This window comes from Agrobacterium sp. CGMCC 11546, from assembly GCF_013365515.1.
Taxonomy (GTDB): domain Bacteria; phylum Pseudomonadota; class Alphaproteobacteria; order Rhizobiales; family Rhizobiaceae; genus Agrobacterium; species Agrobacterium fabrum.
This window is the reverse complement of the sequence record NZ_CP047387.1, coordinates 1,971,216-2,026,521: the sequence shown is the minus strand read 5'-3', so window position 1 is coordinate 2,026,521 and position 55,306 is coordinate 1,971,216. Positions and strand designations below refer to the sequence as shown.

55 protein-coding genes and 1 tRNA gene (1 of these 56 running past the window's edge) are annotated in these 55,306 nt (G+C 58.9%); 24 read left to right on the top strand and 32 right to left on the bottom strand.

Annotated features, from left to right (window positions below; all coding sequences use genetic code 11):
• The 3 genes from pgeF to lgt form a co-directional block, all read right to left on the bottom strand.
• Positions 1-468 carry the 5' portion of a peptidoglycan editing factor PgeF gene (gene pgeF / locus GSF67_RS10210; RefSeq protein WP_006311139.1) on the bottom strand. The gene continues 327 nt to the left of window position 1, outside the view, so 468 of the gene's 795 nt are visible here — the first part of the coding sequence; its start codon is at positions 466-468; its stop codon lies off the left edge, out of view.
• 150 nt (positions 469-618) lie between these two features.
• Positions 619-1,719, bottom strand: coding sequence for a class I SAM-dependent methyltransferase (locus GSF67_RS10205; protein WP_006311137.1), 1,101 nt, complete (start codon positions 1,717-1,719; stop codon positions 619-621).
• Between the two features lie 15 nt (positions 1,720-1,734).
• Positions 1,735-2,547, bottom strand: a complete 813-nt coding sequence (lgt, locus tag GSF67_RS10200; protein WP_035214755.1) for a prolipoprotein diacylglyceryl transferase — start codon at positions 2,545-2,547, stop codon at positions 1,735-1,737.
• 98 nt (positions 2,548-2,645) lie between these two features.
• Between lgt and GSF67_RS10195 the strand changes: the two genes are divergently transcribed.
• The 5 genes from GSF67_RS10195 (at position 2,646) to GSF67_RS10175 (ending at position 5,222) form a co-directional block, all read left to right on the top strand.
• Positions 2,646-2,810, top strand: coding sequence for a hypothetical protein (locus GSF67_RS10195; RefSeq protein ID WP_006311133.1), 165 nt, complete (start codon positions 2,646-2,648; stop codon positions 2,808-2,810).
• Between the two features lie 47 nt (positions 2,811-2,857).
• Entirely contained in the window at positions 2,858-3,121 is a 264-nt protein-coding gene (locus tag GSF67_RS10190; protein WP_006311132.1) for an accessory factor UbiK family protein, read from the top strand.
• Between the two features lie 426 nt (positions 3,122-3,547).
• A complete protein-coding gene (locus tag GSF67_RS10185; RefSeq protein ID WP_006311131.1) occupies positions 3,548-4,048 on the top strand; it encodes a YbjN domain-containing protein in 501 nt (166 codons plus the stop codon).
• A gap of 2 nt (positions 4,049-4,050) precedes the next feature.
• The gene (gene proC, locus GSF67_RS10180) at positions 4,051-4,869 is read left to right on the top strand and encodes a pyrroline-5-carboxylate reductase (protein WP_121651059.1); all 819 of its coding nucleotides are present in this window, start codon (positions 4,051-4,053) and stop codon (positions 4,867-4,869) included.
• A gap of 11 nt (positions 4,870-4,880) precedes the next feature.
• Complete coding sequence (locus GSF67_RS10175; protein WP_006316382.1) at positions 4,881-5,222, top strand: tRNA-binding protein; 342 nt, start codon at positions 4,881-4,883, stop codon at positions 5,220-5,222.
• Between the two features lie 13 nt (positions 5,223-5,235).
• Here the strand turns inward: GSF67_RS10175 and GSF67_RS10170 are convergent, their stop codons facing one another.
• The 4 genes from GSF67_RS10170 to GSF67_RS10155 form a co-directional block, all read right to left on the bottom strand.
• Positions 5,236-6,615: an ATP-binding protein gene (locus GSF67_RS10170; RefSeq protein WP_006316381.1), complete on the bottom strand. Its 1,380-nt coding sequence runs from the start codon at positions 6,613-6,615 to the stop codon at positions 5,236-5,238.
• Between the two features lie 31 nt (positions 6,616-6,646).
• The gene (locus GSF67_RS10165; RefSeq protein ID WP_010972139.1) at positions 6,647-7,360 is read right to left on the bottom strand and encodes a response regulator; all 714 of its coding nucleotides are present in this window, start codon (positions 7,358-7,360) and stop codon (positions 6,647-6,649) included.
• A 2-nt stretch (positions 7,361-7,362) separates the two neighbouring features.
• Positions 7,363-7,860: a MarR family winged helix-turn-helix transcriptional regulator gene (locus GSF67_RS10160; RefSeq protein ID WP_006316379.1), complete on the bottom strand. Its 498-nt coding sequence runs from the start codon at positions 7,858-7,860 to the stop codon at positions 7,363-7,365.
• 239 nt (positions 7,861-8,099) lie between these two features.
• Positions 8,100-8,699 carry a DUF1236 domain-containing protein gene (locus GSF67_RS10155; protein WP_006316378.1) on the bottom strand — a complete coding sequence of 200 codons (600 nt, stop codon included), beginning with the start codon at positions 8,697-8,699 and terminating at the stop codon, positions 8,100-8,102.
• A 231-nt stretch (positions 8,700-8,930) separates the two neighbouring features.
• Here GSF67_RS10155 and GSF67_RS10150 point away from each other — a divergent pair, with 231 nt between their 5' ends.
• Positions 8,931-9,575, top strand: coding sequence for an MBL fold metallo-hydrolase (locus GSF67_RS10150; protein ID WP_006316377.1), 645 nt, complete (start codon positions 8,931-8,933; stop codon positions 9,573-9,575).
• An 84-nt stretch (positions 9,576-9,659) separates the two neighbouring features.
• Here the strand turns inward: GSF67_RS10150 and GSF67_RS10145 are convergent, their stop codons facing one another.
• The 4 genes from GSF67_RS10145 to GSF67_RS10130 all read right to left on the bottom strand — a co-directional run bounded on the left by GSF67_RS10145 (position 9,660) and on the right by GSF67_RS10130 (position 12,762).
• A complete protein-coding gene (locus tag GSF67_RS10145; RefSeq protein WP_003494703.1) occupies positions 9,660-9,875 on the bottom strand; it encodes a cold-shock protein in 216 nt (71 codons plus the stop codon).
• A 444-nt stretch (positions 9,876-10,319) separates the two neighbouring features.
• Positions 10,320-11,222, bottom strand: a complete 903-nt coding sequence (locus tag GSF67_RS10140) for a DMT family transporter (RefSeq protein WP_006316375.1) — start codon at positions 11,220-11,222, stop codon at positions 10,320-10,322.
• A 155-nt stretch (positions 11,223-11,377) separates the two neighbouring features.
• Positions 11,378-11,689 carry a hypothetical protein gene (locus GSF67_RS10135; RefSeq protein ID WP_083816064.1) on the bottom strand — a complete coding sequence of 104 codons (312 nt, stop codon included), beginning with the start codon at positions 11,687-11,689 and terminating at the stop codon, positions 11,378-11,380.
• Between the two features lie 146 nt (positions 11,690-11,835).
• Positions 11,836-12,762 carry an EAL domain-containing protein gene (locus GSF67_RS10130; RefSeq protein ID WP_006316373.1) on the bottom strand — a complete coding sequence of 309 codons (927 nt, stop codon included), beginning with the start codon at positions 12,760-12,762 and terminating at the stop codon, positions 11,836-11,838.
• Positions 12,763-12,973: 211 nt separating this feature from the next.
• On the opposite strand from GSF67_RS10130, the gene GSF67_RS10125 reads away from it, so the two are divergent.
• On the top strand, positions 12,974-14,176 hold the full coding sequence (locus GSF67_RS10125; protein WP_006316372.1) for a pyridoxal phosphate-dependent aminotransferase: 1,203 nt from the start codon (positions 12,974-12,976) through the stop codon (positions 14,174-14,176).
• A gap of 59 nt (positions 14,177-14,235) precedes the next feature.
• On the opposite strand, the gene GSF67_RS10120 is transcribed toward GSF67_RS10125, so the two are convergent.
• The gene (locus GSF67_RS10120) at positions 14,236-15,342 is read right to left on the bottom strand and encodes a calcium:proton antiporter (RefSeq protein WP_006316371.1); all 1,107 of its coding nucleotides are present in this window, start codon (positions 15,340-15,342) and stop codon (positions 14,236-14,238) included.
• Between the two features lie 194 nt (positions 15,343-15,536).
• On the opposite strand from GSF67_RS10120, the gene GSF67_RS10115 reads away from it, so the two are divergent.
• The gene (locus tag GSF67_RS10115) at positions 15,537-15,803 is read left to right on the top strand and encodes a DUF2188 domain-containing protein (protein WP_006316370.1); all 267 of its coding nucleotides are present in this window, start codon (positions 15,537-15,539) and stop codon (positions 15,801-15,803) included.
• A gap of 294 nt (positions 15,804-16,097) precedes the next feature.
• Here GSF67_RS10115 and GSF67_RS10110 read toward each other — a convergent pair whose 3' ends face one another.
• Positions 16,098-17,042 (bottom strand): LysR family transcriptional regulator, encoded by a 945-nt coding sequence (locus GSF67_RS10110; protein ID WP_006310604.1) that lies wholly within the window; start codon positions 17,040-17,042, stop codon positions 16,098-16,100.
• A gap of 90 nt (positions 17,043-17,132) precedes the next feature.
• On the opposite strand from GSF67_RS10110, the gene GSF67_RS10105 reads away from it, so the two are divergent.
• Complete coding sequence (locus GSF67_RS10105) at positions 17,133-18,170, top strand: NAD-dependent epimerase/dehydratase family protein (RefSeq protein ID WP_006310602.1); 1,038 nt, start codon at positions 17,133-17,135, stop codon at positions 18,168-18,170.
• Entirely contained in the window at positions 18,170-18,559 is a 390-nt protein-coding gene (locus GSF67_RS10100) for a DUF6220 domain-containing protein (RefSeq protein ID WP_006310600.1), read from the top strand. The genes GSF67_RS10105 and GSF67_RS10100 overlap by 1 nt, the downstream gene beginning before the upstream one ends.
• Positions 18,560-18,604: 45 nt before the next feature.
• On the opposite strand, the gene GSF67_RS10095 is transcribed toward GSF67_RS10100, so the two are convergent.
• The 4 genes from GSF67_RS10095 to trxB all read right to left on the bottom strand — a co-directional run bounded on the left by GSF67_RS10095 (position 18,605) and on the right by trxB (position 22,618).
• The gene (locus GSF67_RS10095; RefSeq protein WP_006310598.1) at positions 18,605-19,717 is read right to left on the bottom strand and encodes an alkene reductase; all 1,113 of its coding nucleotides are present in this window, start codon (positions 19,715-19,717) and stop codon (positions 18,605-18,607) included.
• 122 nt (positions 19,718-19,839) lie between these two features.
• A complete protein-coding gene (locus GSF67_RS10090; protein ID WP_006310595.1) occupies positions 19,840-20,130 on the bottom strand; it encodes a helix-turn-helix transcriptional regulator in 291 nt (96 codons plus the stop codon).
• Positions 20,131-20,722: 592 nt separating this feature from the next.
• A complete protein-coding gene (locus GSF67_RS10085) occupies positions 20,723-21,619 on the bottom strand; it encodes a LysR family transcriptional regulator VtlR (RefSeq protein WP_035214662.1) in 897 nt (298 codons plus the stop codon).
• A gap of 24 nt (positions 21,620-21,643) precedes the next feature.
• On the bottom strand, positions 21,644-22,618 hold the full coding sequence (gene trxB, locus GSF67_RS10080; protein ID WP_004430412.1) for a thioredoxin-disulfide reductase: 975 nt from the start codon (positions 22,616-22,618) through the stop codon (positions 21,644-21,646).
• A gap of 254 nt (positions 22,619-22,872) precedes the next feature.
• Between trxB and GSF67_RS10075 the strand changes: the two genes are divergently transcribed.
• Positions 22,873-23,340, top strand: coding sequence for an Lrp/AsnC family transcriptional regulator (locus GSF67_RS10075; protein ID WP_006310592.1), 468 nt, complete (start codon positions 22,873-22,875; stop codon positions 23,338-23,340).
• A gap of 30 nt (positions 23,341-23,370) precedes the next feature.
• Here GSF67_RS10075 and GSF67_RS10070 read toward each other — a convergent pair whose 3' ends face one another.
• On the bottom strand, positions 23,371-24,426 hold the full coding sequence (locus GSF67_RS10070; protein WP_006310591.1) for a glycosyltransferase family 4 protein: 1,056 nt from the start codon (positions 24,424-24,426) through the stop codon (positions 23,371-23,373).
• A gap of 81 nt (positions 24,427-24,507) precedes the next feature.
• Positions 24,508-24,984 carry a transcription elongation factor GreA gene (gene greA / locus GSF67_RS10065; RefSeq protein WP_010972123.1) on the bottom strand — a complete coding sequence of 159 codons (477 nt, stop codon included), beginning with the start codon at positions 24,982-24,984 and terminating at the stop codon, positions 24,508-24,510.
• A gap of 221 nt (positions 24,985-25,205) precedes the next feature.
• Between greA and GSF67_RS10060 the strand changes: the two genes are divergently transcribed.
• The 3 genes from GSF67_RS10060 (at position 25,206) to GSF67_RS10050 (ending at position 29,175) form a co-directional block, all read left to right on the top strand.
• Positions 25,206-26,438, top strand: coding sequence for a putative DNA modification/repair radical SAM protein (locus tag GSF67_RS10060; protein WP_006310589.1), 1,233 nt, complete (start codon positions 25,206-25,208; stop codon positions 26,436-26,438).
• On the top strand, positions 26,438-27,883 hold the full coding sequence (locus tag GSF67_RS10055) for a UdgX family uracil-DNA binding protein (RefSeq protein WP_006310588.1): 1,446 nt from the start codon (positions 26,438-26,440) through the stop codon (positions 27,881-27,883). Before GSF67_RS10060 ends, GSF67_RS10055 begins: the two co-directional genes overlap by 1 nt.
• A 152-nt stretch (positions 27,884-28,035) precedes the next feature.
• Positions 28,036-29,175, top strand: a complete 1,140-nt coding sequence (locus GSF67_RS10050) for a GGDEF domain-containing protein (protein WP_006310587.1) — start codon at positions 28,036-28,038, stop codon at positions 29,173-29,175.
• Positions 29,176-29,221: 46 nt separating this feature from the next.
• Here the strand turns inward: GSF67_RS10050 and GSF67_RS10045 are convergent, their stop codons facing one another.
• From GSF67_RS10045 to GSF67_RS10035, 3 genes are all read right to left on the bottom strand, one after another.
• A complete protein-coding gene (locus GSF67_RS10045; protein WP_010972609.1) occupies positions 29,222-29,410 on the bottom strand; it encodes a hypothetical protein in 189 nt (62 codons plus the stop codon).
• A 209-nt stretch (positions 29,411-29,619) separates the two neighbouring features.
• The gene (gene carB, locus GSF67_RS10040) at positions 29,620-33,108 is read right to left on the bottom strand and encodes a carbamoyl-phosphate synthase large subunit (RefSeq protein WP_006310585.1); all 3,489 of its coding nucleotides are present in this window, start codon (positions 33,106-33,108) and stop codon (positions 29,620-29,622) included.
• 155 nt (positions 33,109-33,263) lie between these two features.
• Positions 33,264-34,130 (bottom strand): LytTR family DNA-binding domain-containing protein, encoded by an 867-nt coding sequence (locus GSF67_RS10035; RefSeq protein WP_006310583.1) that lies wholly within the window; start codon positions 34,128-34,130, stop codon positions 33,264-33,266.
• A 47-nt stretch (positions 34,131-34,177) separates the two neighbouring features.
• Here GSF67_RS10035 and GSF67_RS10030 point away from each other — a divergent pair, with 47 nt between their 5' ends.
• Positions 34,178-34,666: a DUF2306 domain-containing protein gene (locus GSF67_RS10030; protein ID WP_006310582.1), complete on the top strand. Its 489-nt coding sequence runs from the start codon at positions 34,178-34,180 to the stop codon at positions 34,664-34,666.
• 97 nt (positions 34,667-34,763) lie between these two features.
• Complete coding sequence (locus tag GSF67_RS10025) at positions 34,764-35,681, top strand: neutral zinc metallopeptidase (protein ID WP_006310581.1); 918 nt, start codon at positions 34,764-34,766, stop codon at positions 35,679-35,681.
• 41 nt (positions 35,682-35,722) lie between these two features.
• Here the strand turns inward: GSF67_RS10025 and GSF67_RS10020 are convergent, their stop codons facing one another.
• Positions 35,723-36,202: a DUF2938 domain-containing protein gene (locus GSF67_RS10020; protein WP_006310580.1), complete on the bottom strand. Its 480-nt coding sequence runs from the start codon at positions 36,200-36,202 to the stop codon at positions 35,723-35,725.
• A gap of 295 nt (positions 36,203-36,497) precedes the next feature.
• The gene (locus GSF67_RS10015; RefSeq protein WP_035214640.1) at positions 36,498-38,588 is read right to left on the bottom strand and encodes a methyl-accepting chemotaxis protein; all 2,091 of its coding nucleotides are present in this window, start codon (positions 38,586-38,588) and stop codon (positions 36,498-36,500) included.
• 330 nt (positions 38,589-38,918) lie between these two features.
• Here GSF67_RS10015 and GSF67_RS10010 point away from each other — a divergent pair, with 330 nt between their 5' ends.
• Entirely contained in the window at positions 38,919-40,316 is a 1,398-nt protein-coding gene (locus GSF67_RS10010) for an MATE family efflux transporter (protein ID WP_006310577.1), read from the top strand.
• A 36-nt stretch (positions 40,317-40,352) separates the two neighbouring features.
• Here the strand turns inward: GSF67_RS10010 and carA are convergent, their stop codons facing one another.
• Positions 40,353-41,558 carry a glutamine-hydrolyzing carbamoyl-phosphate synthase small subunit gene (carA, locus tag GSF67_RS10005; RefSeq protein WP_035214638.1) on the bottom strand — a complete coding sequence of 402 codons (1,206 nt, stop codon included), beginning with the start codon at positions 41,556-41,558 and terminating at the stop codon, positions 40,353-40,355.
• 335 nt (positions 41,559-41,893) lie between these two features.
• On the opposite strand from carA, the gene GSF67_RS10000 reads away from it, so the two are divergent.
• On the top strand, positions 41,894-42,346 hold the full coding sequence (locus GSF67_RS10000; RefSeq protein WP_006310543.1) for a GatB/YqeY domain-containing protein: 453 nt from the start codon (positions 41,894-41,896) through the stop codon (positions 42,344-42,346).
• A gap of 289 nt (positions 42,347-42,635) precedes the next feature.
• Here the strand turns inward: GSF67_RS10000 and GSF67_RS09995 are convergent, their stop codons facing one another.
• Genes GSF67_RS09995 through GSF67_RS26025 form a run of 3 tightly spaced genes read right to left on the bottom strand, consistent with a single transcriptional unit; the run spans position 42,636 to position 43,211 of the window.
• Positions 42,636-42,968: a BrnA antitoxin family protein gene (locus GSF67_RS09995; RefSeq protein WP_035214636.1), complete on the bottom strand. Its 333-nt coding sequence runs from the start codon at positions 42,966-42,968 to the stop codon at positions 42,636-42,638.
• Positions 42,919-43,047: a BrnT family toxin gene (locus GSF67_RS26030; RefSeq protein ID WP_230059549.1), complete on the bottom strand. Its 129-nt coding sequence runs from the start codon at positions 43,045-43,047 to the stop codon at positions 42,919-42,921. The genes GSF67_RS09995 and GSF67_RS26030 overlap by 50 nt, the downstream gene beginning before the upstream one ends.
• Complete coding sequence (locus GSF67_RS26025; protein WP_230059547.1) at positions 43,032-43,211, bottom strand: BrnT family toxin; 180 nt, start codon at positions 43,209-43,211, stop codon at positions 43,032-43,034. Before GSF67_RS26025 ends, GSF67_RS26030 begins: the two co-directional genes overlap by 16 nt.
• Before the next feature lie 185 nt (positions 43,212-43,396).
• Here GSF67_RS26025 and dnaG point away from each other — a divergent pair, with 185 nt between their 5' ends.
• The 3 genes from dnaG to GSF67_RS09975 all read left to right on the top strand — a co-directional run bounded on the left by dnaG (position 43,397) and on the right by GSF67_RS09975 (position 48,941).
• The gene (gene dnaG, locus GSF67_RS09985; protein ID WP_006310528.1) at positions 43,397-45,382 is read left to right on the top strand and encodes a DNA primase; all 1,986 of its coding nucleotides are present in this window, start codon (positions 43,397-43,399) and stop codon (positions 45,380-45,382) included.
• A gap of 392 nt (positions 45,383-45,774) precedes the next feature.
• Positions 45,775-47,829 (top strand): RNA polymerase sigma factor RpoD, encoded by a 2,055-nt coding sequence (gene rpoD / locus GSF67_RS09980; protein WP_006310527.1) that lies wholly within the window; start codon positions 45,775-45,777, stop codon positions 47,827-47,829.
• A 194-nt stretch (positions 47,830-48,023) separates the two neighbouring features.
• Positions 48,024-48,941 (top strand): DUF930 domain-containing protein, encoded by a 918-nt coding sequence (locus GSF67_RS09975; protein WP_035214660.1) that lies wholly within the window; start codon positions 48,024-48,026, stop codon positions 48,939-48,941.
• A 72-nt stretch (positions 48,942-49,013) separates the two neighbouring features.
• On the opposite strand, the gene GSF67_RS09970 is transcribed toward GSF67_RS09975, so the two are convergent.
• A complete protein-coding gene (locus GSF67_RS09970; protein WP_006310525.1) occupies positions 49,014-51,566 on the bottom strand; it encodes an HWE histidine kinase domain-containing protein in 2,553 nt (850 codons plus the stop codon).
• Between the two features lie 243 nt (positions 51,567-51,809).
• Here GSF67_RS09970 and GSF67_RS09965 point away from each other — a divergent pair, with 243 nt between their 5' ends.
• Positions 51,810-52,232 carry a secondary thiamine-phosphate synthase enzyme YjbQ gene (locus GSF67_RS09965; RefSeq protein ID WP_010972106.1) on the top strand — a complete coding sequence of 141 codons (423 nt, stop codon included), beginning with the start codon at positions 51,810-51,812 and terminating at the stop codon, positions 52,230-52,232.
• Positions 52,233-52,383: 151 nt separating this feature from the next.
• The gene (locus tag GSF67_RS09960; protein ID WP_006310523.1) at positions 52,384-52,719 is read left to right on the top strand and encodes a hypothetical protein; all 336 of its coding nucleotides are present in this window, start codon (positions 52,384-52,386) and stop codon (positions 52,717-52,719) included.
• Between the two features lie 156 nt (positions 52,720-52,875).
• On the opposite strand, the gene GSF67_RS09955 is transcribed toward GSF67_RS09960, so the two are convergent.
• The gene (locus GSF67_RS09955) at positions 52,876-53,619 is read right to left on the bottom strand and encodes an SIMPL domain-containing protein (protein WP_006310522.1); all 744 of its coding nucleotides are present in this window, start codon (positions 53,617-53,619) and stop codon (positions 52,876-52,878) included.
• A 179-nt stretch (positions 53,620-53,798) separates the two neighbouring features.
• Between GSF67_RS09955 and GSF67_RS09950 the strand changes: the two genes are divergently transcribed.
• Positions 53,799-53,874, top strand: a tRNA-Ile gene (locus GSF67_RS09950).
• A 127-nt stretch (positions 53,875-54,001) separates the two neighbouring features.
• Here GSF67_RS09950 and GSF67_RS09945 read toward each other — a convergent pair.
• Both GSF67_RS09945 and GSF67_RS09940 read right to left on the bottom strand, forming a co-directional pair.
• Positions 54,002-54,373: a hypothetical protein gene (locus GSF67_RS09945; protein WP_006310521.1), complete on the bottom strand. Its 372-nt coding sequence runs from the start codon at positions 54,371-54,373 to the stop codon at positions 54,002-54,004.
• A gap of 202 nt (positions 54,374-54,575) precedes the next feature.
• Entirely contained in the window at positions 54,576-55,205 is a 630-nt protein-coding gene (locus GSF67_RS09940) for an outer membrane protein (protein ID WP_006310520.1), read from the bottom strand.
• Positions 55,206-55,306: the final 101 nt, after the last annotated feature.

The window sequence follows — 55,306 nt, the reverse complement described above, 5'->3', positions numbered from 1 at the left end:
GCCGAGCTTCACCATGGTCTCGATGGTGTTTTCGAGCACGCCGAAGAGCGCGCCCTTCCAGCCGGCATGGGCCGCACCCACGACGCCAGCTTTGGCATCCGCAAACAGGATCGGTCCGCAATCGGCGCTCAAAACGCCCAGCACGAAACCAGGCGTTGCCGTGACCATCGCGTCGGCCTGCGGACGGTTGCCGTCGTAATTGTCATCAACAACGACGACGTCGGGGGAGTGGACCTGATGCACTGTTGCGAGGCGATCAGCGGAAAGACCGAACCATTGCGTCACGCGCCGGCGGTTTTCCTGCACCTTTTCGGGTTCGTCGTGGGAGCCGAGGCCGACATTGAGGCCCTGATAAAGCCCCTCCGAGACACCACCCTGCCGGGTGAAGAAACCGTGGCGGACACGGTTTTCGCCTGACGCGGCGAGCAGGGGGGACTGGAGCGGGAGCGGCAGCGTTGCGTTCTGCATGGTGGGGGAATTCCTTGGAGAATGTCGCTGTTGGCCAGTGGAGCAGGGTTAAGCGAGATGTTTCCTGTTGCCACGGCATTGCGTGGCGGTGTGATGCAGTGTGCCTGCTTCGTGTGTCGCGGCGATGTTGGCCCAGAGGTTATTGCGCTGTCAATCCACCGCACGAAACGGCAGAAGATGAAGCGCGGGACTTGAAACGGCGATGACCTTGAAAAGTTCCCCCATCTTGCCGGCGCCTTCGCCGGCGAGGCGGTTCACCGCTTCGGCAATTTCAAGCGTCTGGTCGGGAGTGGCCTTGGCGGCAAGCGCGCTCGCCCTCTCCTTGAGGCCGAGGCCGTGGAGAAAATCGCCCTGTCTCAGGGCGCCGTTGACATGCACGCCGGTCGCTTGCGCCGTTTTGACGAGGCTTTCGAAATCCACATGGCTGGTGAGATCGGCCTCGCCGGGATGCGAAAGCGGCGGGTCGAAGCCGTGGTTGCGCATGGCCTGCAGCGTGTCACCGTAACCGGCGACCAGATGGCCGTAATCGATCGCAAGCGCGGTGCCTCCATGGGCCGAGAGGCGCTGGCAGATCGCGGTCATCACGGCTTCGCGGGCAGGGGAAACCTCGAATACCGTGCCAAGCTGTTGCCGTTCGGGCTGCGGTGGCAGGAGGGTAGGGTCTATGCCGGCAAGGCCCGTCGAGAAAACGAGTTCGCCATTGGCATCGAGGCTGACGACACGTTCCCGGAAACCCTGCGGCGTCCTGACGAATTGCCGGATCGGAATGGCATCGAACAGCTCGTTGGCGACAAGCAGCAGAAAACCTTCCGGCACGTCGTCAAAACTGCCATGCCAGGTCAGCCGGTCCGCATGTGCTGTCAGCGTTTCCTTCTGGATGGCGGAAAGGCGGGGGCTGGTTTCTACCAGATGCACCCGCATCGTCTCGTAAAGCGGCGGCGCGATGCGGCGGATGACGCGCAGCATGTCCGACATCATGGTGCCGCGGCCGGGGCCGATTTCCACCAGCTGCGTTTGCGCCGGCGCGCCATGCCGCTGCCAGGCGTGGACGACGAAAACACCGAGCATTTCGCCGAAAAGCTGGCTGACTTCCGGCGCGGTGATGAAATCACCCGAACGGCCGAAGGGCTCGCGGCTCTTGTAATAACCGTGTTCGGGATCGGCGAGGCACAGCGAAAAGAAATCGGTGACGCTGAGCGGACCGTTAAGCCGGATAAGGGATTTGATACGTTGCGCGAGCGGTGTGGTCATGGGCGATCATACCGCTCAGGCGCTTTTCGTCGCGCTGCGTGCCCGCAGGACGGCCCAGAGGCCCAAAAGGAACATCGGTGTTGACAGCACCATGCCCATGGTCAGCCAGTTACCCGCGAGATAACCGATCTGGGCGTCCGGTTCGCGGAAGAATTCCACGAAGATTCGCGACAGGGCGTAACCGCAGACGAAGATGCCGGTCACGGTGCCGGGTGTTTTCAGAGCCTTGAAAACGTATATTGCGATTGCCAGGAGAATGACGAGCAAGAGGCCTTCGAGGCCTGCTTCATAAAGCTGGCTCGGGTGCCGCGCAAAGGGGCCACCGGTCGGGAAGACGACTGCCCATGGCACATCGGCGATGCGACCCCACAATTCGCCATTGATGAAGTTGGCGATGCGGCCGAACAGCAGGCCGATGGGCGCAACGGCGGCAATGATGTCGAACATGCTCCACACCGGAATGCCGTTCCGGCGGGCGAAGAGAATCATGGCGATCGTCGTGCCGATCAGGCCACCATGGAACGACATGCCGCCATTCCAGATTTCGATCGCCCTGATGGGATTGGCGGCGACAGCTGCCATATCGTAAAACAGGATGTAGCCGATGCGGCCGCCAAGCACGATGCCGCCGGCCGCCCAGAGGATGAAATCGTCAAGATGCTGCGCCGAGATCGGCGAGGTGTCGTTCGGCCAGAGGCGATCCGTGCGGGCGAGGCGGCGGGCATAAAACCAGCCGAGCATGATGCCCGCGACATAGGCAATGCCGTACCAGTGGATCGCCAGAGGACCGATGGACAGCGCTATCGGATCGATATTGGGGAAAGGCATGATGGCGAGTTGAGTGGGAGCGGCTATCAATCCGTATATATTCCGTCATCGTTGCTGGGCGGACAACGGATTTATCCATTGCCTCAAGGGGCCGGGCGATGATGCTCACCGGCTTCCTGACGCCAAGGAAAATGGCGATTGCGATGGCGGCGGTCAAGGGTGATTCTTTAAGCTGCGGCTTAAGATACCGAAGGCCTGCCAAGCTGTTGCGATTTTTCGATTTCGCTTGCAAGGCGGCGGTGGAGTGCCTACCTGAAGGCTAGCAACAGCGGGCCAGACGATGCCCCTGAACCGACGAAGGATGAGCGCCATGAGCACGACAGGCACCAATCGTTTTCTGGATGAATTCGCCAAGCTGATGACCGATGCGGCGGGCGCGGCGCAGGGCGTGCGCAAGGAAGCCGAGGCTGCTTTTCATGCGCAGGCGGATCGTTGGCTGAACAGCCTGGATGTCGTCCGGCGCGAGGAGTTCGACGCGGTTCGCGAAATGGCCATTCAGGCGCGGGATGAAAACGACGCGCTGCGCGGCCGCATCGAGGCTCTGGAAGCGAAGCTTTCCGCCGCCAAGGACTGATTTTTTCAGCATTTTTTGGGGAGGCCCCGGATCGCTTGCGATTTCGGGGCTTTTTGTTTTCGGTGTGTTTCGTCCGAAAGACTTGCGGTGGTTAAAAGCGGTCGTCTGACGCGATTTTTTTGTGCCTGTGGACACTTCCAAAAAACGCAGTCGGCAGAGTCGCTTAAGACTCTCGCCTGAGGTGATGGGGGAGAAGATATCCACTGCTCAAAAGGCAAAAATGGCGGGGAAGGGGTGGCAGCCGGACTCGGCCATTATACACTGATTTTAAATGATGATTCGAAAAGACCTGGTAAGCTCCAGACAGGGTGAATGCGTAATTCTGGTGGTGTCGGGCAATCGTCTCAAATGTTTATCCCGGTTCGTATGTGCGTTTTGTGCCCGGCGTTCAAAACACGACATTCTGGCCGGCTGAGAAGGTGCCGCATGAGTCTGATAGAATTTGAAATTGAGCGTCAGTCCAATCCAGTGGACATGATCGAGATTGTCGCTGCCTCGAACGACTGGTCGTTCGAACGTTCCGGCGAAGACGAGATCGCCATGACGGTGGCTGGTCACTGGGCCGATTATCACGTTTCCTTCTCGTGGATGGAAGACTTCGAGGCACTGCATCTGGCCTGCGCTTTCGACATCAAGGTGCCGGATCAGCGCGTCAACGAGGTCATTCGCCTGTTGTCGCAGGTCAATGGCCAGGTGTTAATGGGGCATTTCGATCTGTGGCGGCAGGAAGATGTGGTAATCTTCCGCCAGTCGCTGCTTCTGGCCGGCGGTGCCGAGCCGAACAACCAGCAGGTGGAAGTGCTGCTTTCCAGCGCGCTTGAGGCCTGCGAGCAATATTATCAGGCATTCCAGTTCGTCGTCTGGTCGGGACTGGATGCCAAAAGCGCAATCGAAGCGGTCATGTTCGAGACCGTCGGAGAAGCTTGAGCATGGTGTACAAGGCTTCAGGTCCGCTCGTCCTCGTGGGGGCCGGCAATATGGGCGGCGCCATGCTTTCGGGCTGGCTGAAAAAGGGTGTGCCGGGATCGAAGGTCGTCGTCATCGACCCACGCCCCTCCGACGCCATGCGCACGACGATAGCGGAAGCCGGCGCGACCCACAGTGAAAGCGTGCCTGAGGGCGTCAAGGCCGGCATTCTTTTCGTGGCGGTGAAGCCGCAGATGATGGATGCCATCTTGCCGTCGCTGAAGCCCCTGCTGGGTCCGGAAACGGTCGTTGTCTCCATCGCGGCCGGCACCACCATTGCCACTTTCGTTTCGCATTTCGGTGCGGTTGCCGCCGTGCGCGCCATGCCCAATACGCCTGCCATGGTCGGCCGTGGCGTCACCGGCGCTTATGCCAACGATCTTGTCACAGCCGAGCTGAAAACCGTTGTGGACGGGTTGCTGAAGGTTAGCGGCCCGGTCGAATGGGTTGAGGCCGAACGTGACATCGACGCGGTGACCGCGGTTTCGGGAAGCGGCCCGGCCTATGTCTTCTATCTGGTGGAATGCATGGCGGAAGCCGGCCGTAAGGCCGGTCTGCCGGCCGATGTGGCCATGCGTCTGGCGCGCGAAACCGTGGCCGGTGCCGGTGAACTCCTGCATCAGTCTCCCGAGGAGGCGGCGCGGCTGCGCCAGAATGTGACCTCGCCGGGTGGCACCACGGCTGCGGCGCTGTCCGTGCTGATGGCCGAAGACGGCATGCAGCCCCTGTTCGACAGGGCCGTCGCCGCCGCGAAAACGCGCGCCGAAGAACTGGCGGGCTGAAGGAGCGGGTCATGAGCGGCGAAATTTCCTATGCCGATTTCGAAAAGGTCGATATCCGCGTCGGTACGATCGTGGAGGCGGTGCCGTTTCCGGAGGCTCGCAAGCCTGCGATCAAGGTGAAGATCGATTTCGGACCCGAGATCGGCATCAAAAAATCCTCTGCGCAGATCACGGTGCATTATACGCCGGAAAGCCTGGTCGGCCGGCAGGTTCTGGGCGTGGTGAATTTTCCGCCGCGCCAGATCGGTCCTTTCCGGTCCGAAGTTCTGACGCTCGGTTTTGCCGATGCAAACGGCGATATCGTGTTGGCCGCGGTTGAACGCCCTGTGCCGAACGGCGAGAAGATGTGCTGACGGCCGTTTGCCGTTAAGCCGGGATCTTGACGATGACCCGCAATCCGCCCATCGGGCTTTCATCGAGCGACACGTCGCCGCCATGGCTGCGGGCGATATCGCGCACGATGGAGAGGCCAAGGCCCGTGCCCGAAGCATTGAGGTTGCGTGCCTCGTCCAGCCGGAAGAACGGCTTGAACACATCCTCGCGGGAGATTTCCGGAATACCCGGACCGTCATCGTCGAAGGTCATGATGATGGAGCGTGGCGCCTTGCGGATATCGACGTGGAGATTGCTGGCGTAACGCCGCGCATTTTCGGCCAGATTGGCGACGAGGCGTGACAGCGCATTCGGCCGGGCGATGATCCTCTCGATATTATAAAGTTCGTAGCTGAATTTCTTGCCATGCAGCTCGAAATCATGGCCGATCTTCTCCAGAAGCGCCGGAAGCTCCAGCGTGCCGACATCCTCTTCGACCTCGGTGCGGGCGAAGGCCAGATAGGCCTCCAGCATCGACTGCATGTCGTCCACATCCTTATCAAGCCCTTCGAGATCAGGATTGTCGCCGGCGAGCGCCAGTTGCAGCTTGAAGCGGGTGAGAATGGTGCGCAGGTCATGGCTTACACCATTCAGCATGGCGGTGCGCTGCTCCATCTGCCGCTCGATACGCTCGCGCATCAGGATGAAGGCAAGACCGGCACGCCGCACCTCGTCCGCGCCGCGTGGGGAATAGCCGCTGATCTTCTGGCCCTTGCCGAAGTTTTCGGCCGCCTTGGCAAGTGCTTCGATGGGTTTGATCTGCCCGCGCAGGAACAGGATGGAAATGGCAATCAACACCAGTGACGCGCCGACCATCCAGACGAGGAAGATATGGGTATTGGAGGCATAGGCGGAACTGCGGCTGGTGAAGACGCGCAACGTCTTGTCTTCGAGCTGAACGCGGATTTCCACCAGCGAGCCGTTGCCATAGGTGTCGATCCAGAACGGCCTGCCGATTTGCTGTTTCAACTGATCGGCAAGGATCCTGTCGAGGATCGAAAACAGCGGCTCGGGTTTGGGGGCCGGCAGATCGGTCTTGGGCTCGATGTAGACGCTGAGGTCGAGTTTTTCTCGCGCGATGCGGATGACGCGCTGATAATCGTCTTCTTCGGGGTCCGTCTGCAGAAGCTCGATGACGGCAGAGATATCACGTGTCACGGCGGCGGACAGGCGCTCCGTCACCAATTGCCAGTGACGTTCCATGAACACGGCCGCGACCACGGCCTGAAGCAGGATCATCGGCAGGATGATGATGAGTAGCGAGCGGGTGTAAAGGCCGGTTGGCAGCCAGTGGCGCAGCCATCTGCCGGCGGAGCGCCATACCTTGGCCACGGGGCTCTTTTTGAACGTGTCGAAAAAATCGAGGCTCGCCATGGTCGTGCGTTTGCCCTTCTTTGAGTGCCCGTCAGTCCACGCTCAGGCGGTAACCGATGCCACGCACCGTTTGCAGATAGACAGGATTGGCAGGGTCGTCCTCGATCTTGCGGCGAAGACGGTTGATTTGCACGTCGATGGTTCTTTCACCCACTTCCGATTCCGCCTCCACCAGCTCGTGGCGCGGAATGGTATCGCCGGCGCGCAGGGCGAAAAGCAGCATGATTTCCTGTTCGCGGTCCGTCAGCCGGATCGTTTCGGCACCGCGTCGCAATTCCCTCTTCGGAATGGAGAAGCTGTAGGGGCCGAACATGATCTGTTCGATCTTGGGCGTGTCGGGCGAGGTGTTGCGCCGCAGGATATTGTTGATGCGCAGGACGAGCTCGCGCGGATCGAAGGGCTTGGCGAGATAGTCATCGGCGCCCGCTTCCAATCCGGCAATGCGCGAATCCGCTTCCGAACGGGCGGTCAGGAGAATGACCGGCACGGATTTGTTCTCGTTCAGCGAACGGGTCAGCGAAAGCCCGTTTTCGCCGGGCATCATCACGTCGAGGATCAGCAGATCGAAACGGATGCCCACCATCTTGCGCCGTGCTTCGGCCGCGTCGCCGGCCACCGAGACGCGATAGCCCTTGTCGCCAAGGAAGCGTTGCAGGAGATTGCGAATGCGGGCGTCATCGTCGACGATCAGCAGATGGGCCGCATCGTCATCCACCGGCACGCGGTTGGTCGGAGCTTGTGCCATCGTCATTCACCCTCCACGCTTGTCGGGCTGCGCATCTGCGCCAGGAACTTGCGCACGCAGGCGCGGGCATCCGGTCCCAGCCCTTCCAGCGCGCGGTCGATGCGGCGCGATTGCGGTTCGCTGAGCGCCAGCGCCAGTTCGCGGCCGGTCAGTGTCGGGTAGAGCCTGCGCTGGCGGCGATCTTCAGGGCCGGCCATCTGGCGGATGTAACCATCATCGATCAATTGCTTGAGCACGCGGGCGAGGCTTTGTTTAGTAATCTGCAATGTGTCGAGCAGATCCGCCACGGTCATGCCGGGCTGCCGGCTGACGAAATAGACCACCCGGTGATGCGCCCGGCCGTAATCCAGCTTCGACAGAATGACGTCGGGATCGGAGACGAAATCGCGATAGGCGAAGAACAACGCCTCGATCGTATCGAAGTCGATCTTGCCGTCGTCAACCTTCGGGAGTGCCGGTGTCTGCCTCGCGGCGGCGGTTTTGAGCGATTGCGGTGGCACTGCGGTTCCTTCATATCCTGCGGCTGTCTGATCATAGGCTGACAGGCATCGATGCGCCTATATTCTGTAAACATAGCCGAAAATGCGTCCGCTCGGGAGAATGCCGCCGATCATTTTCTGTTGCGGTGGATAATATGGCGCGGGTGCGGGTGCAACTGGAATCCTGAGTGGCCTTTACCGGAAATAGAAAAGAGCGCGGAAACTCCGCGCTCTCCTTCATTTTTGTCGTGATGGTGGTGTTACTGATAAACGTAGACGATACGACGGGTCGAGGGTTCCACGAGAACCGGGACGTCATTCACCCGAACATACCGATACTGATAGTCGGGGACTTCAACCATACGGGTATCTGCGGGGAGAACACTGCCCACTGCGATGTCGCCGTCATAGGTGACGGTCTCGGCAGGATGCTCGTCCATATAGGTGATGACCGATTGCGGCGGATCAACTTCACCGACGCGGCCAAGGTTCGGGTCACCCGGGTTCGGTTCTGCCTGAACGCTGGCGGTTTTTTCATAGGTCACCACGGGCACGCTGAGGTCCGAGCGGCGCTGTTCGAGAATGACCGGCGAGCCCTCATACATGACATTCAGGTAGTCGGCATGAGCCCAGCCGCGAAGGCCGTTGACTTCGATGCGGCACCAGCTGCTGCCTTCCATGCAGCCATCCAGAACGGCGTTGCTGCCGCGGGTGGCAAGGCCCAGTTCGGGGTAGTCTTCACCGGGGCCCGAGCGAACGGAAATATCCGATGCCGTCGTGGCGACCATGGCGGCGTTTGCATAACCCGCCATCAAGGCGAAGGCGCCGCCAGCGATCAGCATTTTAAGCGTCTTGTCCATGTGTCTCACTCCTTTTAAGACTGGTGCTACAACGTCGCAGCCGACGGGGCGTTCCACATTTTTCGCCGGAAATTGTCGCTGCAAGCCCGGAAAATATTGTTATCTATCTGTATTTTATAGTGATTTTTTGAGTGGCCGGGCCGCTGAAAACGGGCATCTTTCCGTCGCCATTGTGCCGCAACCGGTCGCGGGCTATAGGAGGCGGACCCTTTCAGACAGGAGATACGGGATATGGGAAAGTTGCAGGCGGGCATTATTCCGGTCACGCCATTCGAGCAGAACTGCACCATCCTGTTCGATCAGGATACCAAGGAAGGCGTCGTCGTTGATCCCGGTGGGGATGTGGACGTCATTCTGCAGGTCGTTGCCGAAAACGGCATCACGCTCAAGGCAATATGGCTGACGCACGGGCATCTTGACCATGCCGGCGGTGCCGACGAACTGCGCGAAAAGCTTTCCCTGTCGGTCATCGGGCCGCATGAGGATGACCGGCCGCTGCTGGAGAGGATCGAGGTGCAGGCACAGAAATACGGCATCAGCGGTCTGAAGAATGTCCTGCCGGACACATGGCTGAAGGATGGCGACAAGGTTTCCTTCGGAGACCACGTCTTCGAGGTCTATCATTGCCCGGGCCATGCACCCGGCCATGTCATTTATTACAACCGCGAGCAGAACTTCGCTCATGTCGGCGACGTGCTGTTTTCGGGATCGGTTGGGCGCACCGACCTGCCGGGCGGAAACCACGAGCAATTGATGGCATCCATTCGCGACAAGCTGCTGCCGCTGGGTGACGATGTGGGGTTTATCTGCGGCCATGGCCCAGGCGGGCGGCTGGGTGAGGAACGGCTCAACAACCCCTATCTCAAGGGGCTTTGAATTGGCCAATAGAGGCTTTCAGGGCGCATAAAAAAACCCGGCATTCCTGCCGGGCTTCAACTAGAAAAGAAAGCCGTTTTAGGGTCAGCCAGCAATCTGCAGATTGACTGCCTTCGGGCCCTTGCCGCGACGATCCGGTTCCGTGTCGAAGCTCACTTTCTGATTTTCTGAAAGTCCGGACAGGCCAGAAGCCTGTACGGCAGAGATGTGAACAAAGATATCAGCGCCACCATTGTCTGGCTTGATGAAGCCGAAGCCTTTGTCGGTATTGAAGAATTTTACGGTGCCAGTTTCGGCCATGCATCAGGTCCTTTTCGCTCTGCCCGCGTTCAGCTACAGGCAGCATTACAGTTTTGCCCCGCGTGGGCGTTGGCAGGCAGTTCTTGACTATTGAGAAAATGGACCTTCGCAGCGGGAAGTAATGGCGTTCTCATCCAACGTTTTTCGTCCCACCGCCCGAGGTTTATAGCGTCCCCGGTGCGCACATTTATAGGCCTTCCCATGCTCGCAAATTGCCCGAACCGCGGTAGATTGCTGCGTTTATCGAAAATTGGCAAGCAAAAGTTTTCACGGGCTTTTTGTCAGATAAAAAACCTCCGGTAGAATTACACCGGGTAATCGCACATTTTTTTCGCATAAGCGATAATTGATGAAATAATTGCCGTTTGCGCCGGACTTTCTCGGCAAAATTTTTAACGCGCAACCGGAATTCTTGCGAAAACAGAAAAATCCGTTCTCTCCGTGTCAGGTCGCTTCCGCCACGGTTTTCTGCCGTTTGCGCGTCAGTTCCGGTACGAGTTCAACGATCAGGATCGCGATGAAAATGAGCAGGCAGCCGACATAACCAGCGCTGGAAATGGTTTCCTTGAGGAAGATCGAGGCTAGGAGAGCGCCGAAAAGCGCCTCCGAGGACAGGAAAATCGCCGCCTGCGGCGCCGTGGTGTAACGCTGGGCAATGACCTGCAACACGAAGGCGAGGCCGGAAGAAACAAGGCCGACGTAGAGAATTTCCACCATCGATGCTTCGATCGCCGCCATGCTGATCGGTTCGAATACGGCACCGATCATGCAACTAAGAAGGGAGCAAACCGCGAACTGAGTGAAGGAAAGCGCCAGCGGCCGTCCGCTTTCGGAGACGAAGCGTCCCGCGAGCGTAATCTGGATCGCCCAGAAGAAGGCGCAGATGATGCTGAGAATATCCCCCGTCGTCAGCGTCTCGAAGGCGCCGCCGGAGAGGAGAAATATGCCGCCGAGCATCATCAACGCGCAGGGCCAGACGACCCAATGGGGATGACGACGGTAAAGCACGACGGCGATGACAGGCACGAAGATGACGTAAAGCCCGGTCAGGAAGCTGGAATTGGTGACGGTCGTGGTCAGAAGGCCGACCTGCTGGGTGGTGGCGCCGCCGAACAGGGCCAATCCCACCAGAATGAAGCTGCCGATTTCACGGCGGCGCGGCGGCGATTTCAGCGAGCGTGTTTCCATCAGCGCGAAGGGCAGCACCGCGATCGCGGCGATGGCGAAACGCAGGCCGACGAACCAGAATGGGCCGATCGAGGCCATGGCGGAGGATTGGGCGACAAAGCCACCTCCCCAGATCGCTGCTGCGAGGAGAAGCAGCATATTGGCCTGAACACGCGTCATGAGTTGGCACCAGCACAGCAGGGGCCGGGAACATCATCCAGTCACGGCCGTGGCAAACAGGGATTTTTTGAAATGCCGATCCAAAGTTGCGGATGGCTGTTTCCCGGTTGCTTTAGCAGCAACGTGCCGGTGCCGCAAGTCGAGGCGGGAGCGGCTTATTTGTAGCGGCGGGCCTCGTCCTTCAGGCTGCGCCGGGTCAGTGTCAGGCCGCCAATGCCGAGACCGATAAAGGCTGCGGCTGAAAGAACGATGAGTAGCAGGTGAGGGCCGGCCTTGGCGGTTGCCGCCACCTGCGGAATGGCTGAGGTGTGCAGGGTGTCGAGTGTTTCGGTGGCCGCATTGGCCGAGGTTGCGATGCCGGCGGCCATGGTGACGATGACAAGAAAAGCCGCAACGGCCATCCAGAGGGAAAATAGCGTTCTCTGCGCCCTTAACCTTTCAACGGAAGTCCGATCGTTGGTAAACATGGCTGTCGCCTCTTGTCCCTGTTCTTAAAGGATAAAAGAGGCCCCGAAATGGACGGCTTGGAGACCGAATTCTGGCGTTCCGCGGCATTTATTGCGGCCATATTGTGGCAGAGCCACCTGCGAGGCTATTTCTCCCGCAAACGGCGTCAGAGGCCGCGTTTTCCGAAGGTCCTGACCTGGCGTAGCGGATGCGGATCGGGCGCGCGGTCTTCCCTGGAAAATGCCGGTGCCGCCGTGTTTCTCTCCGTCCTTGAAGGGGAGAAATATTCGCTGCCGAGTTCGGGGAAGCGCGTATCGAAACTTGTCGGTGCGAGTTCAGGTTTTGCCAGAACATAACCCTGCATCAGCAGGACGCCGAGGTCTTCGCACAGATCGACCTGCCAACTGGTTTCCAGCCCTTCGAATACGGGCTCTATGCCATCCTCGCGGAACTGGCGGACGATGACGCGCAGGAGGGCGGCGCCGGCCGAATTCTGCATGAAATCACGCACCCAGCCCGCTTCGAATTTCACGTAGTCCGGTTTGATGAGCTTGACCCGGTCGATGTCGGAATCGCCGGCACCATAGTCGTCCAGCGCCACGCGGAAACCGATATCGTGCATATGATATGCGAAGTCGGCGACCATCTGGGTGTCGGAGGCCTTTTTCTCCGAGATTTCGCAGACGATGCGGTCCGCTGTCATGCCGGCCTCGTGTGCGGTCAGCCGCATGCGCTCCACTTCCTGCCGCATCTTGGCCGGGGTCTGGAACAGGCCCGGATGGAAATTGACGAAAATGCGGGCGCGGGAACGGTTGAGCTTGCCGGTGTTGAGGATATGGATCGTGCGCAGGATGCTGTCGATATTCTCAATGTCTTCAGATGCAACAAGCGAGAAGAATTCGCCCGGCGTCACCGGCTCGCCATTGTGGTGGGGCCGAACCAGACCTTCGAAGGAATCGATGTCCAGCATGCCGCTTGCCGTGCGACGGAAAATCGGCTGCAGGGCCGATTTCAGGTTGAAGGTTTGATAGGCCGTGGACCATGTGCCATCGACCTCGCGGACAAGACTGGAAAAGATGCTTTTGGGCGCCATTTTTCAACCAGCTATAGAGACACGACCCCTAGGCTCGCCAATGTAGCGTATCAAGCGTTACTTCCGGGTTAAGGAAGGTTTAAATTCTCCGCTGGTGCAGATAAGCCGGCTTTTGACCTTGAAACTATGTCCGTCTTTCGACATAGAAATTGCCGTAGCAGACAAGATTTCCAGCCTCTGCCGATGTCAACCCCAATAGGACCGATTAAAAATGGCCTTCCTTGCCGACATTCTCTCCCGCGTAAAGCCATCCGCCACCATCGCCGTTACCCAGAAAGCCCGTGAGCTGAAAGCCAAGGGTCGCGATGTGATTAGCCTTGGCGCCGGCGAGCCGGATTTCGATACGCCCGATAATATCAAGGAAGCGGCCATTGACGCCATCAAGCGCGGCGAAACCAAATACACGCCGGTTTCCGGCATTCCTGAACTGCGCAAGGCGATTGCCGACAAGTTCAAGCGTGAAAACGGCCTCGACTACAAGCCGGAACAGACCATCGTCGGCACCGGCGGCAAGCAGATCCTCTTCAACGCCTTCATGGCGACGCTGAACCCCGGTGATGAGGTCGTCATTCCCGCGCCTTACTGGGTCAGCTACCCGGAAATGGTGGCGATCTGCGGCGGTACGCCGGTTTTCGTCAACGCCACGCTCGAAGACAATTTCAAGCTGAAGCCGGAAGCGCTGGAAAAGGCTATCACGCCGAAGACAAAGTGGTTCGTCTTCAACTCGCCTTCCAACCCCTCGGGTGCGGCCTATTCGCATGAGGAGTTGAAGGCGCTGACGGACGTGCTGGTCAAGCATCCGCATGTCTGGGTGCTGACGGACGACATGTATGAGCACCTGACCTATGGCGATTTCAAATTCGTCACCCCTGTGGAAGTCGAGCCTTCGCTCTATGACCGGACGTTGACGATGAACGGCGTCTCCAAGGCCTATGCCATGACCGGCTGGCGTATCGGTTACGCTGCCGGCCCGCTGCCGCTGATCAAGGCCATGGACATGATCCAGGGCCAGCAGACCTCGGGCGCAAGCTCGATCGCACAGTGGGCCGCTGTCGAAGCTCTGAACGGCACGCAGGATTTCATTCCGGCGAACAAGAAGATCTTCGAAGGCCGTCGCGATCTCGTCGTTTCCATGCTCAACCAGGCCAAGGGCATCAGCTGCCCGTCACCGGAAGGTGCATTCTACGTCTACCCGTCCTGCGCCGGCTTGATCGGCAAGACCGCGCCTTCGGGCAAGGTCATCGAGACGGATACGGATTTCGTTTCCGAGCTTCTGGAAGCCGAAGGCGTTGCCGTCGTGCAGGGATCGGCTTTCGGCCTTGGCCCGAACTTCCGCATCTCCTACGCCACGTCGGAAACTCTTCTCGAAGAGGCCTGCAAGCGCATTCAGCGTTTCTGCGCCGATTGCCGCTAATCGGCCTGCGATATTGAATAAAGAAGCCCGGCAGCGATGCCGGGCTTTTTTCGTTTCGGTCAGAGCCCGAGAAACAGCAGCATGATGAAGGTGGCGAAGAGGATGAAATGCGTCATTCCCTCGATCGCATTGGTTTCACCGTCATTGAGGTTGATGGCCGCGGCGATGAGGGTGATGAAGACCATCACGGTCTGAACCGGCGTCATCGCCATGATGAAGGGCTGGCCGGTATAAAGCGCGATGCCCTCCATGACCGGCACGGTCAGGATCACCGTCGACAGCGACGCGCCCATGGCGATGTTGACGACGGCCTGCATGCGGTTGCGCAGGGCGGACCGGAGCGCGGTGAGGATTTCCGGCGATGCCGAGATCGTCGCCACCACCACCGCCATCAGCGCGGGCGGCGCATTCGTGCCCTCGAGGCTTTCGCCCAGGAAGGCCGACATGAATTCCGCCAGTACGCCGATCAGCACCACGCCGGCAATGATGAGGCCGATGGAGAGCGGCACGCTGCCTTCGTCTTCCTCTTGCCCATGCCCGTCCGATGCCTGACCGGCCGGATGCGCCTTGCGGGGATAGGTATAGCTGAAGAAATAGCTGTGCGGACCGACCTGCATCTTGAGGAAGAGCGCATAGAGCGCGATCATCGCCCCGATCGTGAACACGGAATAGATGTGCCAGCTCTGTTGCGGAATGAACTCCGGCACGATCATCGAAATGCCCATGGCGGTGAGGATCATCACACCATAGGTCTTGCCGGAATCGTCATTATAGGGCTGCTCGCCGTGGCGCAGACCGCCGATCAGGGCGGCCAACCCCAGGATGCCGTTGATGTCGATCATGACGGCGGAGTAGATCGTATCGCGCACCAGCGTTGGTGAACTGGATTCGCTCATGATGATGGCGAGGATCAGCACTTCCACGGCGACCGCCGAGAGTGTGAGGATCATCGTGCCGTAGGGATCGCCGACCTTGGCGGCGAGAATTTCAGCGTGATGGGCAACCCGCATCGAGACGAGAACGATCAGCCCGATGAGCACGATTGCAGCAATCAGCCCCGCCGTCTTTCCGGCTTCGAATATCGCATGTTCCACCATATAGGCCGCTATTGCCGCTGGTATTGCCAGAAGCAGCATGCGCTCCTGTTTCAAAATAGAACCCACCATCGATTTCCCTTCCCCTGACAGGCCTAGGCTGTGACGTATCGTCCCTCAGATCAAGCAGGATTTGCGCTTGAATGCTTTTGGTAGGATAGTGATGTCGCAGGACATGCTGCTCATGCCGCGGTGTCCCCGTCGGGTGCAATGCTTGAAGCGCGGTTGTGGTTGCCATGTCGCCTACCGAAACAGGAGGACCATGCATGACCAAAGTGGTGTATGAAATCGTCGAACATGACGGAGGTTTCGCCTACCGCATGAACGGCGCCTATTCCGAAACTTTCCCGACCTATGCCGATGCCGTCGAAGCAGCCCGCATTGTCGCCGCCGAACAGCAGGTGGGCGGTGATGACGAGGAAATCAGCTATCAGGACGAGCGCGGCCAATGGCATGAGGAATATAGCCAGGGCGGCGACCGGCCGGAAGCCGAGGTGGTGGACAAGACGACGGATCTGGCCAGACCGTTTTGACGGGTGGGCTGCGGATTTCTGGAGAAATCGAAATGCTCTGGATGTCGCCTTTCAGAAGGTTGTCCATTCACAGCGGACCCGAAGGTGCGTGGAGCTTAACCCCCCTCTGCCCTGCCGGGCATCTCCCCCTCAAGGGGGGAGATCGATCTGCGGCAAGGTTTCGCACTTCTGGACGCTTGAGAATGAAGCGATGAAAGGGCCTCTTGCCGATCTCCCCCTTGAGGGGGAGATGCCCGGCAGGGCAGAGGGGGGTTAAGCTCCACGCACCTCCGGTCCGCTGTGAATGGACAAACTCTAACGCCGTTTTGGCGGGGCGTTCGGATCGGTTTCCTTGAGATGGGCTTTCAGACCCTCGACGAGAGCACTGAAAACGGCACGGCACCGCGGCGAGGTCTTGAGATTTTCGTGCATCGCCACCCAGGTGTGCAGCGGAATATCGATATCTGGAAGAACGTGGACTAGCCGGGGGTCCTTGCGCGCCAGGCCGATCTGGCAGACGCCGATACCCGCGCTGGCGCGGATCATGGCAAGCTGGGCGAGGTTGCTGTCGGCGCGGATTTCGAAGGAAATATCTTCAATATCGGGTATGTCGGGATCAAGCGAACGCATCCGCTGGATAGCCGCCCGGATGAAGGGCGTCTTGCGGTCGAAACCGACCATCCGGTGCTCGTTCAGTTCTTCCATGGCTTTTGGAATGCCGGCTTTTGCCAGATAGTCGCGCGTCGCATGAAATCCGAGGCGGAAATTGCCGATGTAGCGCATGACGATCGCATCCTGCTGCGGTTCGGTCATGCGGATGGCGATGTCGGCCTCACGTCGCAACAGGTCTTCCAGCGTATCAGAGAGAGAAAGCTCGATTTCCAGCCGGGGGTGGACCTCCTGCATCAGGGCGACGATCGGCGGCAGCATTTCCACGCCGATGATATCCGATGCGCTGATGCGCACGGTGCCTTCGATCTTGCCGACCTCGCCGGAGGCCGCGCGCATGAGGGCGGCCGCCGTCGCCGCCAGATTTTCCGCATAAGGGCGAAGCGCCAGTGCGGCCTCCGTCGGCATCAGCCCGTGCGGGGAGCGGATGAACAGCGGAAAACCGACGGCCTCTTCCAGCGCACCAATGTGCCGCCCCGCCGTCGGCTGCGTGATACCGAGCTCGCGCGCGGCGGCGGAAAGCGAGCCGTCACGCAGCACGCTGAGGAAGGTGCGGTAAAAATCCCAGCTGACATCCCGGCTTTTGGTCATAAAATTTTGTATGGCCGCTCCACCTATTTCGACAATTTCGTATATCGCACATCACGCCGATACTCCAGTTCAGAAGAAGGAGTAACGACGATGATATATGAAAACCATGCAAATACAGCAGAGAATAATGGGCCTCTGGCCCTGGTCCTGGGCGCCAATGGCGGTGTCGGCAGCCACGTCTTGAAGATGTTGCTGCAACGCGGCTGGCAGGTGCGGGCGCTGACGCGCCAGCGTGTGGCGGCCGGTGCGTCTGATGGCATCGAGCGCGTGACCGGCGACGTGATGAACCGGCAGGATGTGATGGACGCCGCGAAAGGCGCCACGCTCATCGTCCACGCCGTCAATCCTCCCGGATATCGCGATTGGGAGAGGCAGGTGCTGCCGATGCTCGACAACACCATCGCCGCTGCCGAAGCCTGCGGAGCAAGGATCGTACTTCCGGGTACCGTCTATAATTTCGGGCCGGATGCCTTTCCGCTGCTGACGGAGGACAGCCCGCAGCAACCGTTCACCCGCAAGGGCGCGCTTCGCGTGGAGATGGAGCGGCGGCTGAAGATGGCGTCGGTGCGCGGTGTACCGGTGCTGATTGTCCGCGCCGGGGACTTTTTCGGGCCGGATGCGAAAAACAACTGGTTTTCGCAAATGCTGGTGCGGCCGGGCAAACCGGTGCGCAGCATCCAGAACCCCGCCGCACCGCATGCCGGGCATCAATGGGCCTATCTGCCTGACGTGGCCGAGACGATCGGACGGCTGCTGGATCGTTCGAGCGAACTTCCCGCCTTCGCCGTCTATCATATGGAGGGTTTTTGGGATTTTGACGGGCTGCAACTGGTCGGGGCGATCGAGCGGGCCGTTGGTCGTCCGGTCAAGATGCGGCGGATGTCTTGGTTGGCAATCAAATTGGCCGCCCCCTTCGTTCCCCTGTTCCGCGAAGTGCTGGAAATGCAATATCTCTGGCAGATGCCGCTGCGCATGAGCAACGGCAAGCTTACGGATTTCATCGGTGCGGAGCCAAAAACGCCTGTTGATATTGCGGTATCGGCGACATTGGCAAGCCTTGGCTGCATCGGAGAGGTGCGGGAGCCGGCCAGCCTTCATCGGCCGGTCGATGCCGGGGGGAGGGTGTGATGGCCACGGCAACGGGTGGATCATCTCGCCAGCGCGGTATCTTTGCCGTGGTATCGACTGTGGTGCCGGTGCTGATTTTCGCGCAGGTGCTGCTGGCCGGGCTGTCGATATATTATGACGGGTCGCTGCTTTCGCTGCACAAGGGGCTTGGCGTCTTCATCGCCCTTCCCATCATCTCACTGGTGGTCCTGGCGCTGCGTCATGATGATCTGCGACCGAACCTTGCCCGTTCTCTGGTGCTGCTTGCCCTCTATTGTCTGCAGGTGGCGTTGATGAGCATCGGCCGGGAAACCGGCAATGGTTTCCTGCAGGCGCTGCATGTACCCAACGCCTTCGTCATGGGTGCATTCTCGGATTTTGCCGCGCGGCAGGCGCGAAGCCTGCGCTGAAAGAAAAACGCCGCACAGCCAAGGGGCGGTGCGGCGTTCGGTTTATCAGCCGAGTGCCGGATAGTCGGTATAACCTTCGGCTCCGCCGCCATAGAAGGTCGGCTGGTTCGGCTCGTTCAAGTGCGCGTTGTCCTTGAGGCGGCGTACCAGATCCGGATTGGCGATGAAGGCCTTGCCGAAGGCGACGGCATCGACCTTACCGCTTTCCACCGCTTCGATGGCGCTCTCGCGGTCGTAACCATTATTGGCAATCCACAGGCCCTTGCCGCCGGCATTGCGATAGGCGCCCTTGAAGGCCGCGTAATCGAAGGGCTTGTCGCCCTGTTTGAAATCACGCGGTCCGCCCGTTGCGCCCTCCACCACATGGATGAAGGCGAGATTGCGCTTGCCGAGTTCTTCCACCACGTAATTATAAAGCGGCTGCGGATCGGCCTCGAAAATATCGTTGGCCGGGGTGACGGGGGAGAGGCGGATGCCGGTGCGGCCTGCGCCGATCTCTTCCGCAACCGCATCGACAACTTCCAGCAGGAAGCGAGCGCGGTTCTCGATCGAACCGCCGTAATCATCCGTGCGCTGGTTGGTGCTGGATTTCAGGAACTGCTCGATCAGGTAGCCGTTGGCGGCATGGATTTCGACGCCGTCGAAACCGGCCTCCAGGGCTGCGCGTGCGCCGCTACGATAATCCTCGAGGATGAGGCCGATATCGTCGATGGTGAGCGCGCGGGGCTCGGAGGTCTCGGCAAAAGCGCCGGTGCCGTCATCATTGATGATATAGGTCTTCGATTTGGCAGGAATGGCTGATGGTGCGACCGGCTGGCCGCCATGCGGCTGCAGAGAGGTGTGGGAAATGCGGCCCACATGCCAGATCTGCGCAACGATCTTGCCGCCGGCCGAGTGCACGCCGTCGGTGATCTTTTTCCAGCCCTCGATCGCTTCCTGCTTGTAGAGGCCCGGAACGTCAGCGTAACCCTGGCCCTGCTGGGAAATCGGCGTGCCTTCGGTGACGATCAGCCCGGCTGTGGCGCGCTGCTCGTAATAGGTGGCGTTGAGATTGTTGGGAATTGCCCCCGGCGAACGGTTACGGGTGAGGGGAGCCATGACGATACGGTTGGCGAGTGCGATATCGCCGGCCTGTGCCGGTTCGAAAAGACTGGTCATGCGACTTCACTTTCTGGTCGGTTGGCGAAATTGCGCGGCAGGCGCGCTGTGCTTTTCGGGTGCCGGAACGAAAACCGCTGTGGTTTCCAGTCCAGCACCCCGGGGCTCAAAGCTTGGGAGGCTCAGAGATTGGCTTGTAGATAATTGCGGAAGGCATCGATGGTTTCTTCGTTGCGTTCGAAAAACACCCATTGCCCGACCTTTTTCGACCGGATGAGGCCGGCTGCCTGCAACACCGCCAGATGCGACGAGACGGTGGATTGCGACAGGCCGCTGATCTGAAACTGGTTGGCGCACACGCCCATGCTGAGCGGATGTTCCTGACAGAAATGATTTTCAGGGCTTTTCAGCCATTCCAGAAATTTCAGCCTTGCCGGGTGTGAAAGGGCCTTGAGGACGTCCTCCGGGTTCATCTGTGCTTCTTTAATATCTGACATGACCGATATGTATATCGACCAATCTCGATATACAAGTCACGTCTCTGTGAGCATCGTGGCAAGCGGCTCCAAAAAAGAAGGCCGCTGGATTGCTCCGCGGCCTGACAAGTTTGAAGGTCAAAACCTCCAGAGGGGAACAGCTGTCGCGTGCCGTGGGCAAGCGTGACAGCTAACTAAAATATGGGAGCGGCAAGAATGCAAAACAAGGTTGCATCATGCGATATTTCGCCAATTTGGAGAAAATTCTTGCGGGTAAAAAAAGAGGGCCGCCGGATAGATCCAGGGCCCTTTAAGTGTGAAGGTCAAAAACCTCCAGAGGGGAACAGCTGATGCGGTGGAACTGGGAGGAAAAGCCACCGTGTGCATCAACTGAGAGCTATTTGGTGTTTTTTTGTGCACGAAACAACTCTTTTTTGTGCAGGTCAGGCATGCGTGCCGCGCAGCCCTCGATATTTCCGGTATATTTTATGTGCAAAGCTGAAGAAGGGCGCCTGCGCGCCCCTCTTGCTTCTGCCTTTGTAAGACTTTGAATTTTAAGGATTATCTTTCAACGTCGACTATTTTTACGTCAGAAGTTCCAGTTCCGCGCCTTGGCGACGATGAAGTCGCGGAAAGCCTTCAGCTTTGCAGCGTTTTTCATCTCGTCGGGATAGCAGAAATAGGTATCGAATGACGGAATGTCTGCGGCGAGGGACAGCTGGATGAGGCCGGGATCGCGACCGACGATATAATCAGGCAAACAGGCGATACCTATTCCCAGCAGGCAGGCCCGTTTGATCGAGGTCTGGCTGTTGATCTGCAGATGCGGAATGCGCGTGTTGTCGGACGATCGTCCGGCATTCTCCAGCCAGTTAACGTCGAGCAGATAGTTAGGCGCGGGTTCGCCAAAGGAGATGATACGGTGATTATCGAGATCTTCGACCGACTGCGGCTCGCCATGGCGATTGATGTAGGACGGTGCGGCATAGACGTGCATGTGCACCGTGAACAGCTTGCGCTGGATAAGGTCCGACTGCTGCGGCTGACGCAGGCGGATGGCGCAATCGGCATGGCGCATGTTCACGTCCAGTTCCTCGTTGTCGAGGATGAGCTGGATCGACATCTCCGGATAGAGTTGCAGGAATTCCTGCACCTTGTCCGTCAGCCAGCCCTGGCCGAGACCGACGGTCGTCGTCACGCGCAGCTTGCCGCTCGGCTTCTCCGTCGTTTCGGTCAGTTGCATCTTCACCGTTTCGAGCTTCAGCAGCACGTCATGGGCGGTGCGATACAACAACTCGCCCTGTTCGGTGAGGATCAGGCCGCGAGCATGGCGGTGAAAAAGCTTCACGCCAACATCCTGTTCCAGTGCGCTGACCTGGCGGCTGATGGCCGACTGGGACAAATGCAGCTTGTCGGCAGCATGGGTGAAAGACCCTGCTTCGGCTGCGGCATGAAAAATGCGCAGTTTATCCCAGTCCAATGGCATTGCCATGCCTATCCTGCCTTTCGGTTATTCCGCTGCAACCGCGAGCGGTTGTTGCGCGGTGAGATAACGTTCCGCTTCGAGAGCGGCCATGCAGCCCATGCCGGCGGCGGTGATCGCCTGGCGGTAAATGTCGTCGGTAACGTCGCCGGCGGCGAAAATACCTTCCACGTCGGTGGCCGTGGAATCGGGAGCAGTCCACATGTAGCCGTTATCCTTGAGCTTCACCTTGCCCTTGAACAGTTCGACCGCCGGGGCGTGGCCGATGGCGACAAAAACGCCATCGATGGGCGTGTCGCTGATCGCACCAGTCTTGGTGTCACGCAGCCTGACGCCGGAAACGGAAGGCGGCATGGGCGGTTTTGCCGGCGCGCCGGTGATTTCGGCGATTTCCGTATTCCAGAGAATCTTGACGTTTTCCTTGGCGAACAGCCGTTCCTGCAGGATTTTTTCCGAGCGGAAGCTGTCGCGGCGGTGCACGACGGTCACAGACTTGGCGATATGCGCGAGATAAAGCGCTTCCTCCACGGCGGAGTTGCCGCCGCCGACCACGATCACATCCTTGTTGCGATAGAAAAACCCATCGCAGGTGGCGCAGGCGGAAACGCCAAAGCCCTGGAAATGCTGCTCGCTCTCGATACCGAGCCATTTGGCCTTGGCGCCGGTGGCGATGATCAGCGTGTCGGCGGTCCAGACCTGACCGGAATCGGTCTTCACGACGAAAGGCCGCACATTGGTCTCAACTTCGGTCACGAGGTCGCTGACGATTTCCGCGCCCACATGGGTTGCCTGCTTCAGCATCTGGTCCATCAGCCACGGGCCCTGGATCGGATCGGCGAAGCCCGGGTAGTTTTCAACATCGGTGGTGATCATCAGCTGGCCACCCTGTTCCATGCCGGCAATCAACACGGGTTTCAGCATTGCGCGGGCCGCGTAGATCGCCGCGGTATAACCGGCGGGACCGGAGCCAATGATCAATACCTTCGTGTGGCGGGCAGACATGGAAATATTCCTTTTTTCAGCAGCGGGGCCTTTCGGCGGCAAAGCCATCCAGCCGCAAGACGGCGGATAGGCCGCAACCCCTTCGTTGCCCGGTATTTAAGGTTGTCTAGTGTCTTTATTCAAGGGCAGCCTTGCGTTACCAACAAGGCAGTTGTGGATGCGTGCGCAATTTTGTGACCGGGAGGTGGCATAATGTTGCGAATCCTGCGCCTGGTAGTACAAGGAAGTTCTCCAGCTTAACGAGGTACTTCTCCGTGACCAGCGTCGAACTCGATGCCATCGATCTGAAAATCCTGCGCGAATTGCAGCGCGACGGGCGCATGACCAACGTGGAGCTGGCCGAAAGGGTCGGAATTTCCGCGCCGCCATGCCTCAGGCGTGTCCGCAAGCTGGAAGAAGCTGACGTGATCCAGGGGTATCACGCCATGTTGAACGCGCCGAAGCTGGGTTTCGACCTCGTCGCCTTCTGCATGATCGGTCTCAAGCGCCAGTCCGACAGTAATCTGAAGGCCTTTGCGGCGGCGACGGGTGGATGGTCGCTGGTGCGGCAGGCCTGGATGGTGTCGGGCGAAAGCGATTTCCTGCTGCATTGCGTGGCGAAGAACTTGACGGAGTTTCAGGATTTCGTCATCGAGGTTCTGACGGCGGATGAGAATGTCGACACGGTGCGCACCATGCTGACCATTCGCCAGGTCAAGCGTGTCGGTCTCGTTGAAATCTGAGCCGCGGCCTTAGGTCGATTTCGGGGGATATCACCCCCGCTGTAACGCCTCATAGACTTCACCGAGGCACGTCGCTTCTTTTTCCAGCGGAAAAGTGCTGCGCACATGCGCTAGTCCAGCATTTGCATGGGCTTTGGCCAGTGCGGGATCGGCGAGATAGGTCTTTATCGCATCTCTGAGCGAGGCATAGTCACCTGCGCCGACGACCGACCCGGTTTCGCCGGTGACGATCATTTCCTCATAGGCGCCGGCATTGCTGGCGACAACGGCCGTCTCCGAGGCCATGGCTTCGAGCGGTGTTAAGCCGAAGCCTTCGTTGCGGGATGGTGCGACATAAAGCGTCAGCCGACGGTACCAGGGCTTGATGTCGTCAACTTCACCCTGAAAGATGATCCGGTCGGTAAGGCCGGCTGCGGCGACATCGGCCTTGAGCGTATCACCGAAGGCCTTGTGTTCTGCCGTTACGCGGCCGGAAACGACAGCGGTCCATTGCGGGTAGTGGGGCAGAAGCTCGATCATGGCGCGCACGAAGAGGTCGGTGCCCTTCTGATGGCGCACCCGCCCGAAACAGCCAATCAGATATTGTCCCGGCAGGCCGGTTGCCGTGATCGTGTCTTCGGGGCGCGTAGCCGGGTGGAACAGCTCGGTATCGACGCCATGCATGACGACGCGATGGGGCACTTCCAGGAACGAGCCGGAGCGGATGTTTGTCGCAACCACCGCATCCATTTTCGAAATCAGAAAGCGTGTATAGGCGGAATGCCGTCTCTGTGCGGCTGACGTGAAGAGCAGCTTCACCTTCATGCGCAGAACGTCCCGCATGAAAATGCCCGGCAGCATTTCCAGATTGCGGCGGGCATGCCAGATGCGCGGGCCGCCAGAGGGGCCGTTTTGCCAAAGCCGCCACAGGTCACGGAAGCGCACATGCGGCAGATGCGGCGGCAGGCCGGGGCCGATGGTGGCCACCTTCTGCCCCAGCCGGTTCTGCACCGGAATGAGCTGAACGATGGTTGAGGTGACGCCGGAGAGCCTGCGCTTGAAGTTCGGCGCGAGCACCTGCACATCTTTCAGACTGACGTGGGACAAGATGGGCTTCCGTCTTTACGGCCAGAGAATCGATTCGTCAGGGAGCGATGCGCCCGCTTGGGACGCATCGCATCGGGCCAATCAGCCCCACTGAACTGCGAGAATCTCGTAACCCTTGGCACCACCCGGCGCGTTGACTTCGATGCTGTCGCCGACTTCCTTGCCGATGAGGGCGCGGGCAATCGGCGAGGAGATGGAAATGCGACCGGCCTTCACATCGGCTTCCTGATCGCCGACGATCTGATAGGTCTTTTCCTCATCGCTGTCTTCATCGATGAGCTTGACGGTGGCGCCGAACTTGATCTTGGAACCGGACATCTTGGAAAGATCGATGACTTCCGCGCGCGCGGTCAGGTCTTCGAGTTCGGTGATGCGGCCTTCATTGTGGCTCTGTGCTTCCTTGGCAGCATGGTACTCGGCATTTTCCGAAAGGTCGCCATGGGCGCGCGCTTCCGCAATTGCCTCGATGATACGGGGACGCTCCTCCTGCTGGCGAAAGCGCAGCTCCTCCTGCAGCTTGACGAATCCACCCTGAGTCATCGGTACTTTTTCTACCATTTTTTTATCCTTCGTATTCCTGTCGCTTTACTTGCAGACACAAAAAGAAACAGGTTCCGGAGAGGAACTCCGGAACCATGCCAAAATCAGAACTGAGCCGACTATATCAGAAGACGATAGCGAAATGCCAGCAAATTTGAGCCGAGGATATTTTTCTAATTAATCAATGGCTTAATTTCCAATATTGACAGCCGTCAATAGAACATATAGTGAACATATCCATGAAGAAGTCGATCAGGCAAAGGCTGGCCATTCTCTCCGACGCGGCCAAGTATGACGCATCCTGCGCATCGAGCGGCACGGTGAAACGTAACTCCGCAGCATCGGGCGGATTGGGCTCCACGGAGGGGTCGGGCATCTGCCATGCCTATGCCCCGGATGGGCGTTGCATTTCGCTGCTGAAGATCCTGCTCACCAATTTCTGCATCTATGACTGCGCCTATTGCATCAACCGCTCCTCCAGCAATGTCGAGCGGGCGCGGTTCACCGCCGAGGAGGTGGTGTGGCTGACGCTGGAGTTTTACCGGCGCAACTATATCGAGGGGCTGTTCCTGTCCTCCGGCATCATCCGTTCGTCCGACCATACGATGGAAGAGATGGTGCGCGTGGCGCGGGAGTTGCGGGTCACCCATGGTTTTCGCGGTTATATCCATCTGAAATCCATTCCGGAAGCATCGCCCAAGCTCATCGAGGAGGCGGGGCTCTATGCTGATCGGCTGTCGATCAATATTGAATTACCCACCGATAGCGGTGTCAGTCGTTTCGCGCCGGAAAAGCAGCCTGCCAATATTCGCCGCTCCATGGCGGATATCCGCCTGAAGATCGAAGAGGCGGGGGAGCCGACCGTCAGGACAAAAAAGACCAGACGTTTTGCACCGGCCGGCCAGAGCACGCAGATGATCGTGGGGGCGGATGGCGCTGACGATAGCACCATTCTTTCCACCAGCGCCCGGCTCTATGGCAGTTACGGTCTGCGGCGCGTCTATTATTCCGCTTTCAGCCCCATTCCGGATTCATCGAAAAACCTGCCGCTCATCAAGCCGCCGCTGATGCGCGAGCATCGGCTTTACCAGGCGGACTGGCTTTATCGTTTTTACGGTTTCGACATCGGCGAGATAACGGCAATCGGTGGCGACGGCATGCTCGATCTCGATATCGACCCAAAGCTCGCCTGGGCGCTGAAACAGCGCGACCGGTTTCCGGTGGATGTCAACGTGGCGGATCGGGAAATGCTGCTGCGGGTGCCCGGATTCGGCACGAAGACCGTGGCCTCCATTCTGTCTTCCCGCAGGTTTCGGCGTCTGCGGCTGGAAGATCTGGCGCGTTTTGGCGTGTCGCTGAAAAAGGTCAAGGCCTTCGTCGTGGCTGACGGCTGGACGCCGGGCAAGTTGACCGAACGGCCGGACCTGCGGGCGATGTTTGCGCCGCAGCCCGAACAATTGTCGCTACTCTGATGTATGGACCGGTTCTGGAAGGGCGGGGCGAGTTCGGCGAGTGGCGAGATGCCGCACGTGCGGCCCTTGCCGCCGATGTCAGGCCTGAGATGATTGACTGGCGGCTGCGGGATGACGGAGCGGGGCTTCTCGACTTTGCGGGTGAGCCATTGCCGGTGGTTGCTGCCGGGGACGGGCAGGTTTCCGTTCCCGCCTCCTTCGTCGCACTGGCGCAGGCAATCATCTGTCACAGCGAGCCCGGCCGCTTCGCGCTGCTTTACCGGCTGTTGTGGCGGCTGAAGCGGGATCGCGCCCTGTTGCAGTTCAAGTCCGATCCTGACGTTGCCGAGGCGCGGCTGCTGGAGAAATCCGTGCGCCGCGACTGTCACAAGATGACGGCCTTCGTTCGTTTCAAGGAAGTGCCCCTGCCGCAGGGGCAGGGCGGGCGTCGGCGGTTTATTGCCTGGTTCGAGCCGGATCATTTCATCGTCGAGCGGACGGCAGCGTTTTTCCAGCGCCGGTTCACCGATATGGACTGGCTGATCGCGACGCCGAAAGGGTCTGCGCGGTGGGATGGAGATGAGCTGCGGACCTCGCGGGAGGCGGCGGTAAAACCCGATCTGACGGATGAGACGGATGAACTCTGGCGAACCTATTATGCCAATATTTTCAATCCGGCCCGCCTGAAGATCAAGGCGATGACGGCGGAAATGCCGAAAAAATACTGGAAGAACCTGCCGGAAGCGGACCTCATACCCGGTCTTGTCCTGGGGGCGGAAGCGCGGGTGCTGGAGATGGCGGCCAAGGCGGCAAGCCAGCCGCAACCCTTCCACCACCGGCTGCAGGCCGCAGCGTCTGCGCGCGAGATGCCGCAACCGGTGTCGGACGGCACGCTTCAATCGCTGGCGCGGGAGGCTGGCCAATGCACTCGCTGCGCCCTGCATTGCAAGGCGACGCAGACCGTTTTCGGGGAGGGGCCCGAAGATGCTGATATCATGATCGTCGGCGAACAGCCCGGTGATAACGAAGATCTCGCCGGCAAGCCTTTCATAGGCCCGGCGGGTCAGCTTTTTGACAGAACTCTCAGTGAGATCGGTGCCGAGCGCAAAAAGCTCTACGTCACCAATGCCGTCAAGCACTTCAAATATGAGACGCGTGGCAAGAGGCGCATCCATCAGCGGCCCAACGCGGGAGAGGTGGAGCAATGTCGCTGGTGGCTTAACCGGGAAATCGCGCTCGTGCGGCCGAAACTGATCGTGGCCATGGGCGCAACCGCGCTTTATGCGCTGACCGGCGGCAAGGAGAAGGTTACCGAAATCCGTGGGCGTCCTTTACCGATGGAGGAGGGCAGGACGCTTTTTGTCACCGTGCATCCGTCCTATCTCCTGCGCCTTGCCGATATCAGGGCGAAAGAGGCGGAAATGGCGCGCTTCCGGATGGATATGGAGATAATAAGGAAATTCTAATATATTTTTTTACGTATTAAACGTTTACTTTGAATGTGGACTATGATTCTCAATAATACTTTTTACAGGTTGTTTATCTGTAATTTTTATTGAAAATTTATCTCCATATTATAATAGGTTCTCTCAAAATTTATTTACCGTATGGGCATATTATGCTGGGTGAACTCGACCTTGCAACAGTCATACTGATGCAAAAATGTTCTTACATCGTTGGGTTGTTGAGTTTTATCTACCTGAAGATGAGTAATCGCGGTTTGCCCGGCCCCGTTCCTCTTGCGGCGGGTTTCGCGGCGATGACGGTCGGCTCTACGCTTGCCGGTTACGGCGAATGGAAGATCCTCTCGCCGGCCCTCTGGGAGCTTGGCAGCGTTTTGTTTGGTATTACCGGATATGCGCTGATCTGGCTTGGGCTGAAGACGTTGAGCGACGGACGCTTTGTCAATCGCAAAACCATCTTGTTTACCTGTCTTGTCGCCATGCTGGCGATTGGCGTTGCGCTGCAGGTGGCCGGCAACAATGCATTTCGCGCGGCGCTTTTTAATGGCTGTGCGGCTCTGGCCTATCTTGGCGGGGCGGGCGTGCTTTTTGCCGGGTGGCGGAAAGAGCCGCTTCTTTCCCGGCTGGCTCTTGGTGCGATTACAGGCGTTTCCGGTCTGATATCGCTTGCGGTGATGAAAAGCGTGCTTTTCCCAGGCTACGCCAGCATCAATCTGGTCACGGCGTTTTTCTTCATTATCATGCTCAACTTCGCCATCTCGCTCTTTGTGATGATGCTGGTAGCGGAGCGGTCCGAACGGAAATTGCTGGTTCTGGCGAATACCGATCCGCTGACAGGCGTCAAGAATCGGCGTTTCTTCTTCCAGACCATGCCCGCAGCCCCCGATCCCGCTGATGCGGCCATGTTGCTTGATATTGATCACTTCAAGTCGATCAATGACCGTTTTGGCCACGCTGTCGGCGACAGCGTGCTGCAGGAAGTGGCAAAGCGCATCGGCGGCAGCATCCGTGGCGGCGATGTGCTGGCGCGTTACGGCGGCGAGGAATTCATCATTTTCCTGCCGGGTGCCGGTGTGGACAAAGCCTGCATGATCGGCGAGCGCATTCGCGACGCGGTTGCGATAAATGAGGTCGATTGCGGCGGTCTGCGTGTCGGGGTGACCATCAGCATCGGCGTTGCCGCCACCGGCGATATGCGCTGCGATCTCCAGATGCTCGCCGAAAAGGCGGATCGGGCGCTTTACCGGGCAAAGACCGAAGGGCGCAATTGCGTTCGCGAGGCGCTGGCCGCGTAAGAAGCGGAAAAGCCTGCGCCTGTTTTCCCAAGATGGCAGCCTCTGCTCAGCCTGTCGGCTCTTTCGCTGCATCTGCAGTGGCGCGATGTCGCAAGGCCTCTTTCAGTAGAATTTCGATCTGGGCATTGATGCTGCGCAACTCGCCGCTCGCGGTCTGCCGGATCGCGTTCAATATGGCGGGTTCGATTCGAAGCGGAAATGCCACCCGCTGTGGCCCTGAAGGACGTCCGATCATGAATTAACCCTCGAATTCAGGGGCGCGGCGCGGCCGGCGGTGGGGGAGGGTTTTTCGGGAACGCAAAAAGTCATCATGAGCCTCATGTGAGAATGATGTCGTTTTGATATGGGAACTAGATTGCAGCGGGATTGCGCAAAACAAAACGCCGCAGGCATGGTGACCCGCGGCGTCTTGTTTTCAATCTTGTGGGCTTTCCCGCAGCAGTCCTAGTTGAAGTAGCTTTGCAGCGGCTTCACTTCCAGATTGCCGGCCTTCAGCGCCTTGATGGCAAGCGCTGCTGCTTCCGCACCGGCCATCGTCGTGTAGTAAGGCACCTTCTGCATCAGCGTCGCGCGGCGTAGCGACTTGCTATCCGAGATCGCCTTGTTGCTGTCGGTGGTGTTGATGACCAGCTGGACCTGACGGTTGCGGATGGCGTCCTCGATATGCGGACGGCCTTCCTGCACCTTGTTGATCTTTTCGGCGTTGATGCCCTGTTCGGCGAGGAAACGCTGGGTGCCGCCGGTTGCCAGCACCTTGAAGCCGCTTTCCACGAGAATGCGGATGGCGGAAAGCACGCCTTCCTTGTCCTCGTCACGCACCGAAACGAAGACCGTGCCGGAGCGCGGCAGGTCGACGCCGGCGCCGAGCTGGCTTTTGGCGAAGGCTAGCGCGAAATCCGTGTCTAGGCCGATGACTTCGCCGGTCGAACGCATTTCCGGTCCGAGCAGGATGTCGACACCGGGGAAACGGGCGAAGGGGAAGACGGCTTCCTTGACGGCGATGTGCTTGAGGTTACGCGGGTCAGGCTTCTTGCCGTAGGCGGCAATCGCCGCGTCAAGCTTCTCCCCGGCCATGACGCGAGCGGCGATCTTGGCGATCGGCGCACCGATGGTCTTGGCAACAAAAGGCACGGTACGCGAGGCCCGCGGGTTGACTTCGAGAACGTAGATCGTGCCGTCCTTGATGGCATATTGCACGTTCATCAGGCCGCCGACCTTGAGTGCCTTGGCAAGCGCCGTCGTCTGGCGTTCCAGCTCGTCAAGGGTTTCCTTGCTGAGCGAACGGGACGGCAGTGAGCAGGCCGAGTCGCCCGAATGGATGCCGGCCTCTTCGATGTGCTCCATGATGCCCGAGACGAAGACGTTTTCGCCGTCGCACAGCGCATCGACGTCGACTTCGACGGCGTTGGTCAGGTAGCTGTCGAACAGCAGCGGGTTTTTGCCGAGCAGGGTGTTGATCTGGCCGGTCTTGTCGTTCGGATAACGCTGCTTGATGTCCTCAGGCACCAAGCCCGGAACCGTGTCGAGCAGGTAGGACTGCAACTGGCCTTCCGAATGGATGATCTGCATGGCGCGGCCACCCAGAACGTAGGAAGGGCGAACCACCAGCGGGAAGCCGATTTCGGAAGCGACGAGGCGGGCCTGCTCGACCGAATAGGCGATGCCGTTATTCGGCTGGGCAAGATCGAGCTTCATCAGCAGCTTCTGGAAACGGTCGCGGTCTTCGGCGAGGTCGATCATGTCAGGCGCGGTGCCAAGGATCGGGATGCCGTTCTTCTCCAGCGCTTCGGCCAGCTTCAGCGGCGTCTGGCCACCGAACTGCACGATGACGCCGACCAGTTCGCCCTTTTCCTGTTCGGCGCGCATGATCTCGATCACGTCTTCAGCCGTCAGCGGCTCGAAATAGAGGCGGTCGGAGGTGTCGTAGTCTGTCGAAACCGTTTCCGGGTTGCAGTTGATCATGATGGCTTCGAAGCCGGCATCCTTCAGGGCGAAGGCGGCGTGGCAGCAGCAATAATCGAACTCGATACCCTGGCCGATACGGTTCGGACCACCGCCGAGAATGACGACCTTCTTGCGGTCGGAAATCTGCGCTTCCGAGCGGGCGGCGCCGACGAAGGGCGTCTCATAGGTCGAATACATGTAGGCAGTGGGCGAAGCGAATTCGGCAGCACAGGTGTCGATGCGCTTGAAGACCGGGCGGACGTTCAGGCTGTTGCGCAGCTCGGCCACTTCCTTCGGGCGCTTGGACGTCAGGCTGGCGAGGCGGGCGTCGGAGAAGCCCATGGCTTTCAGCATGCGCAGATTTTCGGCATCCTGCGGCAGGCCATGCTCGCGAATGCGGGCCTCCATGTCGACGATGGCCTTGAGCTGGGCGATGAACCACGGATCGATCTTCGAGTTTTCGTGGACCTCTTCTTCGCTCATACCCATGCGCATCGCCTGTGCGACCATGCGCAGGCGGTCCGGCGTCGGTGTGCCGATGGCGGCGCGGATGGCGTTCTTGGAACCTTCGCCTTCCTCGTAACCGGGGATTTCGATTTCATCGAGACCGGTGAGGCCGGTTTCCATGCCGCGCAGTGCCTTTTGCAGCGATTCGGCAAAGGTACGGCCGATGGCCATGACTTCGCCGACCGACTTCATGGCGGTGGTGAGGATCGGCGAAGCGCCCGGGAATTTCTCGAAGGCGAAACGCGGGATCTTGGTGACGACGTAGTCGATGGAGGGCTCGAAGGACGCAGGTGTGGCGCCGCCGGTGATGTCGTTTTCCAGCTCGTCCAGCGTATAGCCGATAGCGAGTTTCGCGGCGACCTTGGCAATCGGGAAGCCGGTTGCCTTGGAAGCAAGCGCCGAGGAGCGGGAAACGCGCGGGTTCATTTCGATGACGACCAGACGGCCATCCTTCGGGTTCACGGCGAACTGCACGTTGGAGCCGCCGGTCTCGACGCCAATCTCGCGCAACACCGCAATCGATGCGTTGCGCATCATCTGGTATTCTTTGTCGGTCAGCGTCAAAGCAGGGGCAACGGTGATGCTATCGCCGGTGTGGACACCCATCGGGTCGATGTTTTCGATGGAGCAGATGATGATGCAGTTGTCCGCCTTGTCGCGGACCACTTCCATTTCATATTCTTTCCAGCCGAGAACGGATTCTTCGATCAGCACTTCGGTGGTGGGCGATGCGTCGAGACCGCCGCCGATGATTTCGAAGAATTCCGAGCGGTTATAGGCGATGCCGCCGCCGGTGCCGCCCATGGTGAAGGACGGGCGGATAATGGCGGGCAGGCCGACGACGTCGATGGCCTGCGCGGCAATGGCCATGGCGTGGCTGATATAGCGCTGCTTGCGGTCCGTCTCGCCGAGGTTCCACTGGTTTTCGAGGTTGTCGAGAGCCTTGTCCAGCTCTGCGCCTGACAGTTTTGCCTTGAGTTCAGTGCGGGCGGCTTCGTGCGTCTTGCGGTCGGCGTCCTTGATTTCGGTTGCGTTGGCGAGCATCGACTTCGGCGTTTCAAGGCCGATGCGGGCCATCGCTTCGCGGAACAGCGCACGGTCTTCGGCCATGTCGATGGCCTCGGGCTTGGCGCCGATCATTTCGACATTGTAGCGGTCGAGCACACCCATGCGCTTAAGGGAGAGCGCCGTGTTGAGCGCGGTCTGGCCGCCCATGGTCGGCAGAAGCGCATCCGGGCGCTCCTTGGCGATGATCTTGGCAACGACTTCGGGCGTGATCGGCTCGACATAGGTCGCATCGGCAAGGCCCGGATCGGTCATGATCGTCGCCGGGTTGGAATTGACGAGAATGACCCGGTAACCCTCTTCCTTCAGCGCCTTGCACGCCTGCGTGCCGGAATAGTCAAATTCACATGCCTGACCGATAACGATCGGTCCCGCGCCGATGATGAGGATGGACTTGATATCTTGGCGCTTCGGCATGGCTCTCTCGTTCCGCTTTTTGGTTGCGCAAAGCACCAGCCAGGGTGACGGATCACCGGCCGGGGCGCGCAATTCAAAGTTTTCAGGCTAGAAGCGGCTTATAGGCAAATGTTTTTGAGAACGGAACCCCATAAATTCCGGAATCGACAGAAACCTTAACGGATAGGGACTTGCGTGGCGAAACGGGCCTGTACCGCAGCACGGTAAGAGCGGCTAACCGGGATTTCCGTGCTGTCTCTTGTCATGACATGCAGACGGCCGGCCTGTTTTCGCAGGGAAACAATGTCGGCATCGGCAATCCAGTGGGAACGATGCACCTGCAAGCCCGCCGTCTGGCCGAGTTCTTTCAGCGCATCGGCAAAACGCAGCAGAACCAGCTGCTGCCCGCGCGTGGTGACGATTTGCGTGTAATGATCCTGCACGGATAGTCGCAGCAACTCTCCGCGCTTTTGCGGCGGCAGCCGCTCCAGCAATGGGATGCTGGCGTTCACGTCAAGATCGGCATCTGCATTTATGTCCGTTGCAGCCTCCACCACTTTTTCGAAGGACCGGCAGGTCGTGAGATAACTCAACAGGCAAAAGATCGCGCAGAGGGGCAGGGATGAGAGGCTGCTTTTCAGAACCGATGCAAGAGCCATCTCCCTGCCGTAGAAAATCTGATTGGTGACCGTGAGCAGCAGCCCGATAGGCAGTGCAGACGTCAGCGAGCCGATCATCATGCGTGTCAGCATGTTGCCGATGTGGCCTACAAGGATTGTATTGGCGATGACCGAAAAGGATATGGCGAATATCCAGGCGCCCCCCTGGACGATCGTCCAGTAAAGCAGCCGATCGGCGAAGCTCATGGTTTCGCTGGTCCCGAAAGGCCCGGTCAGAATGAAAATCGCCAGCACGGCAAGAAATGTCAGCCACAGCCTGCGCGATTGCAGGATGGCGTGCATTTCACGAAGCGTGGATTGCAGATACGGGTGATCCACGAAGTTTTCCTGCTGATGGCGCCAATCCGTTTTTCTTGTCCGCATGTTTCGCTGAAATTGCCGGTGATTTCAACCGAGCCGAAGCAGCGCCCATGTCATTCCAGCCTTTGTTAGATGCACCGCTTGCCGTGCAGTTCCATGTCGCCACCGTTATACCCGCAGCCATTCTAGGTGCCTTCATTTTCCTTCGTCCCAAGGGCACCGCGATCCACCGGCTGCTCGGCAAGATCTGGGTGGCGCTGATGGTCGCGACATCAGTTTCGACCTTCTTCATCCATGAATTGAAGGTGTTTTATGGTTTCAGCCCGATCCATCTGCTGTCCATCTTCACCATTTACGGCTGTCTGCAATCGGTCTATTTCGCGCGCCGCGGCGATATCCGACGCCATATGCGCATCATGCAGAGCGTTTATCTCGGCGGTATCGTGATTGCCGGCGGATTTACCCTCATTCCCGGACGCCTGATGCATGAGGTTGTCTTCGTGGATCCCTCGTTTGGATCCGCTGGGTTGTTCTTCGTCATTCTTGTCGTGCTTTTCATAGTTTTTTCGCGGTGGAGCCGAGCACGTAGACCCGCATAGAGACCATAAGGTTATTGCCTTCTGTTTTCCTTCGGAACAAACTTTATTAGACTGATGTTATATTACAGCTTTTGAAGCAAGGTTCGGGGAGACAATCATGGAATGGAGAGGGCGCCGCCAGTCGGACAATATCGAGGACCGGCGCGGCATGTCGGCGGGATCGGGTGATCCTTTTTCCCGAGGCGGGATGCGCGTGCCAATCGGGCGTCGCGGCGGCGGTATAGGGATCGGCGGTCTTCTGGTCATTCTGTTGATCAGCTGGGTGCTCGGCATCAACCCACTGACGCTGCTGACCGGCGGCGATATGTCGATGGACGGCGGCGGCACGACGCAATCGGGAACTCAGCAGTCCGGCACACGTCCGCAAGGCCAGTCATCTGATGAGACGACGGCTTTCGTGCGCACCGTGCTGGCGGAAACCGAGGATACCTGGAGCGGTATCTTCCAATCCGCCGGTGAGACCTATCAGAAACCGACGCTGGTGCTGTTCTCCGGGCAGGTTTCTTCCGCCTGTGGCAATGCTTCCGCTGCCAGCGGCCCGTTTTATTGCCCTGGTGACCGCAAGGTCTATCTCGATACCAACTTCTTCAAGGAACTGGATCAGCGTTTCGGCGCGTCCGGCGACTTCGCGCAGGCCTATGTGATTGCGCATGAGGTTGGCCACCACGTACAGAACCTCACCGGTGTCCTGCCGGAGTTCAACCGTCGCCGCCAGTCGATGAGCCAGACGGATGCAAACAAGATGTCGGTGCGTGTGGAGCTTCAGGCGGATTGTTATGCCGGCATATGGGGCAAGTTCACCGAGCAGAAGGGCATTCTCGAGACCGGCGATCTTGAGGAAGCGCTGAATGCGGCTCACCAGATCGGCGACGATACGTTGCAGAAGCAGACGCAAGGTTATGTGGTGCCTGACAGTTTCAACCACGGCACCTCGGCGCAGCGCATGGAATGGTTCAAGCGCGGCTTCCAGAATGGTCGTGTCGAGGATTGCGACACTTTCTCGGCGAATATCTGAGAGATCAGACGGAAAAGGGGGCCTTCAGCCCCCTTTTTCATTCAACGCATCAGAAGCGCCACGGCATACATGCCGAGTGCGAAAACCGTATGGGCAACGAGGTTCAGGATACGGACCTTTGTGGGGTTCGGCGTCTTCGATGCCGCCCAGCCGATGCCCAGCCCCGGCTGCAGCAGGAACCAGCCCGCGCCGACTGTGACGATGCCGACGATCCACGGCTCAACGAAGGACGGATTGGCAAACCATGCGGCCGGGACGACCAGTGCGAGAATGATGCCGTAGAGGATGCCGACGGCGTAATGCGAAACCCAGCCGAGCGCCAGTTCGTGCTCATAGGGTGTCGCCGTGGCGATGCTGTCGTGAAATATCCGACCCTTCGGCACATGCCAGAACCAGCGGCCGACCGGCGCCCAGTTCGGCGCGGACTGGCCGAAAAACCGGTGCAGTATGATTGCCCATATATCCATAAACACGGTGCCACCAATGCCCATTGCAATGCCGCGCCAAATCAGTTCCAGCATAGATCCCTCCGCATGATCGTGATCGATCAAGCTCTAGCGGATCGTGGCATTGGCGGGAATGGTCTATTGCCGGGTGGCGAAGAAAAATGGCCGGATTGCTCCGGCCATGAGATTGGTGAGAGACAGGCTAAACCTCTCCTCCGTCATGCTCGGGCTTGTCCCGAGCATCTGCAACGTGTCGATCAATGAGACGTGGTTAGATCCTCGGGACAAGCCCGAGGATGACGCCAAGAGGGGGGGTAATGTTTGACGGATGTCTGCCTGCTGTAGCGAATCCAACAAATTGTTTATCCCGTTAAGCAGCCCGACCATATTCCGCCTGCCGCCGCGTGGCGGTGGCGAGCTGGAACTGTGCAAGCAACTCGTTGAGCGCCGCCGCTTCCGAGGCAAGGCCGTGGCTTGCCGCCGTCTGTTCCTCGACCATGGCGGCATTCTGCTGCGTGCCCTGATCGATAGTGTTGATGGCGGTGTTGATTTCCTGAAGTCCGGTCGACTGTTCGCGCGACGATGTCACGATGGCATCGATGTGGCGGTTGATCTCCTGCACTTCGCGAACGATGGTTTCCAGCGCCTTGCCGGCATTGCCGACGAGTTCGACGCCGGACTGCACCTGCGATGTCGAGGCGTTGATCAATGTCTTGATCGCTTTGGCGGCATTGGCGGAGCGCTGGGCGAGTTCGCGCACTTCCTGTGCGACGACGGCAAAACCCTTGCCGGCCTCACCGGCGCGGGCGGCTTCGACACCGGCGTTCAGCGCGAGCAGGTTGGTCTGGAAGGCGATCTCGTCTATCACGCCGATGATGTTGCTGATCTCCGACGAGGATTTTTCGATGCCTTCCATGGCACGCACGGCATCTTCCACAATGACGCCGGACTGTTCGGCATTGCCGCGGGCGCGATCGACCAGACGGCCGACTTCTTCGGCACGGCGGGCGGAATCCTTCACCGTCGTGGTGATCTCCTCGAGTGCTGCGGCGGTTTCCTCAACGGAGGCCGCCTGCTGCTCGGTGCGGCGTGCCAGATCGTCGGCGGACTGGCGGATCTCGCCGGCTCCGGCGTCGATGGCGAGCGCATTCTGGCCGACCGTGCTGAGCGCCGCATTCAGCTTCGCAACGGAATTGTTGAAATCGTTACGAAGGCGATCGATGCGGGTCACGAAAGGCGTGTCGATGCGATAGTTGAGATCGCCATCGGAAAGATGCGCCAGACCCTTGGCAAGCGAGTCGACCGCGAACTGGATATCCGCCGCGTCTTTTGCTGCCGTTCTTTCGCGCTCGTTGCGCTCCTGTTCGGAAAGCGTGCGGTTCTGTTCGGCATCGCCCTCAAGGCGTAGGCGCTCCATGGCGTTCGAGCGGAACACGGCGACGGCTGCAGCCATGGAGCCGATCTGGTCGGTGCGTTCCTGGCCGGGAATGCCGACATCGAGATTACCGGCGGCAAGACCTTCCATGGCAGAGGTCATCTGCGTGACAGGGCGGACGATGAAGCGGGACAGCACGGTCGCCAGCAGGCCAATCATGATCGCGGCGGCGAGAACCGTTGCGATGGTCGCCGCCAGGCGGAACTGGCCGATCGCGCTGTAGGCGACGTCGGAATCCACGACGAAACCGAGATACCAGTCGACCGAGGGTAGGCCGGCAACCGGGATGAAGCTGGTGATCTTGCCCTTGCCGTCGATTTCGGTCTGGGAAATCGCGGAGGAAATCGCCGGCGTGTCGACCTTGAAGAGATCGGCCAGCGGCTTGTCGACGAATTTTGGATCCGGATGAATGAGGATTTTGCCGTCCTTGCTGACGAGGAACGCGTAGCCATCCGTGCCGGCATCCACCGACTTGATCATCTTCACCAGCGTATCCAGCGAGAAATCGCTGCCTGTCACACCGGCAAGCTTGCCATCGATGGAAACGGGAATAGCGGCGGTGATGATGAGGCCGCCGGTCGAGGCGTCATTATAGGGTTCCGTCAGAACCGTCTTGCCGGCTTTCACCGCATCCAGATACCACGGACGCTTGCGCGGATCGTAACCTTCCGGCAGCGGTGTCTTCGGGAAGGTGGTGAAGGTGCCTGTCTCGGCATTGCCGAAATAGGTCGACATGAACTGTGCCGTCAGCACGTCATTTTCCAGAAAACGCAGCTTTGCCTCGTCATCCGGAAGCTTGGCCAGGGTTGCCGCCACCGTTTGTGTCAGCATGATGCGACCGTTCAGCCAGTTGGCGATGCTTTGCGCAGCCTGCTTGCCGGAAGAATCAATGTTTTCCGCGACTGCTTCGGTAGTAACCCGATGCTGGAGGCTGTCGATGTAATAGGAAAAGCCTGCAAAGGCTGCAACGACAAGAGATGACGCTGCAACCAGAATGCGCGTCATAAGATTGGTTTTCTTTGGCAAGCTACGGATCCTTGAAGCCGGATGTACCGTCGAGGTCATCTTTAACATTGATGGGGGAAACATGCCTCAAAGGCGGGAATAATCTGCGTCATGCAGCTTATGATTTTAAAAGAACTATCCGATGTTCTAATAGATAAAAGCGAATGGTAAAATTGGACTAAATTTATCTTGTGTCAGGACGCAATACGGTCGGATTTCGCGTGGTTGCCGATGTGCGTAATTTTTAATCACGCACTGCTGCCGGTTGCGTGCAGGATGGGAATATTTTATTCATCCTCGTGCTGCCGTTGCGCAATTCGCGGGCAACGGCCAAGGTTCAGGTGAATTACAATGTCTTCGTCGGTTGTTGCAGAAACCGTTCCTTCCGGATCGGGGTCGTGGTTTTCGCATTTCAAGGCTACGCTCGTTCTGGGGATTCCGCTTATCGGCGCCCAGCTTGCGCAGCTTGGTATCCACACCACTGATATGGTGATCGTCGGTCAGCTGGGAGCAGAGAAGCTTGCGGCCATGGTGCTGGCCGGACAGTTCTTCTTCGTCGTCTTTATTTTCGGCTCGGGCTTTTCTGTTGCCGTCGTGCCGATGGTGGCGCAGGCTTACGGGCAGGGCGATGCGACATCGGCCCGCCGCTCGCTGCGCATGGGCATGTGGGTGGCGATCGCCTATTGGCTGCTCGCCTTGCCGATCTTCTTCAATGCCGAACGCATTCTGGTCTATCTCGGGCAGAACCCCAATGTTGCGGCACTGACCGGCCATTATCTCGCCATTGCCAAGTTCGGCCTCCTGCCGGCGCTGCTTTTTTATGTGCTGCGCGGGCTTGTCAGCGCCATCGGCCGTGCGGGCATCATTCTTTATGTCACCATCATCATGCTGGTGATGAACGGTCTGATGGCCTATGTGCTGGTCTTCGGCCATTTCGGATTGCCGGCGATGGGCATGAATGGTGCTGCCGTTGTTGCCGTCATCGTTAATGCCTTCAGCTTCATCTTTATCGTCGCTTATGTGCAGACGCGCGAGGAAACGAAGAAATACGAGCTGTTCGTGCGCTTCTGGCGGCCGGACTGGCATGCGCTCTTTGAAGTGCTGCGGCTTGGCCTGCCGATCAGTATCACCATTCTTGCCGAAGTGACGCTGTTTGCGGCCGCTTCGATCCTGATGGGGCAGATCGGCACGGTGCAGCTCGCCGCCCACGGTATTGCCCTCCAGCTCGCCTCCATCGCCTTCATGATTCCGCTTGGTCTTTCCCAAGCGGCGACGGTGCGTGTGGGCGTGGCGCGCGGCCAGGGGGATTTCAAAAACCTCATCCGCGCCTCGATCATGATCTATGCCATCGCCTGTGGCATCGCCATTTGCGGTGGCATCCTGTTTGCGGCCGTACCGGAATTCCTGGCGAAATGGTTCCTCGATCCGAAATTGCCGGAAGCTGCTGAAGTGCTTGCCTATGCCAGCAGCCTCGTGGTGATTGCCGGCATCTTCCAGCTGGTGGACGGCATTCAGGCCGTGACGGCAGGTTTGCTGCGTGGCCTTAAGGATGCACGCATTCCGGCGATGCTGGCGCTGATTTCCTATTGGCCGATCGGGCTGGCGCTCGCCTGGACCATGGCCTTTCCGCTCGGCTTTGGCGGACGCGGCGTATGGTTCGGTTTCGTGATCGGTCTTTCGACGGCCGCCGTTCTTCTCACCATCCGCTTCGTGGTGCTGGTGAAGCGCGAAATGCAAACGGCCCGCTGAAAAGCGGGCCGCATATAACTTTCGGATTTTAAAGGATCAGCGCTCGGCGAGCGCTGCCTCACCCTTGTTTTCGCGCAGCAGGTTGACGAAGCGGCGGAAGAGATAGTGGCTGTCCTGCGGGCCGGGCGATGCTTCCGGATGGTGCTGGACGGAGAAGACCGGCTTGCCGACGATGCGCAGGCCGCAATTGGTGCCGTCGAACAACGACGTGTGGGTTTCCTCGACGCCCTCGGGCAGCGATTTGGTGTCGACCGCAAAGCCGTGGTTCATGGACACGATTTCCACCTTGCCGGTCGTGAAGTCCTTCACCGGGTGGTTGGCGCCGTGGTGGCCCTGATGCATCTTTTCGGTCTTCGCGCCGACGGCGAGGCCAAGCATCTGGTGACCGAGGCAGATGCCGAAGATCGGCAGTTCGCTCTTGATGAGGTTCTGGATAACAGGCACGGCATATTCGCCCGTCGCGGCCGGATCTCCCGGACCGTTGGAGAGAAAGACGCCATCCGGCTTCAGCGCCAGAATATCTTCAGCCGAGGTCTGCGCCGGAACAACCGTCACCTTGCAATCGAGGCCGGCAAACAGGCGCAGGATGTTGCGCTTGACGCCGAAATCCACGCAGACGACGTGGTATTTCGCATCGGCTTCACCGAGCGTGCCGTAACCCATGTTCCATACCCACGGCGTTTCCGTCCAGGTGGAGGACTGGCCGGACGTCGCTTCGATGGCGAGATCGAGGCCGACGAGACCGCTCCAGGCCTTGGCTTCGGCCTTCAGCGCTTCGATGTCAAAGACGCCGTTCGGGTCATGAGCGATGACCGCGTTCGGCGCACCGTTTTCACGGATCCAGGCCGTCAGCGCGCGTGTATCGATACCGCAGAGGCCGATGACCCCACGCGCCTTTAGCCAGGCATCCAGATGCTTGACGGCGCGGAAGTTCGAGGGATCGGTGATGTCGGCCTTGAAGATGACGCCGACGGCGCCGCGACGGGCGGCGGGCGTCAGGTCTTCAATGTCTTCCTCATTGGTGCCGACATTGCCGATATGAGGGAAGGTGAAGGTGACGATCTGGCCGAGATAGGAGGGGTCGGTGAGGATTTCCTCGTAACCCGTCAGCGCCGTGTTGAAGCAGACTTCGGCCTGAACCTTGCCGGTTGCACCGATGCCTGTTCCTTCAATCACCGTGCCATCGGCTAGAACAAGCATTGCAGTGGGTTTGCGGGTAGTCCAGGGCGCTGTCTCGGTCATCTCGTTCCGTTTCTGCCGCTTCGCACCCCGCCTCTTGAAAGGCAGGGGGTAAGGGGCCATTTCTGTCGCAGGCTTCGTGACATAAAGGGGCGCGCGATAAAGCTCGCGTTCCGACCCTTCGTTAAAATCTCGTGCAGGTGCCGGAAAATAACGAAAGCAGCCCAAGCGGTCAACCGCAGGCCCAAGATTTACGCGGATTTAAGCTGTCGTAGATTCAAGGGTTTATGCAATTGATTTGCTTGAGCGTGTTTGCTCGTTTATGTCGTTGCGAAAAATAAGGCGGAAAGTTTGCCGATCAGGAAGCTGCGGAATGAGCTTTCCCAAGGAGAAGAAAAATGCTGCGCGACACGTTCGCTAATACTTTGAAAGACGCTTTGAAGGCTCGTGATGCACGCCGCACCTCGACCGTGCGTCTCATCCAGGCGGCCGTCAAGGATCGCGATATCGCCAATCGTGGCGTGGGCAAGGACCCCGTCAGCGACGAGGATATCATGCAGATCCTGACCAAGATGGTGAAGCAGCGGGAAGAGTCCGCCACCATCTATGAAGGTGCCGGCCGTCCCGAGCTTGCCGCTCAGGAGCGCGAAGAAATCGTCATCATCAAGGAATTCATGCCGGAAGAAATCCCGGCCGAGAAGGTGCGCGAACTCTGCCAAGCGGTCATCAGCGAGACCGGCGCATCCGGCCTGCGCGACATGGGCAAGTGCATGAATGCGCTGAAAGAGCGTTATCCAGGCCAGATCGACTTTGCGAAGGCCTCCGGCGTCGTCAAGGACTTGCTGAAGTAGCTTTCGTCACTTCTGAAAAAGTAAAGGCAGGGTAGCCATGGCTACCCTGCCTTTTTTCTGCCGACGAAGATGCATTCCGGCGGATCAAAATGCTCTCCCGCGCAGGCTTTTCGGGGGGGACGTGCCTGCGGGTGTCGGCAGATGTATGGAAATGTTCAGACACTGCCTTTGACTGTGTTTCGTTTTTACATCGTCGCGACGGGTCGCTCAAATTACAAAAACATAATTTTTAGTGATGTTGCGCTGCCATAAATTCGCCGGAAGCAGGCGAAATGGCGGCTATCTTTTTTCAACCCGGCCGTTTTTTCTGCTCATGCACATAGTGGCGCAGCACCGCATTCATCCGGGTTTGATAGCCTTTGCCGGTGGATTTGAAAAAATCCACGACATCCTGATCGACACGGATGGAAATGGATGTTTTGGCGGTGGGGAACACGACTTGGGCCTTCGACCAGTCGATATCCTCAAAGCCCGCCCAATCCGGATCGTTACGCGTGGCGCGGTCGATGTCTTCGTCGGTCATGGCGTCGACGCGTGCCCAGTCGGTCTCGCTCTTCTCGCCGCGAGCCCGCTTAGCGCATATTTCTTCCAGTGTTATTCGCGTAATAGAGTTGTTGCTCATTTTTCCGCGCCGCACGCACTGATATGATCCGGCATGTCTCGCCCCGCATCGTGTAAACGACAGCTATGAGGCGCCCCATGAACGGGCAAATGGCGCGTATGCGGACCTCTCCGTTTTGGTCAGACGGTATTCGATATGTGGTTCATACAGCGCCTCTGCTGCATCCTCGAAGTCGATACCGTGCTTAGCCAGATTGATAAGCCGCTTGCGTTCATCCCACTCAAAGGAGATGAACTCTTTCATCACAATGTCCATGAGACACCCGACACTGTTTCCAGTTTGCGGGCACTCATGCACCATGCTTGTATATTCGTCTGTATATACACTGCTGTCAACGCCGCCTGTGAATATCGGGTATTGTTTGCGGAGTGTTTTGTATTGCGACTGTTATGCGCTTATATGAAAGACTGGCCTCGAACAGGTAACCCATGCGCTTTTCCAATTCTTTTCTCGATGAGATACGCGACCGCGTGAACATCTCCGATGTGATCGGCCGACTTGTGTCCTGGGATAAGAAAAAGACCAATGCGCCGAGGGGGGATTATTGGGCCTGCTGCCCGTTCCATGGCGAAAAAAGCCCGAGCTTTCACTGTGAGGACCGCAAGGGGCGCTATCATTGTTTTGGTTGCGGCGTTTCTGGCGATCATTTCCGCTTTCTGACGGAGCTTGAGGGGCTGAGTTTTCCCGAAGCTGTGCAGCAGATTGCCGATATGGCCGGCATTTCCATGCCGCAGCCCGATCCGCAGGCGGAAAAGCGCGAGCGCGAGCGCACGTCGCTGCAGGACGTCATGGAAATGGCGACGCTGTTCTTTCAGGATCAGTTGCAGACCTCGCTCGGCGCGCGGGCGCGGGCTTACCTTCGGGATCGCGGGCTGACCGGGCGTACCATCGAGACCTTCCGGCTGGGTTATGCGCCTGACAGCCGCAATGCACTGAAGGAGCATCTTGCAAGCAAGGGTGTGTCCAAGGAGCAGATGGAAGCCTGCGGGCTGGTGGTGCATGAAAACGTGCCGGTCTCCTATGACCGGTTTCGCGACCGCATCATGTTCCCGATCCTGTCGTCGCGGGAAAAAGTGATCGCCTTTGGCGGCCGCGCCATGGCGGCGGATGCGGTGGCGAAATATCTCAATTCCAACGAGACCGAACTCTTTCACAAGGGCAATGTTCTCTACAATTTCGCCCGCGCGCGCCGCGCTTCGCAGGCGGCCGGCGGCACTGTTATCGCCGTCGAAGGTTATATGGATGTCATCGCGCTTTATCAGGCGGGTGTCGAAAATGCCGTCGCGCCGCTTGGCACGGCTTTGACCGAAAGCCAGCTCGATCTCTTGTGGAAGATGTCGCCGCAGCCGGTTCTCTGCTTCGATGGCGATGGCGCCGGCATTCGTGCCGCTAACCGTGCGGCTGATCTTGCCCTGCCGCATATCAAGCCGGATCGTTCCGTCAGCTTTGCCCTATTGCCTGACGGCAAGGATCCGGATGATCTTGTGCGGCTGGAGGGGCGCGCGCCCTTCGACCGGGTGCTTTCGGAAGCCAAGCCGCTTGCCGCGATGATCTGGAGCCGTGAGACATCAGGCGTCACGTTCGACACGCCGGAAAAACGGGCGCAGCTTGAAAGCCGTCTGCGCCAGATCGTTGCCGTGATTGCCGACGAGACGGTGCGCCGCTTTTACCAGCAGGATATGCGCGACAGGCTGAACGGTTTCTTCCAGCCGCGCTTTCAGCAGGGCGGCTCGCAGGGCGGGAATTTCCGTCGCGAGGGCGGTCAGGGTGCCGGTCGCGGTTTCCAGCGCAATGCGCCGGGGCGGGGCGGGGCGATGTCTGCGCCGGCCAGCAGCATTTCCGACCGGCTGACGCAATCCGGTCTCGTCAGGGGGCATCAGACCAAGCCGTCTCTGCGCGAAAGCGTTCTTGCCATCACCATCGTCAACCATCCCGAGTTGCTACTGGAGGAATATGACGAGATCGCCGCCATCGATTACGAGAACCGCGATCTCCAGCGGCTGTGGTCTACGGTGCTGACCTATGCGGCCGAGAGTGCAGCGGACATATCGCGGGCAGGGCTGATCGACCGGCTGTCGCAGCAGGGTTTCGAGCCGCTGTTGAAGACCATGGATCAGCAGGTGCGCAATGCGCGCCTGTGGACGGCGACGGAACAGGCGGCGATGGAGGATGCGCGCGAAGGTTACGTGCAGGCGCTTTCGCTGCATAAGAGGACGAAATCCCTGCTCTGGCAGAAACGGGAGCTGGAACGGGAAATCGCCGAGGCGACCGATGACGAGCGTGGCACGCTTCTGGTGCGGGCGATTGCCGAAGTTCAATTGGAAATCGGCCGCATGGAAAATCAGGAAGCGATCATCGATGGTTTCGGGGTCATGTCGGGCCGGGTGAAGGGGCCGGCCTTTGGCCATGGCTGAGAGGCTGGCCAAGAATAGAAAGACGTGTGGGGTTGCCTTTTGCGGCAAGCGTCCTAAATAGGGGATAGTCTGGTGATAACCGCGAAATGCGGCCTTTTTTGAGAATTTCCGTGGCTGTCTCGCCCTCAAAGGCTTGACGGGGCGGTAAATAGCGGGAATCACCATTTCAGGAAAAGTAAGGTGGAATGAGCCTTGGCGGATAGAAATTGCATGAGCAAGCATTTCCGGGTGCACTGTCTTTGCATTCTGCCTGAGGCTGCCGTGGTTAATCGGCAATTAAAGATCACTCCGTTAGGTGTCTGACAGTGATTCGCGGCAAACCGCTGGATGCTCAAGGGGCGGACGGCGATGCGGCGGAACAGGTGTTAGCGTCAGGGAAAGCGACGAGATAGATGGCAACCAAAGTCAAAGAAAACGAAGAAGCAGAAAACGAACGCGACGGTGCGACGGACGGTCCGCTTCTCGATCTTTCGGATGACGCGGTCAAAAAGATGATCAAGGCCGCCAAGAAGCGCGGCTATGTGACGATGGACGAGCTGAATTCCGTCCTGCCGTCCGAAGAGGTGACGTCCGAGCAGATCGAAGACACGATGGCGATGCTGTCCGATATGGGCATCAACGTTATCGAGGACGAGGATGCCGAGGAAGCCGCGCCGAGCGAAGACGACAGCGATTCCGACAATGAGGAGTCCGAAGGCGGCGAACTGGCGCCTTCCGGCGGCACGGCGCTTGCGACCGCCAAGAAGAAAGAACCGACCGACCGCACCGATGATCCCGTGCGCATGTATCTGCGCGAAATGGGTTCCGTCGAGCTTCTGTCGCGCGAAGGCGAAATCGCCATCGCCAAGCGCATCGAGGCCGGCCGCGAAACGATGATTTCGGGCCTGTGCGAAAGCCCGCTGACGTTTCAGGCGCTGATCATCTGGCGCGACGAACTGAACGAAGGCACGACGCTGCTGCGCGAGATCATCGATCTCGAAACGACCTATTCCGGTCCGGAAGCCAAGGCTGCACCGCAGTTCCAGAGCCCGGAAAAGATCGAGGCTGACCGCAAGGCCGCCGAAGAGAAGGAAAAGACCCGCAGGCTGCGTGCGCCGACCGGCGACGAAGACGTGACTGACGTTGGTGGCGATGGCCTGCCGCCGGAAGAGGAAGAAGAGGACGACGACGAGTCCAATCTTTCGCTTGCCGCGATGGAAGCCGAACTGCGCCCGCAGGTCATGGAAACGCTCGACACCATTGCCGACACCTACAAGAAGCTGCGCAAGCTTCAGGATCAGCAGGTCGAGGCGCGTCTCGCCTGCACCGGTACCCTGTCTTCCGGCCAGGAGCGTCGTTACAAGGAACTGAAGGATCAGCTGATCACGGCCGTGAAGTCGCTGTCGCTGAACCAGAACCGTATCGACAGCCTCGTCGAGCAGCTCTACGACATTTCCAAGCGGCTGATGCAGAACGAAGGCCGGCTGCTGCGCCTTGCCGAATCCTACGGTGTCAAGCGCGACAGCTTCCTCGAGCAGTATCACGGTGCGGAACTCGATCCGAACTGGATGAAGTCGATCACCAATCTGGCCGCCCGCGGCTGGAAGGAATTCGCCCGCGAGGAAAGCAACACGATCCGGGAAATCCGTCAGGAAATCCAGAACCTCTCCACGGAAACCGGCATTTCCATTGCCGAATTCCGCCGCATCGTTTCGATGGTGCAGAAGGGCGAACGTGAAGCGCGTATCGCCAAGAAGGAGATGGTCGAAGCCAACCTGCGTCTCGTGATCTCGATTGCGAAGAAATACACCAACCGCGGTCTGCAGTTCCTCGACCTCATTCAGGAAGGCAATATCGGCCTGATGAAGGCGGTGGACAAGTTCGAATATCGCCGTGGTTACAAGTTCTCGACCTATGCGACATGGTGGATCAGGCAGGCGATCACCCGTTCGATCGCCGACCAGGCCCGCACGATCCGTATTCCGGTTCACATGATCGAGACGATCAACAAGATCGTTCGCACCTCGCGCCAGATGCTGCACGAGATCGGCCGCGAGCCGACCCCGGAAGAACTGGCGGAAAAGCTGGCCATGCCGCTTGAAAAGGTGCGCAAGGTTCTGAAGATCGCCAAGGAGCCGATCTCGCTCGAAACCCCTGTTGGTGACGAAGAGGATTCGCATCTCGGCGACTTCATCGAGGACAAGAACGCGCTGCTGCCGATCGACGCCGCCATTCAGGCGAACCTGCGTGAGACGACCACCCGCGTTCTGGCTTCGCTGACGCCGCGTGAGGAACGTGTTCTGCGTATGCGCTTCGGCATCGGCATGAACACTGACCATACGCTCGAAGAAGTCGGCCAGCAGTTCTCGGTCACCCGCGAACGTATTCGTCAGATCGAGGCGAAGGCGTTGCGCAAGCTGAAGCACCCGAGCCGTTCGAGAAAGCTGCGCAGCTTCCTCGACAGCTAAGCTTCCACTTCCTTCAAAATTGAACCCGGTCAGTGAGCGCTGGCCGGGTTTTTTGTTTCCCGCACTGGCGAACTCTGCGACAAGCCTTATGTGTGAAAACAGGCATTCCGCTTTACTGGAAATGCTCAGCTTCGATTTGGTTCGACAGGATGCAACAGGTTTCGGCAGGCAAATGGCGGCGGGGTGGATGGGCTGTGCCCGTCTCCGTGTTGCTGCATCTTGTCGTCGTCGCACTCTTCTTTTTCGAATTGCCGGAACGGATAGCCGAGCCGCAGGAGCCGGAAAGCGTCAAGGTCGAACTCGTACCGCCGCCCGAGGAGAAAAAGGCGGAGGAGCCCCCGCCGCCGGCTACGGCGGCCAAAGAGGAGAAACCGCAACCTCCGCCACCACCGCCGCCCGCACCGCCAAAGGAAGATGTGAAACCGACGCCGCAACCGCAGGCGACACTGCCGGCTATCGCGATGCGGCCGGAGGAAATGCAGGCCGACAAACAGGACAAGCCGGGCAAGGCGGAAGACGCTGAAAAGAGCGAAGCGTCCGAGGAGCCCGTAAGCCAGCCTGAAAAGGCGGCTGAGGAGAAGCCTGCGCCACCCGCCGCCAACAGCGATCTTCAGGCTTCCGTCGAGCAGGGGGAGATCGCGGTTTCACCCGTGAAGGAAGAAACACAACCGGAGCAGCCACCGGTGCCGCAGGCCAAGCCGGCAGAGGAAAAGCCTGCGGAGGTTGCGGAGAAGAAACCCGCGAAGCTTCCCGCGGCGAAGAGTTTGCTATCATCGGCGTTGCTAACACCGGCGCAGCGACGCCAGATTTTTGGCGATCTACCGCCCCGCCGTCGTATCGTGCAGCTTTGCCAGGCGGAGGCGTTGGCGCAAATAAGAGAGATTTATCCGGCTACCCGAGGCATGTACGGCTTTTCCGACACTGGTGGACGCATATCCGGCAATGTCCTTGATGCTACCGGGGGCGCATTCAATGTCGGCGACGTCTGGCGCGATGTCACGTTTCAATGTGATGTGGATGTGGACAATTACGCAGTGACGGCCTTCAGATTTAAGATAGGGGATGTCATTACACCAGCCGAAGCAACGAAGCGAGGTTTCACGGGGCGATAGTAGATCATCGGTCTGCGCGCGCCTCTACCTCATTCCTATTACAAGCACAGGGATGAGGGGGAGAGGCAACGCTCAAACCCGCTCCGTATCCCCCACCAACACCCCAATCCCAGCCATCAGCGCATCCTCGTCATAGGGCTTGCGGATAACCGGCACATTGCCAAATTCATCCGGCACCATGCTGCCATCCGCATAACCGGTGGCGAAGAGGAACGGGATGCCGCGGCGGTGCAGTTCGCGGGCGACGGGTATGGAGGTATCGGAACCGAGATTGATATCGAGAATGGCGACGTCAGGCAGATAGGTTTTCAGCTTTTCAATCGCCATGGCCGACGAGGTCGCGGTTTCGATTGCCTTGATGCCATTATCTTCCAGCATGTTCTCGACATCCATGGCGATCAGCATCTGGTCTTCGACGAGCAATACTTTCAATGGCTCCTCCCGATTGTAACGTCTGGGTTGCGGCAGGGTTTCCGCCTCGGTTTTTGTCTCGGACGCCGCTGAGACCGATGATACATGGCGGAACGGCAGGAGAATCTCTGCCTCCAGCCCATTCGGCAAATACCGTATCGTGCTGCGCCCGCCGAGATCGTAGGGAATGCTGCGGCTGATGAGCGCCGTGCCGAAACCGGCGCGCGATGGGGCCGGCAGAGTGGTCAGCAGGGTCTCGCGCCATGATATTTCGCAATCGCGATTCTCGTTAACGTCCCAGCGCACATGCAATTGCCCGCCATTTTGCGAGAGCGCACCATATTTGGCGGCATTCGTCGCCAGTTCGTGCAGAACCAGCGCCATCACCGAAAAGGCGCGGGAATCGAGTGTGATCTGGGGTCCTTCGAGCTTCACCGTCGTTTCCGGCGAACGATGGGGCGACAATTCGGCCTCCAGCAGATCGCGCAGCGCGCCGCCGCCTTCGCCGCGAATGATCTGGTCATGGGCAAAGGACAGCGCCTGGATGCGGCCCTTCAGCGCGGTGACATACTCCTGCAGGGTCTTGCCCTCCTGCGAGGGATTGCCGACCAGCGATTTGATGATGGCGAGAACATTCTTGACGCGGTGATTAAGCTCCTCGTTCAGCATGCGCTGGCGCACCTCGGCGCGCTCTCTTTCGCCTGCCATCAGCTCGCTGTGGTGGAACGCCACTTCGACAAGCGCGATTCTCGCGGCTTCGGCGATTTCCCGATCGGCTTCCGACCAGGGCTGTGCCTGCAGGCGAACGGTCTCTTTCCAGATTGCGAAGCTTTTACGCGGCGTGAGGCGGTCGCCCATCGGGCCGGTTTCATAGGATTTTTCCGGATTGCCGGCCCAGTTCAGGTTCTGCACGATCTCCTTGCGGAAAAACAGGAGATAGTCGCTCTTGACCTGCGAAAGCGGGATAGCAAGCATTCCGGCCGCGGTGCCGGCGTATATTTCCGCTTCCGGTATGGCCTGCGACAGGGCGTGTGTTGCCCAGACCCTGCCTTCCGAAGCCGAAGCGACGAAACGCGCCAGCCTTGGAATGGCATCATGCGGTGGCGTTGCGCCATGGCCGTGCCAATTGTTGCCGACCCACAGCCCGACACCGTCGCAGGGCATCAGATCGGCAAAATCCTGAAAACTGTCGACCAGCAGTTCTTCAATGTTGGCGTGATGGGCGGCCAGCCGCAGAAACCGGTCGAGCGCCGCATGGGCGTGGTTGATGGTGTCGAGGCGGCGCTTCTGCTTCAGAACCTGCAGATGCATGGAGAAAAATTCCCCGAACATTTCCGCAGCGATCCGAACTGGCATGCTCAGCACACGCGGCGAATAATGGTGGCAGGCGATCAGGCCCCACAGGGCGCCATCGACAATCACAGAAATCGACATGGAGGCAGCAACACCCATATTGCGGAGATATTCGCAATGGATGGGCGAGACGCTGCGCAAATGCGCGTAGGAGAGATCGAGCGGCTCACCGGAGGCATCGACGGCTGGCAGGACCGGAATGCGGGTGCCGCTGGCATCGGAGATGATGCGCAAGGTGTTCTTGAGATAAAGTGCGCGAGCCTGCTGCGGAATATCGCTGGCGGGGAAATATTGCCCGAGAAAGCTCTCCAGCTCGGGCTGCTTGGCCTCCGACACGACCTTGCCGGCGCCGTCTTCCTGGAAGCGGTAGATCATCACCCGGTCGTAACCCAGCGTCGCCTTTACCAGGCGTGTGGTTCTGGAGATCAGGCTTTCGACGCTGTCGGCCTCGCGGATGCGGTCCACCATCTTGCGCGCCGTGCCGAGCGGCTGCGCGTCGCTGCCCGAGGGCTCGAATTCGATGATGGTGGTGGATTTGTAGCGATGGAGTGAAATATCGAAGCTGCGGCCGTCGCTTGTTTCCATTGCGGGCAGCATGGCGGGGCGCGTGGTTCTACCGGTGACGGTGAGCGCGTTGCGGAGATCGTGGACGAGCTTTTTGCCGAGCACATCCTCGGCGGTCCTGCCGTTGAGATCGCCCTCAAGTCCCAGCAGTTCGCCGCAGTTTTCGGAATGCCGCAGTACCATTCGCATGGCGTTATCGCAGGCGATGAGACAGCCATGCGGTTGAATATAACCTGGAATATGAATGGGTTCGCGGTCGCAATTGGTCAGGTCGACATGATAGTCAGTGGATGCCATGAATCAGTCTTTCGCACCCAGTGCATGAAGAAATGCCGTTTGCCGAATAAAGGGGAAGCCAAAGTCGATCATTCTTAAAGGTCTGCCCTTCCCCGTTCTTTGCAACTATCAACCGGTTTCTTTGTTGTATGGTTTGGAAGCCGTCGTTGCTTAATTGATGTATCCCTAACGTTGCTGGATACAATTTGACATCACAAAACGTCGGAAATGCTGATTTTGTTCCGACTACCAGAAAGAAAAAATGTGCCGCAAAGAACAATAACCATCGCAACCCGCGGACAAGGCCTCTACGAGTTTACATCTGAAGCGGAAGCGATGGTGAGGCAGGCAGGGCTGGAGGAGGGGTTGCTGACGATCTTTGTCCGGCACACATCCTGCTCCTTGCTCATTCAGGAAAATGCCGACCCTGACGTCAAGCACGATCTGCTGACATTTTTCTCCCGCCTCGTGCCGCCTTCCAGCGATCCTTCCATGCGCTGGATCGTTCATACGCTCGAAGGTCCGGATGATATGCCCGCCCACATCAAATCGGCGCTGACGGCGGTTTCCATCGGTGTGCCGATCGGCGAGGGGCGGCTCGTGCTCGGCACGTGGCAGGGGCTTTACCTGTTTGAACACCGTGACCAGCCGCATCGCCGTGAAATTGTGCTGCATATCTCACCCTGAGATATGGATCCCGAGCGACATGCTGCGCGTTAAGCACCCTGAACGCCTGCTGAACATTCGGTTCTGCTGATATTCAGATGGGCGGGTCTAGGGTCTCGTCAATCGCCGGGGGATGTTCCCCTGTCGGCAATGACACAAACGGAGTGAGTTCATGTTCAGCAACTTTGCAAAAGCCGGCCTGGCTACCCTCATCGCCATTGGTGGAATTTCCTTTACGGCGCCGGCTGCTTCCGCAGGCCCGGATGTCCAGTACCGGGTTCAGGTCCAGGATGGCTATGGTCATCGTCCCGGTTGGGGCCGCCCGGACCGCCCGCATCGCGGTTGCTCGGCCTCGCTTGCAGAAGAAAAAGCCAGCCGCATGGGCCTTCGCCGTGCCCGCGTGGTTGACGTGTCGCCGCGCCGTGTCGTGGTAGCAGGCTTTGACCGTCGCGGCCGTGATCGCATCGTTTTCGCCAATGAGCGCGGTTGCCCGGTTATTCGCCGCTAACAGCAGCGATCTTCATTGATCTGTCGATATCCCCGTATGGCAGATCGATAAAAAATGCCCCTCGCTTCCGGAATGGCAGCGAGGGGCATTTCTTTTTATGCCTATGGCGGACGTGAAGATGGCCAGGGCGGCACCAGGGTGCCGCCGCCGTCGATCTTACTGGTCGAGCGCGAAGGTAACGTTGACCACCACGCTATAATTGTTCTCACCCGAAGCGATCGGAACGCTGTCGGCTTCCTTCATCATCGAAGCACGCATCATGCCCGCCGGGACCGGCATGGGGCGCTGCGAGTTTTCGCTGATCTGAATGACGCGGCCGAGCTTCACGCCTGCGGCTTCCGTCAGCGTCTTCGCCTTGGCGATCGCATCGGCAACGGCCTGTTTGCGGGCTTCCGTTACCGTGGCTTCGGGCTTGTCATTGGTGAAGGTGATATCGCCGCCCTGGTTGATGCCGAGCTTGACGGAGGTATCGAGGATCGTGCCGAGCTTCTTCAGATCGCGCACCCGCACCGTCAGGCCGTTGGAAACCTGGTAGCCGGTGATCTCGGGCGCGACATAAACGCCGTCCTTGGGCTCATAATGCTTGTAAAGCGGCTGCACCGAAAAATTGCTCGTCTGGAGATCGCGGTCTTCGATGGCGGCCTCTTTCAGCGCCTTCAGCACCTCGGCCAGCGCCTTGGAGTTTTCCGTCAGTGCAGCCGCTGCGGTTTCCGCCTGCTTGACGACACTGAAGGAGAGGATCGCCATATCGGGCGCGATGGCCGCCTGGCCTTCGCCGGAAACACTGATGGTGGCTTCTCGCGGGGAGGCCTCCTGCGCAGATACCTGGGCGGCAAGCGGCATCGTGGCCGCCGCGGTCAATGCGGTGAGTGCGAAAAGGCGGGCCGTTTTAGTCTTCATGGTGTTTCCTCGTTGATTGAGTCCCTTTGAAGGGTATTGCCTTAGATTGTGTAGCTAATACGGCGACACTGCTTTGCGAAAGCAGGATTGGCTTGTCGGGCTGTAAAAATTGCGTTAGAGCGTGACCTGCCGGATTCGAGCCATTGCGAAACCGGTGTTTCGGATCGTTTTTTCCGAAAGGGCCTGTAGCTCAATGGTTAGAGCCGGCGGCTCATAACCGCTTGGTTGGGAGTTCGAGTCTCTCCGGGCCCACCATTTTTCTTATGAAATCATATGCTTACGAGGATACCCCTGCCGCTGCGCAGGTTGGGAAGCGTGGTATCTCATTGGGAGATCGGTCTGGCTTGTGCATATGACAAACCAGACCTTAAGGTATCTCAGATCAGTTGCAGACCCGCATGCTCTCCATGTGCCAGCCGCCGTCATAGGCGTTGGGCACGCGGCGGTCTTCGAACCAGCAGCGTGGCGGGGGTGGCGGTGGCGGTTCGTAATAGCGCGGGCCGCCATTGCCGTTGGCGATGGCGCCGCCGATCAGGCCGCCGATGACGCCTGCGGCAAGGCCGCCGGCGATGGCTGCGCCATCATTGTGGCGGCGATGTTCGCGATAGGGCGGTGGGGGCGGACCGCCGCGGTCATAACCACGGTCGTAGCGCGGACGATAGGGATAGTCCTGCGCGGCAGCGGTGCCGTAGGACGCAAAGACGCTGCTGCTGGCGACCAGGGCAGCAATTGTGGAAAGAATTATCTTTTTCATCGGGGCTACTCCATAAGCCTGCTTGCGGAGATAGAGGCTCATTATGCCCGCATGATGGCATGGCACGGGTGAACGGCCTGTGAATGTTTCAGTGCCCCGGTGTTCATATTCAAACCTTCGGATGGGTGGATAGCCGACGCAGGCTTCCCACAAAAAAGCCCGGCGGGTGGCCGGGCTTTTTACTGAACTTATGCGGTCCGGCTCAGAACTTCACGCCGAGACCCACTTTCACGGTATGCTGGTCGAAATCGGTGTTGATGCCGAAGATGTCCTTGTCGCCATAGTCGTTATAGCGATATTCCAGCCTGCCGAAGACGTTGTCGGTAAAGGCATAATCCACACCTGCGCCAACCGTGTAGCCGTTGAAGGTAGCTTTGTCGTCGCCGACGGATGTTTCGATGAAACCGCGGGTGGCCGTCCAGCCAGCGGTGGCATAGATCAATGCGTGGTCAAAGGCATAACCGACGCGACCGCGCACGGAGCCCTGCCAGTCGGTGCCGACTTTGATGCCCGAATAGTCATTATCGTTCCAGTTATAATCGACATCGCCTTCGATGCCGAGGACCATGTTATTGTCGAACTGGTAATTGTAACCGGCGAAGGCGCCGAGAATTCCGCCGTTGAAATCATCCGAGACAACGGGGCCGCCCGCCGAAAAATCGCCATTTGCCCAGCCTGCGCCACCTTGAATACCAAGATAGGGGCCAGACCAGGTGAAGACCGGCAGGGTTTCCTGCGCAACCGGCGGGGCCGGGGTTTCGTAGACGGCATCCGCGGCCATTGCGGTGCTGGCCGACAGGGCCAGGAGTGACGTTACGATCAGCGTTTTCATCGTTTTCTCCCTGAGCTGACTGACATCCATAGCATAGATTAGCTACTTTTAATATGGGTTGGGGTTCGGCGGTTCCAAGAGACGTTTTTATCCTCCCGGCG

What these genes read in the sequence shown, in the direction of transcription:
- GSF67_RS10205 (WP_006311137.1), bottom strand. Translation starts at nt 1,719, where the DNA reads ATGACCACACCGCTCGCGCAACGTATCAAATCCCTTATCCGGCTTAAC.
- lgt (WP_035214755.1), bottom strand. Translation starts at nt 2,547, where the DNA reads ATGCCTTTCCCCAATATCGATCCGATAGCGCTGTCCATCGGTCCTCTG.
- GSF67_RS10195 (WP_006311133.1), top strand. Translation starts at nt 2,646, where the DNA reads ATGATGCTCACCGGCTTCCTGACGCCAAGGAAAATGGCGATTGCGATG.
- GSF67_RS10190 (WP_006311132.1), top strand. Translation starts at nt 2,858, where the DNA reads ATGAGCACGACAGGCACCAATCGTTTTCTGGATGAATTCGCCAAGCTG.
- GSF67_RS10185 (WP_006311131.1), top strand. Translation starts at nt 3,548, where the DNA reads ATGAGTCTGATAGAATTTGAAATTGAGCGTCAGTCCAATCCAGTGGAC.
- proC (WP_121651059.1), top strand. Translation starts at nt 4,051, where the DNA reads ATGGTGTACAAGGCTTCAGGTCCGCTCGTCCTCGTGGGGGCCGGCAAT.
- GSF67_RS10175 (WP_006316382.1), top strand. Translation starts at nt 4,881, where the DNA reads ATGAGCGGCGAAATTTCCTATGCCGATTTCGAAAAGGTCGATATCCGC.
- GSF67_RS10170 (WP_006316381.1), bottom strand. Translation starts at nt 6,615, where the DNA reads ATGGCGAGCCTCGATTTTTTCGACACGTTCAAAAAGAGCCCCGTGGCC.
- GSF67_RS10165 (WP_010972139.1), bottom strand. Translation starts at nt 7,360, where the DNA reads ATGGCACAAGCTCCGACCAACCGCGTGCCGGTGGATGACGATGCGGCC.
- GSF67_RS10155 (WP_006316378.1), bottom strand. Translation starts at nt 8,699, where the DNA reads ATGGACAAGACGCTTAAAATGCTGATCGCTGGCGGCGCCTTCGCCTTG.
- GSF67_RS10150 (WP_006316377.1), top strand. Translation starts at nt 8,931, where the DNA reads ATGGGAAAGTTGCAGGCGGGCATTATTCCGGTCACGCCATTCGAGCAG.
- GSF67_RS10145 (WP_003494703.1), bottom strand. Translation starts at nt 9,875, where the DNA reads ATGGCCGAAACTGGCACCGTAAAATTCTTCAATACCGACAAAGGCTTC.
- GSF67_RS10140 (WP_006316375.1), bottom strand. Translation starts at nt 11,222, where the DNA reads ATGACGCGTGTTCAGGCCAATATGCTGCTTCTCCTCGCAGCAGCGATC.
- GSF67_RS10135 (WP_083816064.1), bottom strand. Translation starts at nt 11,689, where the DNA reads ATGTTTACCAACGATCGGACTTCCGTTGAAAGGTTAAGGGCGCAGAGA.
- GSF67_RS10130 (WP_006316373.1), bottom strand. Translation starts at nt 12,762, where the DNA reads ATGGCGCCCAAAAGCATCTTTTCCAGTCTTGTCCGCGAGGTCGATGGC.
- GSF67_RS10125 (WP_006316372.1), top strand. Translation starts at nt 12,974, where the DNA reads ATGGCCTTCCTTGCCGACATTCTCTCCCGCGTAAAGCCATCCGCCACC.
- GSF67_RS10120 (WP_006316371.1), bottom strand. Translation starts at nt 15,342, where the DNA reads ATGGTGGGTTCTATTTTGAAACAGGAGCGCATGCTGCTTCTGGCAATA.
- GSF67_RS10115 (WP_006316370.1), top strand. Translation starts at nt 15,537, where the DNA reads ATGACCAAAGTGGTGTATGAAATCGTCGAACATGACGGAGGTTTCGCC.
- GSF67_RS10110 (WP_006310604.1), bottom strand. Translation starts at nt 17,042, where the DNA reads ATGACCAAAAGCCGGGATGTCAGCTGGGATTTTTACCGCACCTTCCTC.
- GSF67_RS10105 (WP_006310602.1), top strand. Translation starts at nt 17,133, where the DNA reads ATGATATATGAAAACCATGCAAATACAGCAGAGAATAATGGGCCTCTG.
- GSF67_RS10100 (WP_006310600.1), top strand. Translation starts at nt 18,170, where the DNA reads ATGGCCACGGCAACGGGTGGATCATCTCGCCAGCGCGGTATCTTTGCC.
- GSF67_RS10095 (WP_006310598.1), bottom strand. Translation starts at nt 19,717, where the DNA reads ATGACCAGTCTTTTCGAACCGGCACAGGCCGGCGATATCGCACTCGCC.
- GSF67_RS10090 (WP_006310595.1), bottom strand. Translation starts at nt 20,130, where the DNA reads ATGAACCCGGAGGACGTCCTCAAGGCCCTTTCACACCCGGCAAGGCTG.
- GSF67_RS10085 (WP_035214662.1), bottom strand. Translation starts at nt 21,619, where the DNA reads ATGCCATTGGACTGGGATAAACTGCGCATTTTTCATGCCGCAGCCGAA.
- trxB (WP_004430412.1), bottom strand. Translation starts at nt 22,618, where the DNA reads ATGTCTGCCCGCCACACGAAGGTATTGATCATTGGCTCCGGTCCCGCC.
- greA (WP_010972123.1), bottom strand. Translation starts at nt 24,984, where the DNA reads ATGGTAGAAAAAGTACCGATGACTCAGGGTGGATTCGTCAAGCTGCAG.
- GSF67_RS10060 (WP_006310589.1), top strand. Translation starts at nt 25,206, where the DNA reads ATGAAGAAGTCGATCAGGCAAAGGCTGGCCATTCTCTCCGACGCGGCC.
- GSF67_RS10055 (WP_006310588.1), top strand. Translation starts at nt 26,438, where the DNA reads ATGTATGGACCGGTTCTGGAAGGGCGGGGCGAGTTCGGCGAGTGGCGA.
- GSF67_RS10050 (WP_006310587.1), top strand. Translation starts at nt 28,036, where the DNA reads ATGCTGGGTGAACTCGACCTTGCAACAGTCATACTGATGCAAAAATGT.
- GSF67_RS10045 (WP_010972609.1), bottom strand. Translation starts at nt 29,410, where the DNA reads ATGATCGGACGTCCTTCAGGGCCACAGCGGGTGGCATTTCCGCTTCGA.
- carB (WP_006310585.1), bottom strand. Translation starts at nt 33,108, where the DNA reads ATGCCGAAGCGCCAAGATATCAAGTCCATCCTCATCATCGGCGCGGGA.
- GSF67_RS10035 (WP_006310583.1), bottom strand. Translation starts at nt 34,130, where the DNA reads ATGCGGACAAGAAAAACGGATTGGCGCCATCAGCAGGAAAACTTCGTG.
- GSF67_RS10030 (WP_006310582.1), top strand. Translation starts at nt 34,178, where the DNA reads ATGTCATTCCAGCCTTTGTTAGATGCACCGCTTGCCGTGCAGTTCCAT.
- GSF67_RS10025 (WP_006310581.1), top strand. Translation starts at nt 34,764, where the DNA reads ATGGAATGGAGAGGGCGCCGCCAGTCGGACAATATCGAGGACCGGCGC.
- GSF67_RS10020 (WP_006310580.1), bottom strand. Translation starts at nt 36,202, where the DNA reads ATGCTGGAACTGATTTGGCGCGGCATTGCAATGGGCATTGGTGGCACC.
- GSF67_RS10010 (WP_006310577.1), top strand. Translation starts at nt 38,919, where the DNA reads ATGTCTTCGTCGGTTGTTGCAGAAACCGTTCCTTCCGGATCGGGGTCG.
- carA (WP_035214638.1), bottom strand. Translation starts at nt 41,558, where the DNA reads ATGACCGAGACAGCGCCCTGGACTACCCGCAAACCCACTGCAATGCTT.
- GSF67_RS10000 (WP_006310543.1), top strand. Translation starts at nt 41,894, where the DNA reads ATGCTGCGCGACACGTTCGCTAATACTTTGAAAGACGCTTTGAAGGCT.
- GSF67_RS09995 (WP_035214636.1), bottom strand. Translation starts at nt 42,968, where the DNA reads ATGAGCAACAACTCTATTACGCGAATAACACTGGAAGAAATATGCGCT.
- GSF67_RS26030 (WP_230059549.1), bottom strand. Translation starts at nt 43,047, where the DNA reads ATGGGGCGCCTCATAGCTGTCGTTTACACGATGCGGGGCGAGACATGC.
- GSF67_RS26025 (WP_230059547.1), bottom strand. Translation starts at nt 43,211, where the DNA reads ATGAAAGAGTTCATCTCCTTTGAGTGGGATGAACGCAAGCGGCTTATC.
- dnaG (WP_006310528.1), top strand. Translation starts at nt 43,397, where the DNA reads ATGCGCTTTTCCAATTCTTTTCTCGATGAGATACGCGACCGCGTGAAC.
- rpoD (WP_006310527.1), top strand. Translation starts at nt 45,775, where the DNA reads ATGGCAACCAAAGTCAAAGAAAACGAAGAAGCAGAAAACGAACGCGAC.
- GSF67_RS09970 (WP_006310525.1), bottom strand. Translation starts at nt 51,566, where the DNA reads ATGGCATCCACTGACTATCATGTCGACCTGACCAATTGCGACCGCGAA.
- GSF67_RS09960 (WP_006310523.1), top strand. Translation starts at nt 52,384, where the DNA reads ATGTTCAGCAACTTTGCAAAAGCCGGCCTGGCTACCCTCATCGCCATT.
- GSF67_RS09955 (WP_006310522.1), bottom strand. Translation starts at nt 53,619, where the DNA reads ATGAAGACTAAAACGGCCCGCCTTTTCGCACTCACCGCATTGACCGCG.
- GSF67_RS09945 (WP_006310521.1), bottom strand. Translation starts at nt 54,373, where the DNA reads ATGAAAAAGATAATTCTTTCCACAATTGCTGCCCTGGTCGCCAGCAGC.
- GSF67_RS09940 (WP_006310520.1), bottom strand. Translation starts at nt 55,205, where the DNA reads ATGAAAACGCTGATCGTAACGTCACTCCTGGCCCTGTCGGCCAGCACC.